We start from the raw sequence: 57,671 nt of genomic DNA, 5'->3' as shown, positions 1-57,671 counted from the left end.
GTTTACAATGAATAAGCTCACTTTCTAACGAAATAAAATTCATATCGGATACTAATTCTCTTACTTGCTTTAGTGCTGTTCGTGTTGTTGCTAAAATATCATTTAACTCATCTTTCACACGCATCGTATCTTTATCGATTAATTTTGTAGTTAATTCGGTTTTAATTTTAATCATTGTCAATGTATGACCGATCGTATCGTGAAGGTCCCTTGCAATACGTTGTCTTTCTTCTTGTTGAACGAGCTGCGTATTTACCTCTGTTAATTCTGATTGTAATTTTTTAGACTTTTCTACGTAGTAAATTAGCATTGGAAATAGAAGCTGAATAATCATGACGGATATTAATACTTGGAATTCTAATTTGAAAGACGCTCCTGACTCAAACCAAATAACGATCAAAAACATAAGGGCAATGGCAAACATTCCTACAGCGATATGCCATTTCTTTTTAGCTCGCCCAATTAAATCAGCAAAAATAAATCCAGAAAATAACATGGCGGATCCTTCATAAATACCTAGTATGATAATAAGAGTAAAGCCTACTAAGGAAGCAATAAGTAAACGCCAATCTTGATTCCATAAAGCAATATAGAAAGCTACTAAAAATAACATAAGGATTATTATTTTAGCCAATAATGGTAATGGAGAATTCGATCCTAATACTACGGTGAATAAAAAAATTAACGAAACTACGTCAATAATTAAATAATGTTTTGCCTGATCTCTTGGATAAATCTTTATATTTCACACCAGCCCTTGTCGATTATTTCTGCGTGACACTTTGAATGGCATGTTTTCTTATCCATTCCATAGGTCCAACATGAAAATGCTTGATACAAATATGTGCAATGAAAAGTTGGAGGAGGGAAAGGGTTAACCAAATACCAATAACTTCAATGCTATTCAATTTTCCACCTAAACCTAAGCCCCAGCCGTAGAAAATAATAGATGCCATAGTATTTTGAAGTACATAGCAACTTAAAGACATTTTCCCAATCTCACCAAATCTCTTCCATAACCAATCAAACTTCTTATATTCTACCATTTTACCTAATATTCCAATATAACCAATAGATAGAATTGGTGCGAATAAATAACGAGCGGGTAAATCAAATACTCCTCCAGGAATAAAGATTAGAAGATTTAAAGGTACTCCAATAAAAATACCGATTTTAAATAGCTTTTGACGTGCCTGACGTCCTTTGTCATTTTGCGAAAATACACCATTTCTCATCAGCTTAACACCAAGTAAAAATAAAAAGATATTCATCGGGATAATAAAAATAGCTTCCGTTCTATAATACAGAAAATTTGTTAAACGATATTGTATTTGTTCAAACCAAGTACCATTTTCATAAAGACTAACAGGATCGACGCCAGCAAGTGAAGTGTTGGCACCAAGCAATACACTGACTAAAATTAGCGAAATCATTACTGCGTGGAAACTACCAAAAACGTATAAAGCGCGTTTAATCGCTTTATCACCAAATTTAACAATAAAAGCAACAATGATGGCTGTCACAGCATAGCTCATTAAAATATCGTATTCCATGACAAAGGTGAAGTGGATAAGCCCCTCCATAAATAAAAAGACTATTGTCCAAATATACATTCCTGGCCAAGCATTTCCTTTTCGTAAAGCTTGCTGATATTTTAATTCCAGACCAACACCAAACATGATTGTTAATAAACCAAGAAGTTTACCGTTTACGAAAAATAGGACTACCATTCGTAAAAAATCGTTCAATGACCACCAACCTGAATAATTGCTCGTCGTGATATACGAAATATCACCAAGATAAGCAAATATCCAAATATTTGTGCCAAGTGTCCCTAATACAGCAAAGCCTCGTAACATATCGATTAAGGGTAATCTTTGTTGAACTTTCATTATGAAATCACTCTTTCTTTGTTTTCTTATAATGATAAAAAAACGACAGGAAAAAACATATTCACACCAGTCAAAGGTTCTTTATGACAGGTGTCATTTTTAGGAGTATCAAAAGTAAAGCAAGGCCATCTCGGAAGGGGGGACATTATTAAATCGTAGTCTATTGTTTTCGAAAAAAGAATGGGATTTATATGGCTATAGTTTTTACATCCGTAATTAGTGTGAAAGATAAGAATTTTATTTATAAAATAAATATTGAGAAAACTAATGCGGTTAGTTAAAATTGAAATACAATTAGTTTACAGAGGGGATATGATGTGAAATGAAAGTTGAAAATAGTGGCACAGTGTATCAATTGTCCTTTATGCCGAGGATTTTTCCTGTTAATTGTTATTTCGTAGAAGAAGAAAACGAGCTTACACTGATCGATGCAGCATTACCATATAGTGCAAAAAGTATAATAAAAGTTGCTGAAAATATCGGAAAACCGATTACGAGAATAATTCTTACCCACGCACATAATGATCATATTGGAGCGCTAGATACGTTAAAAGAATTATTACCACATAGTAAAGTGTACATTTCTTCTAGAGATGCGCTTCTATTGGGAGGAAATAGTACCTTGCTACCAAATGAAAAAAACACTCCTATTCGTGGAGGTCTTCCAAAAAATATTAAAACTAAACCGGATGTATTATTTGAAGAAGGTGATCGTGTTGGTTCATTAGAAGTGATTGCAACTCCAGGGCATACACCTGGTTCCATTTCTCTATTTGACCCACGTAATAAAAGTTTAATAGCGGGTGATGCCCTTGTAACTAGAGGAAAGCTAATAGTACCTGGAATGATGAATCCGTTGTTTCCATTTCCTGCTCTTGCAACATGGGATAAAGAGACTGCTCTAATAAGTGCAAAAAAATTAAGCAATCTGAATCCAAATTTACTTGCTGTAGGGCATGGGAAGATGTTAAAGCAACCGCAGGAGCGTTTGAACATAGCCATTGCTAAAGCAGAAAAAGCTTTTTTATCATCTAAATAGGAAGTGAAAAAAATGTCCCGTCGTATGAAGTTAGATTTATCTATTATTTTACAAAAGGCAACAGAGATAGCTGATGAGCAAGGATTGGACCAACTTTCAATTGGACTATTAGCTGAAAAATTGGAAGTACGGCCACCGTCCTTATATAACCATCTTGATGGGTTAAATGAATTGAAACAGAAATTAGCCATTCAAGGCGTAAAAAAACTACATGAATATATGCTACGAGCTGCAGTAGGACGTTCGGGTGATGAAGCCATACGTGCAATTAGTCAAGCATATCTTCAACTTGTTAGAGAACATCCGGGGTTGTATGATGCTAGTACTCGCTTTCCAGATGCGAATGATCAAGAATTACAGCAAGCCCAAGAGTCTGTTGTACAACTAGTACTTCAAGTGCTAGATGCCTATCATTTGCAAGAAGAAACTGCGATTCATATGGTCAGAGGATTACGAAGTTTTCTACATGGATTCTCTTCAATCGAACAAATGGGAGGGTTCGGGATGCCATTAGATATCAATAAAAGCTTTTCAATCCTAATCAATACCTTTATTGAGGGCATTCATGCAGCTACGATTCATAAAGATCAGAACATGGAAATGAATGACTAAGGGAAGGGAAGAAGAACGAAGGATTGATTTCAGTCGATAATACAAAGGAATTAATATTGGAGTAGGAGACTTGTCTTTGAATACGAGTTTCCTACTCTTTTCATATAGATAGCAGTTGCGATTAATGCTTTCTTTTTGAATAACGTGACATACTACTATTTAGTACATGAATAAATTCTATAATCTAATAGCCCTTCATACTTTAAGATCATTTCAAAATGTTTATCCATTACTTCATAAAGTTCAGGTTCAATATCCTCTGAGTGATTAAGCTCAGGTATTGAGAAAATAGATTTGTTTTTTTGGATACGAATATGTTTAAAACCAGCCTGGTTAAATAAATCTACCCAATCCTTTTTCATTGAACACGAATCAAATCCATAAAACTCTTTGATTTCTTTTTCAATTTTTTCTTCAAGCGGTTGATGAATAGTAAATTCAATAGCAATAAACCGACCGCCATTCTTTAATAAACGAAAGATTTCTTTAAGTGCATTCGGTTTATTGACAAAAGAAAGCACAGATTCAGAAATAATAAAATCAAATGTATGATCGGGTAAAGGTACTTGTTCAATTGAGCATTGCATTATTTTTACGGGTAAGCGATTTTTTTTCATTCTCTTTTTAGCTTTTGCGACCATGACAGAATTAATATCGATGCCTGTTACTTTTGCTTCATACGTCTCTGCCAAATAGGCAGCGGTTTGGCCTGTACCACAGCCTACATCTAAAATATAAGGATTTTCACCAATGTTCTCAGCTTTGAATAGTTCCTTTGTTAAATTAAGGCCACCAGGATGCGCACCGCCAACACCAAATTTGGACAGAAATTCTAGATATTTCGAATTTTGAATCGGAATCCCTTCTTTATTCGTATTTTTGTATAATATGAAATTTAAAAAAGTATGGTTCCGGCAAGAGCCAAAGTTGTAATAAAGAACCTTCACTAATTAATGGAATTCAATATGTATATTATTTTTGAGCAACTTCTCCGATAGTCTAAACAATAAAATAATACATACGTATACTAGTTAAAAGATATATGATAGGGGGTGTATTGATGTCATTTTATCCGCCTAATTCTAGAATGAGACCATTTCCACCAAGCTATAGACAAGGTTTTGGCCCTCCCATGCAAGGTAGACAAGGGCAACCCTTTTTTAACCCTTACCAGCAACCCCAAACTGCTAGATTTGGAAGATTACCACAGCATTTAAACACAATTATGGGCCATGCGGGAACAATAACATATGGAGTTAATATGTTAAGACAAATGGGGGCTTTTATTAATTTCTTAAGATAGAATGTAAAATGATTTTTTTAGTTGAACATATTAAAACCCCTCTTAAGAGAGTAAATTCTTAAGAGGGGTTATTGATTATTTCATTTAATGCTTATTTTGTTGAAAGTTGTTTTTCGATAATAGAGCGATTTTTCTCTTTAAATACTTCATTATGTGATGACACGACCCCTTGACGATAGGCAGTGGGCTCTAAATACGTTTTGATAGAGTTCACGGCATTGGCTGCATCCTGGAAAGTCCCTAGAAGGAGGTTGATTTTTCCTTCAAACGCTAATATATCACCTGCTGCAAAAATTCCAGGCTGTGCGGTTTCTCCCGTTGCTTTCCCTTCAAAATAGTAATCATCTTTTTTAGGAATGGTGATTGCTTGCTCCAATTCTAATGATGCTTCACGGTTATAGCCATGACTAACGATGACTTCATCGATTTGACGCGTATAGCTTTGTTTTGTTTTTGTATTTTCACATGTCACTAATTGGATGGCTGTTTTGTCGGCATCGGCAGTTAATTTTGTAATAGTCGTATTACATTCAATCTTTACGCCAGCATCTAAAGCCTCTTGAATTGTTGCCTCATGAGCGGATAACTTATCTTTACGATAAACAACAGTTACGTTTTTGGCGATAGGACTTAGTTCAACTGCCCAGTCGATCGCAGCATTTCCGCCTCCCGAAATAATGATGTCCTTGTCTACAAAACGTTGATATGACTGCACGGTATAGTGTAAATTAGTCATTTCATATTTTTCTGCACCTTCTAGTGAAAGCTTTTGAGGATTAATAATACCACCGCCAACGGCTAAAAGAACGGTTTTAGAATAATGTTTATCTCCTTGCGCAGTATGAAGAACAAAAATATCATCTTGGCGCTCGATAAAATCGATTTTTGTACCTGTTAAAATGGTAGGATGAAACGTTTTAGCCTGTGCAATTAACTGTTTCACAAATTGTTCTCCCAATATAGGGGGATGACCACCGATATCCCAAATTAGCTTTTCAGGATAAAGTAAAACTTTACCACCAAGCTGTTGTTGACTCTCAATTAATTTCGTTTTCAATCCTCGTAAACCACTATAAAAGGCACTGTATAGGCCTGCAGGACCACCACCAATAATTGTTACATCGTATAAATGTTGCATTTATATCACCACATCCTAAAAAAATAATAAAAAAGTATTTGACAAAACTACATAAGAAAACTAGACTAATTCTAGTGATAATGATTATCATTGTCGGCTAATCGCTATCATAGCATGGAAAGAACAAAAAGGAAAGAGAGGTTACGTCGTGCGTTTACAAGTTGAATCGATTCGTATCGGCTACGAGGACAAAACGATTGTGCATGATTTATCGTTACAAATTCCAGACGGTAAAATAACGACTATCATTGGTTCCAATGGGTGTGGTAAATCTACACTTTTAAAGGCTATTACAAGGATATTGAAGCATAAGAGTGGACAAGTCATACTAGATGGTCAAAATATTTCCGAGATGAATACAAAAGAATTAGCGAAAGAGCTGGCCATATTGCCACAAAGTCCGGAAAGTGCACATGGTTTAACAGTGGAAGAGCTTGTATCCTACGGTCGATTTCCATATCAAAAGGGCTTCGGTAATTTATCTCAAAAAGATAAAGAAATGATTGACTGGGCCTTAAAGGTAACTAAAACGGATGACTTTCGTCTGAACACAGTTGATGCTTTATCAGGTGGACAGCGTCAACGGGTGTGGATCGCGATGGCATTAGCTCAAGAGACCGATATTATTTTTTTAGATGAGCCAACAACTTATTTAGATATGGCCCATCAGTTAGAAGTTTTAGAATTACTTAACAAGCTTAACGAAGAAGAAGGACGCACAATTGTTATGGTGCTACATGATTTAAATCAGGCAGCACGCTTTTCAGATTATATTGTTGCGCTATCAAAAGGAGAGCTTGTGAAGTTTGGTACTGCAGAGGAAGTTATAGTACCTGAAGTATTAGAAAAAGTGTTTAATATTGATGCAGTTATTGGTAAGGATCCACGTACTGATAAGCCAATGTGCATTACATATAACTTATTACAAACAGTTTAAAAGGAGAAAGATTTATGAAAAAGTGGTTATTACCAATGTTTATGATGGTCGTACTAGTGCTTGCAGCGTGCGGCAATAAAGAAGAGAAGACGGATGAGGGCTCTAAAGATAAGGCATCTGCAGATACGATTACGTATCAATCAGAAGCTGGCCCTGTTGAAGTACCAGCAAACCCTAAACGTGTAGTTGTATTATCTTCATTTGTTGGGCATTTACTACAGCTTGACGTTAATGTTGTCGGTATTGATTCATGGGCTGCAGATAATCCAAACTTCAAAGATGATATTAAAGATGCAGTAGTTGTTGAAAATACGGATATCGAAAAAATTATTGAGCTTGAGCCAGATTTAATTATTGGTTTAAATGGTATTGAAAATGCAGATAAATTAGGAGAAATCGCACCAACTGTGTTGTTCACTTATGGTAAGGTGGATTATTTACAGCAATTCATCGAAATCGGTAAAGTTGTGAACAAAGAAAAAGAAGCAACTGATTGGGTAAAAGATTTTAAAGAACGTGCTGCAGAGACGGGTACAAAAATTAAAGAAAAAATCGGCGAAGATGCAACGGTTACTGTCGCAGAAATGTTTAATAAACAAATGTATGTGTATGGAGATAACTGGGGTCGAGGAACAGAAATTTTATATCAAGAAATGGGCTTGAAAATGCCTGAAAAAGTAAAACAAGATGCTTTAAAACCAGGTTATTTTGCAATTTCTACAGAAGTATTAAATGAATATGCAGGTGACTATGTGATCTTTAGTACGTTTAAAGGTGAGGATAGCGCCATTAAAAATGCTCCGTGGTTTAAAGATTTAGAAGCGGTGAAGAATGGTCATTTATTTGAAGTGAGCGGCAATGAATTTTACTTTAATGATCCAAAAACTTTAGAATATCAACTAGATTTCTTTGAAAAGAAATTTTTACAATAATTTCAGTAGAGAGTAGCGAAGGCAAATGATAAAGTTTCGAAATTTCCCGTTTTGGCTTCAAGTATTGCTTGCACTGATCTTATTAGCAGTTACAGTTACGATCTCGCTTTGTATAGGCGCAGCTAATACGAGTATTCAAGATGTTTATCAAGCGATTGTCGGACAAGACGGTGGCAAGCACTACTCTGTATTACGTGAAATTCGATTTCCTCGTATTATTGCTGCTATTTTTGTAGGTAGTGCACTTGCAGTTGCTGGGGCTATTATGCAAGGGGTTACTAGAAATCCATTAGCAGATCCAGGTCTCCTTGGTCTAACAGCAGGTGCAAATGCGGCACTGGCATTGACGATGGCGTTTATTCCAAATACCTCGTACTATATGTTTATTTTTGCATGTTTCATAGGTGCGGGTGTAGGGATGGTTGTTGTCTATGGTATTGGCGCTTCAACGAAGAATGGCTTTTCTCCATTAAAGTTGGTCTTAGCTGGGGCAGCCGTATCTGCTCTATTACAAGCAATAGCAGATGGAACGGGAATATTATTTAAAATTTCAAAAGATGTTTCGATGTGGACGAGTGGTGGTTTAATTGGCACTACATGGCAAGCTTTAATAATTGTTCCTGTTATTGTAATAGGATTAGCGGTAGCTTTTGGGTTTAGTCGTCAATTAACCATTTTAAGTTTAAATGAAGAAGTAGCTGTCGGATTAGGACAAAAAACAACAGCCATTAAAGGAATTATGATGTTTGTCGTTGTAATTCTTGCAGGCTCCGCAGTTGCGCTAGTAGGCAATTTAGCATTTGTTGGGTTAATGGTACCACATATTGTCCGAGCAATTGTTGGAACAGACTATCGATTTGTCTTACCAATGAGTGCTATTATCGGTGGATATTTAATGGTGACTGCAGATTTTGCAGGTAGAATGATTAATGCCCCATATGAAACACCGGTAATTGCAATTATTTCAATTATCGGCCTTCCGTTCTTCTTACTTCTTGTTCGGAAGGGAGGTCGTCAAATTGTTTAAAATTGGACGGAAAAAACAGCGTAGATGGCTCATGGTTTGGACGCTATTAACAATAGCTATTTTTGTAATGGGTATTTCAATGGGAGCAGCTTCAGTTTCGATTGATCGCATAATACCGATTTTACTTGGAGACGGCAGCTTCAAAGAATCATTCGTCCTGTTTTCTGTTCGCTTACCAAGATTATTTGTACTAGCAGCAGCAGGAATGGCATTAGCCTTAGCAGGTGCTGTTTTGCAAGGGGTAACACGTAATGATTTAGCGGACCCTGGTATTATTGGAATTAATGCTGGAGCAGGTGTAGGGATTACGCTGTTTTATATCCTTGTAGATGGTGATTTACCTCATTTCGCGTATGTGTTACCACTTGTCGGATTTGCCAGCGCTTTATTAACGGCACTCCTCATTTACTTTTTCTCATATAAGCGCAATGTGGGTGTGCAGCCGGTACAACTCATTTTAGTCGGGGTAGGTGTAGCATCTGCCTTAGCAGGTGTAATGATGATATTAGTTTCCTCTGCTGAGCGTAGTGATGTGCAATTTATCGCACAATGGCTTGCGGGTAATGTTTGGGGAACAGACTGGCCATTTTTCTGGGCTTTATTGCCTTGGCTAGTGCTAGGCATTCCATTTATTTTGTATAAAGCAAATGTGTTAAATGTGCTGGCAATGACCGAACCAACAGCAGTTGGCTTAGGCCTAAACATCGAACGAGAGCGTTTGCAATTATTAGTAGTCTCTGTCGCGTTAGCTGCGGCAGCTGTCTCGATCACAGGGGGCATTGCCTTTATCGGTCTGATGGCTCCCCATATTGCAAAGCAGCTCGTTGGACCGCGCTATCAATTCTTTTTACCACTCACATTATTAATCGGTGCCAGCTTACTTATGGTTGCAGATACAATTGGCCGCGTAGTTATTTCGAGTGCGACCGTGCCAGCAGGTATTGTTGTAGCCTGTATCGGCGCCCCATATTTTTTATATTTACTACGAAAAAACGACTGAATGGCTTTGGCTGTTCGGTTGTTTTTTTTGTTGAACGGACGTGGGTCTGCGAATTCAAAGATGTGGATAGGTAGAGAACGCTGGCTTAGGCGCTCAAAAACGTGGATAGAAAATAGAGAATGCTGGATAGAGAGTAGAAATTGATGGATAGTACCGTCGCCAAAGTGGAGATATGAGGCAAAAAAGTAGTAGTCGATGCAAGAACAAGGCGATTTTTCCATTCTTTTTATCTACAGAAATGGGCTATAAATTTAATTTTTACATTTTGTATTTCAAGTTTTTTGGAACCTCTTTTTATACAGGTAATTATTTATATAATAAATACAGGAGGGGAGAGACAATGATTTTATTAGCACGACAGCAATCACAAATGCAAAAAATGCTAGAAGCTCTGATAAGAAGGTTGCCTAGTACACATGTAGACTACATGAATTATTTTAATAGGTTAATGCGTATACAAGCTGGCTTTGCTGGAGAAAAGCGAGTAGATGCAGAATGGCTTGAAATTAATTTGCCCAACCCACATTATTTCCTTCACGATTTACAAATACTTAATAACTTCGGGACTACACATCAAATAGATACTATATTATTGTGTCCTCACTTTATATTAATCCTAGAAATAAAAAACATTACAGGCTTCCTTGAATTCGATGAGTCATTTACTCAATTTACAAGGACTACTGCAGAAGGTGATGTTGAGGGAATGATTGATCCTATTCATCAAGTTAGACGACACGCGGAGTGGATAAAGGAGATATTACAGCATAACAAAGTTGAGATTCCTGTTCATTATGCAGTCGTTTTGGCAACGAAAAATGCTATTTTATCAGAAAGTTTTAAAGGACAACCAATTTTTCATGTTTCAGGATTACGTTACTATGTAAGAAAATGTCTTAAACAGCATAAAGAGGTGATACTAGAAGCAGATGAACTTTCTCTTTTTGCTACTAAATTATTGACCAGGCATATGCCAATTAAAAGAGAAATTACCGTTCCTATGCAGGATCTTCTAAAAGGAGTGTTATGTGTACGTTGTTCAAATGGACAGAGAATGAGCTATTCCAAAAAAAAATGGACTTGTCAACGCTGCGGATCAGTTGAGCAGGATGCTATTTTCAGAACGCTTGAAGATTACAAGTTATTAGTGGGGGATTTGGTAACGAATAAAAGCTTTTGTGATTTTTTCGCAATAGATTCACCTGATCTAGCGTATAGATTATTGCAGAAATTACCTTTAAAGGCTGAGGGGATAAATAGACATAGGAAATATTGGATTAAAAATGGATCGCTTTAAGTGTGGATAGAGCGCACAAAAACGTGGATAGAAAGCGCAGAATGCTGGATAGAGCGCTCAAAAACGTGGATAGAAAGGAGAAAATGCTGGATAGAGCGCTCAAAACCCCGAATTTCCCCATTAATTCCTACTAGACAAATAAAAACTAAAAGCGTATAGTTAGTTAGGCTAACTAATTAAAAAGGAGTGGTAATGTTGACGATTGAACAAGAATTTTTTAATCAGTACCGCTTAATGTATAGACCGTTTATCAATCTAATAAATGTGCAGTTAGGGAAATATCAGTTGTATAGCTCTCAATGGGCTCTTCTTCGGTTATTGATGGATAAAGGGCCACATACATTTGTGGACATTGCGAATTTTATGTTTATTGAAAAGCCGAGTGTGACGAGGCTTGTGCAAAAGCTTGTGGAGCTTGGCTACGTGGAAACGGTAGCGGGTAGGGATAAGCGCGAAAAGCTTGTACAATTGACGGCTAATGGTGAAGAGATTGTGCAAGAAATTCAAGCTCATTTAAAACCAACTATGGAACAGGCACTCGCGGGGGTATCCGAGCGGGATATTGAAATTGCGACACAAGTGTTAGCGAACATTTGTGCAAACATTAATCGGTAGGAGAGAAAAAAGTGGAAGCAACTAGACATAAACTTTGGACGAAGGACTTTTTAATCGTCTCACTTATTAATTTTACCATTACATTAATATTTTTTTTATTGATGGTAACGATTGCAGGCTATGCGGTTGAGCATTTTGGAGCTTCGACTAGTACGGCAGGGCTTGTATCGAGTATTTTTATTATTGGTACTTTATTTGGTCGTCTTGGGACAGGGCGTATTATTGGGGATTGGGGTAGCAAAAAAACATTATTTTGTGGATTATTATTGTTTATGCTATCCACGATGTCTTATTTTATCGCGACGAATTTGCCGCTTCTAATGGTCAATCGTTTAGTACAGGGTATTGCACTTGGGATGGCTAGTACGGCGACAGGAACAATTATTGCACAAATTTTACCGTCTGATCGACGCGGAGAAGGTATTGGTTATTACAGTTTGAGTGCTATTTTAGCTACTGCTATCGGACCGTTTGTAGGTATCCTTCTAACGCAGCTGTTTGAAGATTATCGGATGATTTTTGCTGTCGATTCCGTATTAGCTATTGTATGCTTCTTGTTATATTTTATCGTAACTGTTCCAGATGCACCGAAGAATGCCAAAGAGATGGCGGAGAAAACAGGCTTTAAGCTCACTAATTTTATCGAAATGCGTGCTGTGCCAATTGCTTTTGTGGCGCTCGTTATTGGCTTTGCCTATTCAGGGGTTATGTCATTTATGACGTTTTACGCGAAAGAGCTTGATTTAGTAACAGCAGGAAGTTATTTCTTTATTATATATGCAATTGTTATTTTAGCGACACGTCCTTTTACAGGGAAATTACTAGACAATAGAGGTGCGAACATTGTTATCTACCCTTGTTTAGTTATTTTTGCACTCGGAATGTATGCCTTTAGTTCTGCGACAAGTAGTGTTGTATTTTTACTAGCCGCAGCTTGCATAGGGATCGGTTATGGCAATTTCAATTCAGTAGCGCAAGCAATAGCTATAAAAGTTACACCAAATGAGCGTTTAGGACTTGCGACCTCGACATATTTTATTTTATATGATTTAGGTTTAGGGGTTGGTCCTTATTTCTTAGGATTTTTCGTTCCGACTTCGGGGTACAGTGCCATTTTCTTTGCAATGGTATTTGTAATTTTAGTATCAATTTTCCTTTATTATTTCTTATATGGAAAATATGAAAATAGAAATCATGCGAAAATTTCGTAGTTTATAATAATTATATTGTGGAAAAAACGTCATTTTTCTAGTTATCTAATTAGATCAACTTTAAAATGTCGTTTTATTCTATAAATAAAAATACTTCTTGCAATTCTATTTGATAATCATTATCATTCTCAATATAAACTATTTCGGAAGTAGGTACTTAGCATGAAAAAAACATCATTATTGTCAGTATTAGTTGCAGGAGGCATTCTAATGACTGGCTGTGGAAATACAGACGAAGCTAAAAAAGACGATAAGCCAGCAACAGAACAAGCAGAAAAAGCTACAAAAGTTGATTTATCTGCAGAACTAGCAGCCTATCAAACATTTGCATTAGAGCAAATGGATCAATTTTTAGTAGAAACAGAAAAATTTGTCGAAGCATTTAAAGCTGGTAAAGTTGAAGAAGCAAAAGCAGCCTATGCACCGGCACGTATGTATTTCGAGCGTTCGGAGCCAATCGCAGAGAGCTTTGGTGACCTGGACCCACGTATTGACGGTCGTTTAGCTGATATTAAAGAAGAAGGCAAGGGCGAAGAGGAATGGTCAGGCTATCATAAGCTAGAACATGCGCTTTGGGTAGAAAACAAAACTGCAGGCTACGAGGCTGTTGCAGATCAATTACTAGCAGACGCAAAAGAATTACACGCATTAGTTCAAACTGTAGAAGTTACACCTGATTTAATGATTACAGGTGCGGTTGATTTATTAAATGAAGTATCAACATCAAAAATCACTGGTGAAGAAGAAATCTATTCTCACACAGATCTTTATGACTTTAAAGCAAACATTGAAGGTGCAGAAAAAATCTTTGAAATCTTACGATCTAAATTAGAAGCGAAAGATAAAGACTTAGTTGCTACATTAGATGAAAAATTTAAAGCAGTAGATGATTTATTAGCGAAGCATGCGACTGCTGATGGCGGATATGTTTCTTACGAAAAATTAACTGATGAAGACACAAAAGCACTTTCAGCAGCAGTTAATCAACTTGGTGAACCATTAAGTCAAATGGGTATTATATTAGAGTAATTTTTGGAGTGATAATAAATGACAGCGTCAAATGATGAAAAATGGATGAATAAAAAAATATCAAGACGTGACATGTTAAAGCTAACAGGTATCGGAGCAGCTGGTATAGCTATCGGTGCTTCTGGCTTAGGTGGTGTTATGAAAGTAATGGGCTACGATGTGTTCGAGCCTGTTGCGGATAGCACGACTGCACGTAATAAAGTTGATTTTTATGGAAAACATCAATCTGGCATTATTACACCAGTTCAGACAAATATTTATTTTGCTTCTTTAGATGTTTTATTTACATCAAAGAAAGACCTACAAGAGTTGTTCAAAAAATGGACACCTCTTGTTGTTCGTTTAATGAATGGTGAATTAATGGTGGATTTAACAACAAATACTAGAGTTCCTACAGGGGATACAGGTGAAGCAGAAGGTTTAGACGCTTCAAATTTATCGATCACAATTGGTGTTGGCCCATCTTTGTTTGATAAGCTTGGGATCCAACATTTGAAGCCTGCAGAATTAAATGATTTACCACATTTCCCAAAAGATCAGCTACAAAAAGAACTTACAGGTGGAGATCTTTGTATTCAGGCATGTGCGGATGACCCACAGGTGGCATTCCACGCAGTACGTAACTTAGTTCGTGCAGCATCTGGTAAGGTAGAAATTAAATGGTCTCAAGCAGGCTTTAACTCATTCCCTGCTGGTGGAGGAACACCGAGAAATTTATTTGCATTCAAGGATGGCACTGGAAATCCATCGACTGCCGATGACAAAGATTTAAATAAAGTTGTATGGGTCGATAAAGGATGGCTAAAAGGTGGCTCTTATTTAGTCGCACGTAAAGTTCAAATGCATCTTGAAACATGGGATCGCACATCTTTGAAAGATCAAGAGGCAACATTTGGTCGTTATCGCGATAGTGGTGCACCTTTTGGTAAAAAGAAAGAGTTCGATGATTTCGATGTAGAAGCGAAGGATAGCAAAGGTGAGTATATTATGCCAGATACGTCACACGTACATTTGGCACGTAAATCAGGTGCGCGTATGTTACGTCGTTCGTATTCTTATGCATCGGGTGTTATGACGAATACAGGTGCGCATGATGCGGGACTTATGTTTATTTCTTATCAAAAAGACCCAGCCCAATTTATAACAGTTCAAAATAGCTTAGGACGTTTAGATAAAATGAATGAGTATACTACACATCGAGGCAGCGCGGTGTTCGCTTGCTTCCCTGGTGTACAAAAGGGGAGTTATATAGGTGAAGCACTTTTTAACGCGCTGTAGCTTAGTACTTTGCTTGTTATTGACACTTGCTGTACCAGTGCAGGCAGCGCAATCTTATAGTCACTTATACATTTCTATTAGTGATGCACTAATGAATACGAAGCAGGATAAGGAATCCGAAGCTGACCAAGCCCTTGAACAGTTTGCAACAGACTGGGCATCGGTTACATCAGAGCAAAAGAAAGCAAAAGAAAAAGTTGATAATATTCTTGCACAAGCAGTTGAAGCTACAACTAAGGATGAACGTTTAAAGGCACTATCTGAATTGTCAAATGCCTTACGTGCATTAGAAAAGCTTGAGAATCCTGTAGATGAAGCGGCACAGCGTGCAGAATTTGGGCAAAAGTTTAAGCCAATCATGGGGGACTTTGAGAAAGCTTTAGTAGGTGGTGACATCACAGCAATTGATGAAGCCTATAAAGACTTTAATATTAAATGGAATAAAAACGAAAGACCTGTGCGTGAGCAAAGTATCGCGATGTATGGGCAAATTGAAACACAAATGGCGTTTTTACGCATTTCCATTTCCGCTGAGAAACCTGATGTAGAACTTATGAAATCCCAATTTGCTGACTTAAAGCTAACAATAGAGGATTTTGTGGCTGGTAAGGAAACAGCAGAAGTATTGGAAGGGGAATATTCATTAGCTACATTAATTGCTTATATTGATGAGGCAAACGATTTTATCGATGCAGGTGATTATAAAGCAGCTTCTGATAAAATTCGAGAATTTATTACTATCTGGCCAAGTGTGGAAATTGAAATCTCCACTCGTAATGGTAGTCTATATACTAAAATTGAAAGTGAAATGCCGATTATCGCGAGTGATTTATTAAAATCATCAGTTGATAAAGAAGGTATAAAAAGCAAGCTAGATACTATTCGTACCGAAATCGAGCTGATCCAAGGGAATACAGATTATTCTTTTTGGGATGCTGCTCTTATTTTACTGCGTGAAGGGTTAGAAGCTCTGCTCATTATTTTAGCTTTAGTATCGTTCTTAGACAAATCAGGTCAAAAATCAATGCGTAAATGGATTTATGTTGGCGCATTTGTAGGGATTCTTTTATCTGCAGTTGCTGCGGTTTTAATGTCTACGATTTTTAATTCTGCAACGATTGATTCTAATCGAGAGTTAATGGAAGGTTATGTTGGTTTACTTGCAGCAGCAATGATGATTGGAGTAGGTATTTGGCTCCATAGTAAATCGAGTGTGGTAAGCTGGAACCGTTATATTTCCAAACAAATGGGCAATGCCATCTCTACTGGCTCGGTGTTTGCGATGGCATCAATTAGCTTTTTATCTGTTTTCCGTGAAGGTGCAGAAACACTTGTCTTCTATGCAGGAATTGCACCTAAAATGGAGACATCTCAGTTTGTACTAGGGATCGTAGTAGCACTTTTAATATTAGCTATTTTTGCATTTGTATTATTTAAAGCAAGTGGGAAAATTCCCATTCATAAATTTTTCGCTGTAGCTACGGTGTTAATCTACGTATTGGCATTTAAAATTATTGGTGTCAGTCTGCATACATTGCAGTTAAGGGATTCAGTTTCAACAACTATTGTAGATGGATTGCCAGTTGTCAACATCATTGGTTTCTATCCAACAGTAGAAACAATGATTGGACAAGCGATTTTACTTTTACTTGTTGTAGGTACGATCATTTATAAAAAGAAACAAAAATAAATAGATGGGCAGATGAATAGACTTGCATCTGCCCTTTATTTTGTGGTGTCAATGAAATAAGGAGCCATCTGCAATAGTGTATGGCTTTTCGGCAAAGAGTGGGGTTGATTACCGTTCCGACTGGGCGCGTCCGATGAGCCGCTATACTTCCACATAATAATGTTGATACAAAAGTAGTAGTAAAAAAGAAAATAGTCTCTTGGCCAGTAACTGGTTAAGAGACTATTTTCTTTTTGCCTAAATCAATTAGCCCGTTTTAGTTTTTTATAATTAAGCATATTAGGTAAGTGTCTAATTTTATTTATATGTTAAAATTATGTTATAAATTGTTAAAATCCCTGTAGTAGATGTGTTTTCTATTATTACAAATCATTAACATAATATAAATACTATAAAAATAGTGAATTAATAATAATATGATTACATATATATGTAATGGGGAAATATGCTTTGAATAGTTCGACCATTTACGACATGGCGTACGCGATAATTGTCATCTGTACGGTATAGACCTAAAACGAAAGTATCTTTTGCAAAAAAACTGACATTCTTTAAATTGAAAGGAGAATTAACCTGATGTCAAAGAAGAATTGGAAGAAGCCGTTAAATACCTTTTTAGCAACAACTCTAGTCGCAAGTATTGCCGCACCTGTAGCACCCATTGCAGTAAATGCAGAAACACTTGCAAAGGATTTAATCATTTCAGAGTATATTGAAGGAACTTCCTTCAATAAAGCGATTGAAATTTATAATGGTACAGGTGCCGCGGTTGATTTAAGTAATTATACGCTAGAGCTTCATACGAACGGAGAAGCTACCGCAAAGAATAAAGTGAGTTTAACAGGTACTCTAGAAAACGGTGCTACGTATGTTTTACATCATAAAGATGCAGATCCAAACATTAAAGCAAAAGGAAATCTAGAAAACATAACGGTTATTAATTTCAATGGAAATGATCCAGTTGTATTAAGAAAATCTGGTGAAATAGTCGATTCCATTGGACAAGTTGGTTCTTCAGCAGATTTTGCTAAAGATGTAACTTTAGTAAGGAAGAGTTCAGTTTTGACGGGTGATACAACTATTAATGATTCTTTTAATGCAGCATCGGAATGGGATTCATTACCGGTAGATAATTTATCCAATTTAGGCCAACACGTAATGGATGGCAATTCAGGAGGGCCTGTTGACCCCGAAGTACCGGCAATTCTCTCAATTGGAGATGCTCGAAATAAAAGTGTAGGTGAAACGGTAACGGTCAAAGGTAGAGTTGCAGCGGGCTTAAAAAATACGTTTTCTGTTCAAGATGAGACAGGTGGTATTGCGGTACGACCTACTAGTCTAGCTATGTCTGTCGGGGATGAAGTTACGTTAAAAGGGAAGTTAGCAGACTATCGTGGTTTACTACAATTAGATGGTGCTACAATCGTTGAAAAAGTTGAAAATGCTGGGGTACCTGCTCCAAAGGTAGTAGAAGGGGCTCAAGTAAATGAAGAGAGTGAATCGCAGTTAGTAACAGTGAAAAATGTTACGCTTACAGATGTTCAACAAGGTGCAGGATGGGCAAACTTTACTGCAAATGACGGAACGAATTTTCTTGTGCGAGATGAGACAAATTCGCTTGGCTTAACTGTCGGTACAAACTATGAATCTATCACTGGTATTGTTCAACAGTTCGATAAAGACTATCAGGTGATCCCTCGATCAGAAGCAGATATCGTAGTGGATAGTACAGCACTAAAGCCTGCTAGCGCATCTCCTGGAAGTGGGACGTTTGTTGGGAAAACAACAGTGACTTTAACAACATCCACAGCAGATGCAGAAATTTATTACACATTAGATGGTACAGAGCCAACTGAGAAAAGTCTTAAATATGAAACACCAATTGAGATTAGCAAAAATACGACTTTAAAAACAATCGTTAAATCTATAGATGGCAAGTTTAGTGAAATAACTACATTTGAATATAGCATTGCAGATAAATTACAAATTCATGATATTCAAGGTGCGGGGCATGCTACAACATTTGATGGTAAAACAGTTGAAGGAATTGAAGGAATCGTAACCTATTCATTCACGTTAAATAATAATTGGTATTATACAATTCAAACGCCAGATGAATTAGCCGATCAGGATCCGAACACTTCTGAAGGTATTTTTCTGTACAGTGGAAAGAAGCCATGGCCAATAAAAGTAGGGGATTTAGTATCTGTTAAAGGTAAAGTAAGCGAATATGCATACGATGGCTATGATGACAGGCAGCAAACAGATTTAAAAACAACACAAATTAATGTGCGTGACGATCAAGACGGAAAAGTGGAAGTGATTAAAAGTAGTGTAGCCTTACCAAAAGCAATTGGAATCGATAAGTTAAAAATGTCCTTTAGTAAAATCGACAGTGATAATCTTGGGATTTTTAATCCAACAATCGACGCCATTGATTTTTGGGAAAGTATCGAAGGCATGAGAGTAGAAGTTGGAAACGTGAAAGCGGTAGCACCACAAGAGCATGGAGATTTAGTAACAGTACTTGAGGGTGAACCAACAAACACAATTCACGGTGGAGTATTGCATGAGAAAGAAAATGCAAATCCAAACAGAGTTCAATTCCGACTAGAACCGAATGGAGCTGCACGTGATTTTGAAGTGGCGACAGGTGATAAATTTAAAGGGCCAATTACGGGAATCGTAGGCTATTCGTATCAAAACTTTAAAATCTATGCTTCTCTAGATGAGATGAAGGCAGCTCATGAAAAAGGAAATACATCACCGACGACAAAAATAGTAAAGGCAGAAGATAAGTTAACAATTGCCTCTTATAATTTGGAGAACTTCTCTAATAACAAAACTTCTACTACTGATGATAAAGCGAAAAAATTAGCAAGAGCAATTGGTATTGATATGGGCAGTCCTGATATTGTTGGTGTAACAGAGGTACAAGATAATAACGGGCCATCTGCAGGAGATTCAAAAGCGGATCAAAGTTATCAAAGATTAATTGATGCCATTAAAGGTGTAGGCGGTGTCGAGTATCAGTATGTTAATATCGATCCAATTAACAATCAAGACGGTGGAGCACCAGATGCAAATATTCGAGTTGGCTTCCTTTATAATCCAGAGCGAGTGAAGTTAAAGGATGGTATTCCAGCAGGAGATGCTACAACAACTGTTGGTTATGAAGATGGGAAATTAACAGTGAACCCTGGGCGTATTGATCCTGCAAACGAAGCGTTTAAAAGTAGCCGTAAACCTTTAGCAGCGCAATTTGAATTCCAAGATGAAGATGTAATTGTGATCGCAAATCACTGGAATTCTAAAAGTGGGGATACCCCATTATTTGGTTCGATTCAGCCTCCACAGTATGGAAGTGAAGTACAACGTAAAAAAATCGCCAATATTGTTTCTAATTTTGTTGGAGACGTTAAATCAAAAAATCCAGATGCAAACATTGTTTCTTTAGGTGATTTTAATGATTATCAATTTGCGGATGCGCTTAAAATCCATGAAGGTCAATTTATGACGAATATGATTAATAAAGTAGAGGCTTCTGATCGATACACATATGTATATCAGGGGAATTCACAAGTATTAGACCATATTTTAGTGTCAAACAATTTGGCAGAGAAAACAGATGTTGATATTCTTCATATTAATGCTGATTTTACAGATATGGCCGGTCGTGCAAGTGACCATGATCCAGTAATGGTTCAAATTGATGTTAATAAAGATTCAACTGTTGAACCGATTAAACCTGAAATAGTATATGACTATAAGAACTTCAAAAAGAACAAATTAACAATCAATAAACCTAGTATAGCACTTCATTTAGATGCTCAATCTGTTATTCCAAAAGGTGTGTTCCTTAAAGGTGCCTATGCAGAACTCCATGGGGAGGGCTTTAAGACGACTGATGTTATCCTAAGTCCAGCGAAAGCAGGGATGATTCTTGACCTTAAAGGCACTATCGTGAAATCACTCACAATTGAAGGTGCAAAAGTCAGTGAAATAAGAGGCGCTGAAAATTTAGATTTACAATCGATCATCTATAAAAAGGGTGCAGCTCCTGAGCAAATTAAATTTACAAATTCAAAGGGGAAACCGATTGTGAATCCTTCTTTGCCTGCTGAAAACAATCAACCAATCGTTAAAGAACCTATTATTAACAAAACTGTAGCTATTGGAGAGGAAATTAAAATTGATTTAACCAATCATTTTTCCGATCCTGATGGTGATAAACTTTCATTTACTGCTACAAAAGGCACGATAAATGGAACGATATTAACAGTTAATTTAACAGAGGGTAGTCATATTGTTGGTGTTACAGCATCTGATGGAAAGAAAAGTGTCACAACAAGTTTCAGCGTGACAGTCATTGCTAATGATTATTATACAGGGGCTTATAACAAGGAAGGTCAAACATTAAAAAAGGCTCTTCATGATATCATTTCAGTACAAAAGGTACTTTCATATGATGATGTATGGAATGCATTGAAGTATACGGATGAAGATCCTGCTAATCCGAGTAATGTGATTTTATTTTACTCAGGGAAATCTAGTCCAAAAACAAACAGTGGTGGCAATGTAGGGAACTGGAACCGAGAGCATACGTGGGCAAAGTCACATGGTAACTTTGGGACAAGCAATGGGCCAGGAACAGATATCCATCACTTACGCCCAACCGATGTACAAGTTAATAGCTCAAGAGGAAATTTAGATTTTGACAATGGTGGCAGTCCAGTGGCAGGTTGTAATGGTTGCTTGAAAGATTCAGATTCATTTGAACCACCTAATCGCGTAAAAGGTGATGTAGCACGTATTCTATTATATATGGCCACTCGTTATGAAGCTGGCGATAAGGTGGATCTTGAATTAAATGACAAAGTTAATAATGGGACAGCTCCTTATCACGGTAAGCTTTCTGTTCTTTTACAATGGCATAAGCAAGATCCTGTAGATGGATATGAAAAACAAAGAAATGAAAAAATTTACGAAATCCAAGGCAATCGAAATCCATTTATAGATCATCCTGAATGGGTGGAGAAGATATGGTAAGTTAAAAAAGAGTACTCAAAACGCCACTTCAATGTTTAAGTTGAAGTGGCGTTTTGAGTTTTGTTAAACTCTTTTCAATTCTACTAAAATTCGTAGTGCTCTTTAGGGGTTTGAATACTTATTCTTTTCAAAAGCGCATTTTCAGTAGATCCATCGAATTCTGCATGGAATACTATATTATTTAGATTAAAAATATCAAGAAGAACAAATTAGCCAAGAGTATGGAAAACAGATACGGAACCTTGCTGAAATTAATGTAAATACGATTAGTTCAGCAATTGTCGATAAACTAGATAGATGCATTTTTATCAAAATACATCTGTCTATAACATGCGTATTTTAACCTAATATTGAACTAAACCCCAATTGATAGAGACACCTATTATGACACTCGTCTTTTTCGTTATATATATATGTATAATGATAATAATCTTGACATTTTGTATAAATAGAGAATGATATAGTAATTTAGCCCATCTCGGAGCCAGATTATTAAGTTATTGAATGCTATATTTGTTAATCAGCTCTTCCTTAAAGTTGTGAACTCCACCTTCACTGATAGTTGAGCCTCTAGACATAACATTATTCAAACTGTACTTGCCCTCTTGACCACCCACAATAACATTCATATCCGGATAAGTTTCATCCGGTTTTAACACCAAGATGTAGCGGTCGAATTGTTGCATGGGTTCGTAACCTTCAATAATAAATTGTGTTTGCCCAGGCTTCATTCCGTTGTCAACAATGTATACTGGTTCAGCAACCTTAATAATATCTCCCTCATTTAACTGTTTTACCGAGCTGTTAGAAAAAACTCCATCAATTTTGAAGTTTGTAATCGTAAAGCCTTCTTGCAAGATACCTTCTTCATCCATTAAAACATGGTTCTCGCTATCAAGCGGTTGACCCGTAACAATCAATTCCGAACGATTTTCCAATTCGCCTAAATCTTTGTGCGTCACACTCATTGCCGATAATTCTACGACTTCGGTTTTGCTATCAGCATACATATATCCTAAAGAAGATATTGCCACTATCAATAAAGCTGCAGTCAACGTTTTTTTGAATTTCATAAATATTTTCCTCCTTTAATTCTTATACTTCAATTTAATATTATTCTTATCAGCAGTTTGTGGTGTATTTCTTGTCGAAATAATCGTTTCACTCATTACCGACGCAACTCCGCTGTTATTATGTTTCAGCCCCACTGCATGGCCAAACTCATGTGTAAATGCGTATTGTTTTTCAGCATTGTTTTTCATGCTTTTGAGATTGGTATGGTCCATCCGAACTCTTGATCGATCCCTTTGATCATCGGGGTTAACTTGTTTAAAACCTGTTAGACCATATTTAAAATGATCAACAACACCATAAACATCAAATCCAGGAATAGAATTACCAACATATGTTACAATCCCAAAGTATGTAGGTGAGGATTTTACTTCAGTTATATTTAGGTTACCTGTGATGTTTTTCCAATTGTTTATTCCTGTATTTGAATAACTAGTATATCCAAATGAGGCCACGGAAGAATCCTTCCAATAGTTAATATATACCTTTCCTTTTGCAAAACCATAATCATGATAATATGTTGCTGCAAAAGTTGTAGTAACACCCACCATTGCTGTTAAAACTAGTGCAACTAAAGCTATTTTAATTGACTTAACTGATTTATTAAACTTCATCCTTCATCCTTCATCTCTCCTTATTTTAAAATATTTTCACGGTTCAGAAACAGTTTATAAATATTCAATAATTATTCTTCGTTTGTCAAACTTCATCCCGCATTTTTAGTAAAGCCCAATTAGTGAAGGCTAATAATTAGTGGGGATGAACAAAACCCTCGCTGGTTAAAGTTTCATTTTAATTGCATAGCGAATAGTGTAATGTGAAAGTAATTGTCATTAGTAAACTTTTTATTTTCCTTTTCCTTTACTATTTCCCCGGGTGTTAATAACTTATCATGAGATATAAAAATTTTAAAATCAACTTTTGTTGATAATTGAATAAAAGTTGATAAAAATCAGAAAATTAATTTCTGCTTGGAGTTTGGTATCATAGATAATACCAATAAGAAAGAAAATAAGCCTAGTAAAACTAGACCTCTGCATTTAATTAGAGGTATAAAGTCCTTTTGAGAATCCTATGCGACCGGTCTATTTAAGTTTCAAAATCAAGTTTTGTTACAAATAGAACAAAAATTGATAAAAGTCAGAAAACTGTTCTTAACATTATTTTAACTTTCGTAATCTAATAGAGAGCTGTTGCTAGACAACACCTTGAGTGTTTTCCATAAATAACACCGTAAGTATTGAGGTTTGTGACGATTGAGTTGTATATGTAGAACTTTTTATAAAAAAGATTGATCATTTAAAACAAAGTAGTTCGATTATTTATCTAATCGCGTAAAAGGTGATGTAGCACGTATTCTATTATATATGGCCACTCGTTATGAAGCTGGCGATAAGGTGGATCTTGAATTAAATGACAAAGTTAATAATGGGACAGCTCTTTATCACGGTAAGCTTTCTGTTCTTTTACAATGGCATAAGCAAGATCCTGTAGATGGATATGAAAAACAAAGAAATGAAAAAATTTACGAAATCCAAGGCAATCGAAATCCATTTATAGATCATCCTGAATGGGTGGAGAAGATATGGTAAGTTAAAAAAGAGTACTCAAAACGCCACTTCAATGTTTAAGTTGAAGTGGCGTTTTATTCTTTTCAAACGCACATTTTTAGTAGGTTCATTAAGTTCAGCATGACATATGTTGAAGAATCTATTTTACACGGCAATAGCGTGAAAATGATCATATTTTTTATGCTGTTGAAGTCAAAACCCTAAGCAATCTCTTTCTTTACCTTTTTCACAATAGAATGTGAAGATAGTCTCCCATGTAGTAAATAATAAACAGCAATTCCGATTATGATAAGGAATGAACAATAAAAATATATCGATCCATAATCAAATTTAGCTGCGGCAATACCAAAGATAAATGACCCAATGCCGAACCCAAAATCATAGATAGAAAGAAATGTAGCCGTAGCCAATGCACTCTTTTTAGGAGGTGCTACTTGAATAGCAATAGTTTGAAAGCTTGGAAATACAGTTCCCCATCCAACACCAATAAGGGCCGCAGATGTAAGAAATAACAAGGACGTATTCGATACACTCAGTAAAAACGTACCGACTGCAAAGCATAAAATAGCGGGATAAATGATCATATTTGCCCCAAATAAATCAAACCATTTTCCGGTAAAAGGTCGTGAAATTAAAAGGACCACTGCGTATACAACAAAGAAATAACTAGCAGCTTCCACTAAGCTTTGCTCTTTAGCATATAAGGATACGAAGGAAATAATTCCTGAATAAATCAGTCCAAAGAAAGCTGAAATCAATGATACAGGAATGGCGGAACGTTCCAAATAATCTCCAATTTTCATGCTTGTTTTTCGTTCAATTTCCTGTTCAGGCATAAAAGTTTTCTTAGGTAATTTAACAAATAATCCTGCAACGAGTGCAAAGAAAGCAAAACATGCATTTAAGATAAACATTAGACTTGTCGCTGTTTGATGCATAACAGTCAAACCTAAAAAGGGACCAATAGCCATAGCAAGATTTAGCGTTAGTCCATAGTACCCCATTCCTTCTCCTTTACGGGATTCAGGGATAAGATCAGCTACAATTGCTCCAGTGACCGTTGTGGCCATTCCAAAGCCAATTCCATGAAAAAAACGAAGAAATAGTAAGCCAATCAAAGATTGTGGAATAAAATACAAAGCTGAAGCTGTGAAAAGAACAAGGAGGGAACTTATAAAAACGACATATTTTCCTGCTTTTTCGATCCATTTACCTGCAAATGGGCGTGTTAGGATGGAGGCAATCAAAAAAACTGTAGTAATAAGTCCTGCTTCCGTTTTGGCACCATGCAATTCTTGTAAAGTATATATCGGTAATGTGACCAATAAATAAAAAAATGTTGTAAACACGAGAAAATTAGTAATGGCAATACTGATAAAATCCCTTGTCCATAATCGAGGTTTATCCAATATTTCCACCTCCTCTAAAATATTAAATTCCTTGTAGCGTCAAACCACCCGATGAAACAGAGGAACTTAGGCTAAGACCTCCCAGGATGACAGAAGTTCCTGAAATTTTTATTGCTATCAAGTTAATTCCCCATACAATCAAACAAAATATGTACATAAATATTGTCATCAGTGCCCTTTTTCTAAATTCATTATTCATTTATACTGTCATTTCTAAAAGGTACAGTTTACAATAAACACAAATGACAGATGAGGTATTTCAATGATGAATGAGCTAATTTTTAATATCAATCGAGAAAGTAATATTCCTATGTACCAACAAGTTTATCAATACATACGAACTCAGATTTTATCTGGTAAATTAGAGTGGAATACGAAGTTGCCATCAATTAGGCAACTTGCTCTCCAATTAGAGGTCAGCAGAAACACAACTCAGCTAGCTTATGAACAATTGCAATCGGAAGGGTATATTCGAAGTGAGAACAAAAAGGGGTTTTTTGTAGATGCAAATATATCGGATGAGACGCTTAATTATGAACCCATTAAAGAACAGCATCATGAAAAGAAACAAACTGACATAAAAACGATTGACTTTAAAATCGGGACAGTGGATCAAGAGAACTTCCCATTGAAAACATGGAGAATGCTTACTAACAAAGTAATTAAAGACTCTAGCATGTTTTCATACGGAGATAAACAAGGTGATATTCAACTAAGAAAGGCATTAGTAGATTACTTGTTCCAATCAAGAGGGGTAAATGCTTCTGCTGAACAGATTATTATTGGCAGTAGTACACAACACTTGTTATTACTTTTGACGCTGTTGCTTAAGCAAGACTATCAATATCTGGCAGTAGAAGACCCTGGATATAATGTGGCAAGGGACTTATTTGCGCTTCAGTCATTTATCATTGATCCAATCCCGGTAACAGAACAAGGCATTCAAGTCGATCGCCTTTTACAGTCATCTTCTAGACTTTTATATGTCACTCCTACTCACCACTTTCCATACGGAGTAACTATCCCCGTCAATGAAAGATTAAAGTTAATTCAATGGGCGAAAAGGGTGGAAGGATATATTATTGAGGATGATTACGATAGTGAATTTCGTTACATCCATCAACCTATACCGTCTCTTCAAAGCTTAGATTCTAATGATAGAGTGGTTTATTTAGGAACTTTTTCAAAAGCATTGTTACCTTCTATCCGGGTTAGTTATATGGTTTTGCCAAAGAGACTAGTAAGTGAATATAAAAAGATACTTCCTTTGCTAGAGCAAACATCCTCATCTATTCATCAGAGAACTTTGGCGATCTTTATGAATGAAGGCTATTGGTACTCACACTTAAGGAAGATGAAAGCTTTGTATAAACGTAAAATGAATCTATTGAATAGGGAATTACTAAAACACTTTAAAAATGATGTTGAAATAAAAGGTAGTAGCTCCGGAGTATACGTTATTATTGAAGTTAAAACAAAAATGACTGAAAAAATGCTAATTGAAAGTGCATATGAACACGGGATAGCAGTTCATCCTTGCTCACAAACTTTCTCGAAATATAAACCACAATATCCACATATTTTACTTGGATTGGGTAATTTAAGTGAGGAAGAGATCATAAAAGGCGTCTCACAATTGGCAAAAATATGGTTGTAATCATATGAGGGGTAGCACCACATCGATATCAAGTTAAGATTTTAAGGTGTCACTATCAAATATCGGAGGCTTCATTGTATTCCCTTACTATTAACTGAAAGAGGTAACCATCTCATTATTTTTGAGGTGGTTTCTTTTTTATAGGGTGGCATCACTTAAGAGTTACGGAACTGATATGAGCAGATATAGTAAAGTACAATTTTAAATTACATCCCTATATTGAGTGAATATGTGAAGGTAAAGAAAAAACATTTAGTTATCGATTCGTTCTATTTTTAAAAAAGTTTGAAGTTAACACAAAAGCAATTCCAATAAAAATATATAGTAGTGCTGCGGATTTATTCGGAATAAATGAATTGTAATGAAGAGGGCCGAGTGACGTTCCAAATCCACTTATACACATAAAGAAACCTATCCAATAAATGAATTTTCCGATTGTAGTATGTTTTCTCATATATAGATCCTTCTTGAAATGTGGATTTTTGTATATCAAAGCATAACATAATTAGGAAAATTTTTATAACGTTGGTTTTGAGGATATTAAAAATAAAGTAATTCACTACTTCGTCGAATATCAAGAATTTGTGAAGAAATATACTTTAACTATGCAGTTGAGCGGGGTATGGAAAAAATTACATATATAAATAAAAGCAATACATTGTTAAGATTTGATAGGTCAAGAATTCTTTGGTAAGAAATTAGAACAGGGGCATTTCTCCAATAAGTGAAGACGTTTTTTACTAACTAAGCAGGATAGTTCAAGGTAGATAATTAGTAAGAATTTTGTTGTGAAAGGAAAAGTAATGAGTAAGGTAAAACTATATTTAAAATATCGAAAAAAATCATATTTTTTATATACTGCACTTTATATTGCAGGTTTAATTGTTGCTATCTGTATATTTGGACCTCCGAAGTATTATGTTGTCCCTATTTTATCGTTGATAATAACGTATAGCTTTTTAGAGTTTCGAGAATATAAAAGTTGGAAAAAAGAAAATTATTGAATTTTTAGTATCCTCAAGCAAGGTTGCTTGAAGATCATTGGGAAGCTTAGACAGCTCCATTTCCTTATTGTGCTAACGGCGCGGTTTAGTTAAAGAAGGATAAAATTACATATATAAATAAAGTGAAAAGAAATAATTTGATAATAAAAAGAGGTGTTTGATTTGAACGCTAAAACCTTACTTGAATGGGAACAAAAACACGATGCAAAATCAAACAATTAATGGATCTAGAGAGAGTTTTAAGAAATGGCATGAGGAAGGTAGATGGGAGAAATTATATGAAATATACTTGTCCTTGTTGTGGATATAGAACATTAGACGAAGAGCCACCAGGAACTTACGATATATGTGGAATTTGCTTTTGGGAAGATGATGGAGTTCAATTTGATGACCCTGATTATGAAGGTGGAGCTAATATTGCATCCTTAAGGCAAGCACAAAAAAATTATATTGTATTTGGAGCTTGTGAAGAAAGGTGTATTGAGTTTGTAAGAAAACCAAATGAAAAAGACGAAAAAGATCCTAATTGGAAACGGTTATTATAGAGTAAGTAAGGAATTAGGATAACCGAGGGTGTTTTTTTATTGAAAAAGGAAATTTCAAAGGCTTTAAAACGAATAGAAGAGGATATTAAAAATGATGATCTGGGGAAGGCAAGGGATAGATTACACGGGTTAATATCCACCTTTCCAAATGAATTAAAACTTCGTAAAAAGTTGGGAGATATTTATTTCGAGTTAAAATATCCTGCAATGGCTGGTCGATATTGGTATTTAGAAAAGAATAAGACCCCAATAATGATACATGCGTGGATAGAATTTGAAAACTCTATAGGAAATAATATAGCAAGAGCTTTAAAGTATAAAGGCGATATTGAAATTTTAAAAGGACTGGAATTAGACCCAGCACTTTTATATAAAGTAAAAGAAAAATTAGTAGAAAAACCAGATGTTCCAACAGAACTTAAAGATAAATTAATTATTTTTGGTTGTCTTTCAATAACATTTTTAATAACTATTCTTGTATTTGTTGGAGCTGCTACAGTTCTTAGCTGGATTTTTTAAAATCAACATTAGAATTGCATTAGTGGATAATGGAAAGAAATTTTCTGCTAAAGGGGTGCAATAGTTATAAAGTAAGGCGGCTGTATTTGAGGCCATTTTAGTAAGGAACATGTAAAAGAATTTTCATCATAGCGTTAATTTAAGAAGTGGTAAATATTTATAATTGTATGGAGGAGTCACGTTGGTTAATGAAGTAATTACAAATGCTAAAGAAATGATTCAAAGGTCTGGAACATCCACTAGGATAGCGACAGTTGGTGAAATAAATGACCTAAATGAAAAACTAGATACTAAACTTCCAGAATGGTTGATCGATTTAATGACTACAGTAGAAGTGTGTGATAGTGAATTGGTGGTTCCTTTTGATGCAGAAGATGAAGATCCCCAATTACGAATCGAATTCTTGAATCCAAAGTGTATTATTGAAGAATGTTTAGACGCTGTTCCTGGATGTGCAGTATTTGAAAATGGTTATATTTGTATCGGAGTAGAAATAGCAATTGGTGATGCTTACGCAATAAATATACACGAAGGAAATAATCCTCCTGTCTATTTATTAGATCATGAATATGGTGAAGAGACTGAGCGGATCATTGAAAATAAACGAATGGTTGTAAAAAAAATATCCGACCTTTTCCTAGTTGCTAGAATAAATAAATGATTATCGGTTTACTGAAGTTAAACTTCTTATTGAACTAACGGAGCAGGCTACTTGAATATGCAAAACAACTAAACCGTTTAAAAGCTATTCTTAATTTTGTTCTAAAGGAGGACTATCAATGAGTTCAATTAATGAAAAACTGGTCCTGTTACATAATGAAATAAAAAGAATGGGTGGGATAATAGACTTAGACTGGTGTGGCAAATTGTTTTATCCCTATTATAAACATTTTAATGATGATAATTTCAGATTTAGAGCAGGTTCACATACTGCTTTTTCGGGACTTCTCTTAGAGTGGGAAGACGCAAGTGGATTTCCATTCTATACAGGTGTTGAAGAATACGACTGTCATCATTTTGATAAGTATCTTAAAGAGTTTTTAAAATACTCTTCCGAAATTAAGAAGCGATACCCGAACATTTATTTTGTTATCATTGTATCGCTAAACAATCTGGATAAAAGAGAGGATTGGGAAAACATATTTCCTAACATTACAAGTGACCTATTTAGTACCATTAGAAATGAATTACTGGAGACTGATGTTCCAAAATTGAATGATGAGGTTTATTATCTTGCAATAAAAGAAGCAGGAATGTCTTTTTAAACTAACGGGTAGCTTTACTTAAAGATGGGATTCCACTGAGATCTCATCTTTTTTTCTTCGACTAACGAAACAGTTTAGTTCAAAGAGGAAAAAATTACATTTATAAATTAGGCAATACATAGTTATGATTTGATAGGAAAAGTATTCTATGGAATGAAATTGGAACTGTGACGGTCGTGCTGTTAAATCAGTGTTTATGGCTTTTTTTGTATGTACATTATCTATGCAAATTTTATTCAAGGTATATGAGTATTGTTACAATAAGACTTTTCGATATTTTGCAGAAAACGCTACAAGTTAGTTTAAGAGTGCTGTATGACCTTTCTTCAACATTTAGTCATTTAATGGAATTAGATTTTTAGAGTGCTTAATCTATTTATGGTAAAATGTTACTAAAATAAAAGACGCATATGGAGGAATACTATGAATCAAGCGGCTCAGGAGTACTGGAATGAATATTGGAAGAATCAACCTCAACCTCAGTCAGTTAGTGCATGGCAATTTGGGGCCGATCCTGATTATCTCGCACAATTGGTGGTAGATGGAAGTAAAACTGCAACATGCTCAGGATATATTTTTTATGAACTGGAGAATGAACCACTGCCAACAACAGAGGATTACAGCATTATTTTAAACAATAATGATATACCTGTAGCAATTATTAAAACAGTAGAAGTTACGCTCACTCCTATGAATGAGGTCACTGAAGAGTTTGCTATTGCAGAAGGCGAAGGAGATAGAACCTATACATATTGGTGGGAAGCTCATGAAGAGTTCTTCAGAAACGAGTTAAACGCAATCGGACATGATTTTTCGGAAGATATGCTCCTTGTTTGTGAACGTTTTAAAGTGGTGGATGTGAAGAATGGGTAAAGATTTATTCTTAAACAATCGGGCCTGTTCTTTAATAAGAATCGCTTTTCTTAATGAACTAACGGGGCGCAGAGTTAAAGATCAAACAAGGAATCTGCTTCCGAAGTTTTTATTAGTTAGTATCATTTTCATTGTTACTTGTTGAGAGAAAGGGGAACTGACTTTGTTAATTGAAAGTGTAATAGACCACATATCGAGCCTTAAAGGGTATTCATCTATAAAAAAAATCGAAAAAGGATACTCACCAGATGAAAAATACATAGTTACTGTCGGCCAAAATCAATACTTTATACGATTATCAGACATACAATATCATGAAAAACGAACCGTCGAATTTTCATTGCTTCAAGCATTAGAAAAACAAGGTGTAAAAACGAATAAAGCCATAGAATGTACTTTATTGAATGAGGCTAATCTTTCTGTCATGGTATTAAGCTATATTGAAGGATACCCTGCAGATGAATTCATTTGGAATCTTTCTGATGTGGCGCAATTTAATATAGGTCTTGCTGCTGGGAAAGAATTAAGAAAAATTCATCAGCTACATGCCCATGCCCCACAAACGCTACACTGGGAAGAAGCTCAAAAAAAGAAATTCAGTTTTTATTTAAATGAATATAAAAAAGATAGCTATCAACTGCCAAAAGAGCATAAAATATTAAACTTTATTGAAAACAATTTCTACCTTCTTAAAGAGCGACCTATATCATTACTCCATGATGATTTTCATCTTGGTCATATCATTGTACAAAATAACACGTACAATGGCGTAATTGATTTTAATGGCTATGATTTTGGTGACCCATATCATGATTTTTATAATCTTTCTTTGTTTAGCAGAAGACATAGTATCCCATTTTGTATTGGACAAATAAATGGCTATATTACAGAATCTCCAGACGATACATTTTGGCGAATATATGCCCTCTATGCAGCGATGAATATCGTCTCTACGATTGTGTGGACGAAAAAATATGATGAACAATCTTTCGATGATGCATTGGAAAGAATCCATCTCATTCTAGAAGATCATGACTATTTTAATTTGGATCAACCATTATGGTATAAGTCCCTTACCTTTTGATAATGTTACAGGTTTATAAACGGCCATAGTATATTTTTAAATTGAACTATATTTATAAAATTTAGTTCAGTTTTTATTTATGAGCAAAATCTACTCACCTCTTCTTCAACTAACGGGACAGGTTAGTTGAAGAACAAATGCTATAATTTCGATATCACCGAAAAGAAAAAGTATGTCGATAGTCGATTAGTTAAACATAGGAGAGAGAGGTGTGTATTAAGTGGAGGAATTTATAGATTTTGTTTTAGCACTTTCATTTTTACTTAATCCTGTTTTTGCAATTGTATTCTGCTTGAACTTAACAGGTTTTATCAAAAAGACTGTTAATAATAGTGAGGCATCTACAAAAAGAAATATATTTTGGATGTGTATAGCTGCTACTTTTATTATTATGACAATAACTTGGATGTTTTTAACAATTTAACTTTTGGGTGAGATTATGAATTATTAACCTTTCGAAATTAAACGATTTTATTACTTCTACTCAGATTATGCAATTTTATATGTTAGATATGTGAAGGAATGTACTTAAACTAACGGGGAGCGATTGTTCAATTAGAACAGTCGCTTCTAGTGCTAACGGGGCAGCACTTAGTAAATTATTACATAAAATGAATGCATTGGCTTAACTTATTATACAATTACAATAGATAATGGTTATCGAATGGATTGACTCTCTGCCCATCAAATTGCAATTTATGGGGAGAAACCAGTAAAGACTGAAAAGGAAAATATAATAAATTACTTATATGTACCAGAAATGTGACTGATGTATGGTGGGATGATCAATATATTAATGCTAAACAATTGCATTTGGAGGCTATTGAGCGAGGTATTGAAGAGCCACCAAAAAATCCTATTAAAGATGACTATTCTTATTGGACAATTGAAATGCAGAAACAAGAAGTACATGGTCCTTGGTCACAAATAGAATGATTAGAGTGGGTTTCAATCTTAAAGGATAATCGAATTTTGTATTGTCTTATTCAACTACCGGAGGCTTTAAGTCAATAAGGAGTGGAGCCATTTTCACCTTAAACTAAACCAGCAGAATAGTTGGAAACGATAAAATATGGGGTGGCAAGAGATGAGAATAGCAGATTTTAAAAGTATTTCTGCCATAAATGAGTGAAGAAGATAGCTATTTTCTTTAAGGAATAGTAGGTAATTTGCATAGAATTTGCGGAGAGGCTCAGAAAACAATAATTTAAGCTATTGCCTAAATTACGCATAAGAAGATCGCGTATGATATTACAATCATTAATGGTCGCAACGACCACAGTGCTATAATGTATGACATGTGCGAGTGGAGAGATTATGCAGGTGGAGGAGTGACTTTTACGTAGATGGTGGACACTTTTTATTACAGCGAATTTTTGACTTGTTGTGGATATTATCAAGCAAACATTGACAATTTCGGATAAAATTATAGAAAGACAATGATAGATCGTTTTATTGCAAACTAATTTTCATTTATCTTAATTGGAAAAGAGGTTTTGAATAAATGAATAGCAATATTATTTGGGGGATAGTATTATTAGCGCTAAGTTTGTTTCTTAAGCCAATATTGGCGATTGTGGGGCTGAATGAAAGGTTATTCAGATTGCACTTGCAAGGTGAAACAGTGTTTTCATTGAGTCCATTCTTAGTTCAGATAATTCTGGCGGTAATTGGTATTATCATGCTTATCATCGGCAGTATGCAAGTTACAAAGCAGTAGAAAAAATAGTTGAAAGGATAGAGAGCACAACTATTGATCTTGCTACAATATTGAACATTTATAACCTAGGTATTGAAGACCGCGTTATCTAATTAGATGAAAATCATTAGGACCTTCTTCAACTAATGAGGTTTTTTTCTTGATGATCATTGAGTTGCATATGCAGCTCTTTTTTTATTGAACTTACGGAGACAGGTTAGTGGAAGAAGGAATATGTCTTCAAATAGGGAGAGCATCAGGATAATACTGATTTTCAACGGTATGAATATTTAATATAAAAAGCCGAATTCTATGTCTATGGAATTCGGCTGTTCACGTGGCTTTTAATAAAATTCGATGTTCAATTTAGATACTTCCACAATATGAGTAAACGAAACAAACGAGGTCATTATTTACTTTTATTTATAGGAACGACCAATTCCAATTCTTTTACCTCTTCACTAAAGCCCTCATTGTTTAAATGACTTGGCTTGAGTGTAAATGATTTTGGTATCGTATCCATTGGAGGCAAAGTCAGTACCATATGATGACCATAGTTCCCAACAGCCATGCCTGCTTGTAGTTTCAGTTTATCATATATATGTCCACTATCATCGACTACATAGAAATCAAACCATGGCCAACTATCGTTATCATCCATTTCAGCTGGGTAATCAATCGTTAGGTCTATTCTTGTTGATAGAGGTGAAAATATTACTTTGTCGGCTGTTAACGTGTAAACTTCGTCCACCGTTTTAGTTGTAACTTCTGGATAATATTTAATTACATCACCTTTTATTTTTTTTAGTGGGAAAGACACTTTCAACTTGCCCTCATAGCCAAATAAATCTTCTCCATGGACGGCAATCTCAATTTCATCGCCATATTCATTATAATTAGAAAAGGTAAATTGATGATGTTCAATTATTGTTTTTGAGTTTATGTCATCTTGCCCTGTTGAACCAATCGCTGGTTTAACTGGTTGTCCATTAATTGTTATATAATTAAAGCCGAAAATTTCTTCTTCCATCGAAAGTTCTTTTTCTCCTGTGTAAACGACTGTTACGATTAACCGGCTCCCATCATAAGCTGCTTCTTTTACAGTCATTGTTAAGCCATTTTTACTATCTTGTTTATCAATTACAGTCGTAAGTTGATCGTGTTCGATTTTATCTGAGGCAATGTCTCTAAAGTCCTTATAAATTGGACCAATCAGGGGGATATTTGATAATGCTTCTGCCATGCCTGTTGAAACAAATCCAGAACCAAGCAAAGATATACATAGCCCACATGCAACTAAGATTGACTGTTTAGTTGTTCTTCCTACTTTTCTTTTTTTCTTGGCTTGAAAGATAGCTGTTTTCTCCCTTGCCTTTAGCTTTTCAACAGGTACATTTATGTTGTCGATAGATCGATTGAAATTGTCTTTATTCATACAGATAACCCTCCTTTAAAATGGGTCTTAACTCTTTTTTCGCTCTATTTAAGTGTGATTTAACGGTTCCTTCCGGGTAATTCATGATCGCAGCAATTTCCTTAATGGACAGATCGTGGTAGTACCTCAACAAAATAATGGTTTTTACAGTAGGATTTAAGAATTTAAAGGCTTCTGACAAATCCATTGCATGCATGATAAAATCACTATTTTCAGAAGTGATTAATTCATTAAAGATTTCCTCATTATCTGCAGTAAAATGGCGGGACTCTTATCGAATAAAATCAATCGATTTAAAAACTAGAATTTTTGTAATCCAACTTGAAAAACTTTCAGGCTTCTTTAATGTTTTTATTGAAATATAGGCTGTATAAATTGTTTCTTGATAGACATCTAAAGCATCTTGTTCGTTTCTAACGTATGCATAGGCAGTTCGGTACAGCTTTTGTCGAACAGAATCAATCAGTTGTTCAAATGCTTCATCATCACCCTTTTTTGCTTTTTTCACTAATTTTGCTAAATCCATTTTGGTCCTCCTATCCGTTACACAATAAAGTCGAATGAACTAGTAAATCGGTTGCAAAATAATTAATTAAGCAACATTAACTTGGAAATTCGAAAGAAGATGTTGAGATTACATTTAATACTGGAATTTTTACTGATAAATTGTTTGGGCCATTTTATAAAGAGGATCCACCAAAATTTCCAACAGAAGTTAATTCCGTTCTTAGACTTCGCATTTTTGAGTTGAAAAATGAACCAGATACTTAGTATAAAATTGGTCTTTCAAGTAATTTAGATGCATTTAAAAGCGACTTGCAAAATGTGATTTTTCCATACTTTGAGAAATTCCAAACAATAGAAGATGTAATCCAAGAAATGAAAAGAAAAGAAGAACAGGGCTTGTACGAATGCCCTCACTTCCTAACAATACTATGTAATTCATATGGTTATAATAATGAAGCGCAAAATAGAATAAATAAAGTATATGCTGAATCCGAGCTGGATTCACAAAAAGAATTCATCAAAGAATTCGCTGAATATTTAGGGCTAATAATAAAATGATTTCACTACAAGTGGAGTTACCGATTAAATTACCATACAGCTTTACCCAAACAAAATATGTTTTTTTACATTCTAAAAGGCAGATGAATTACTCTCATCTGCCTTTTTTCAAGTTATACAACCCAATGAGACGGACGTTTCAGGTGGGAGGGTAATTTTGTTTGAAGATTGCCTTGTGCTGAATTAATTTGCATTTGGGTTAAAAACATACTTGTTGAAAGGTCTGCGCCGCGTAAATTAGTATCACGTAAATCTGCGCCAATAAAATCAACCCCTCTTAAATCTGCATTTTGTAGATTGGCAGCAATTAAATAAGATCCTCGAAGATCGGTAGCTCTTAAATCTTTGCCTTTTAAATTTTTCCCCATCCAATCAACCCCTCGATTGTCATACTTTCGAGCGTTTTTTCCAATCTTTACGATAAGACTTTGGCGAATTTGCTCACTTGTTTCTAACAGTAAAACATTCACTGGCAGTCGGAAAGTAGGGATATCTATTGCTAATAATGCACCAGCTTCCAGCTCTGTTGCACGCTGTAGCTGTTCTAATTGTAAATGTAGTTTGTTATATAGGGATGAATCTACCTTATACGATAAAGCCTCCGCTACGTAAGCAATCATTTCATAAAGTTGTTCCATAATCGGAAAGACACGAAACATTTTCCCGGAAACTTCAGGGAATTGTCGCCAGTTTTGTCCATGAAAAGTTGTTTGTGAAACCTTTTGTCCAGCTCCTAAACAATCAAAAACTGTACATCCTTTAAACCCTTGATCTCTAAGTTTATGATGAATTTGGCAGCTAAAATCTGATTGTAGATTAGGGCAAGGTGTTCCGGCTGCTTTATGAATGGCAAAGTCACTAGAAGCAGCAATATTTAAAGCCGTGCAGCATAGACCAAAACAGCTTTGGCAATCAGCCTGTAAGCTTTCACGAATCTTTTGTCCAATTGTAAAATCCATTTTTTTTACTTCAGACATTGTTGTTTTCCTCTCTTAACGCATAAACTTCTTACATTTAATTCTATCATTTATTATGATTAAAAGGATATTTTTGTGTGGAAGTTTTCTACATATAGAGAAGGCAATATTCATCGTTAAACTCTAGATGATCAGGAAAATGAATTGATAGTTTTTTACAAAATGGCAACAGCCTATTGACAATTTATAGAAAAAAGTTATAATTTTTTGTAGACAGACAGTCGGTCTATTGGGGAGGCGTAATAATGAGAAAAGAAGCAATGGAGCGTAGAAACGAAATACTTGATGTAGCTGATAAGCTTTTCGGTCAGAAGGGCTTTGATGGCACAAGTACTAACGATATTCTTGAAAAGGTTGGTATTGCACGGGGAACGCTGTATTATCACTTCAAGTCGAAGGAGGATATTATGGACGCGTTAATTGAGCGGTATCATGCTCAAATTCTAGGTGCAGCAAAAGGAATTGCTGCAAATAAGAGCATCCCCGTTCACGAGCGAATTGTCCGTGTTGTAATGGCATTAAACATAAGTAGCGGAAACGGTAAGGAAATTATTGACCATATACATAAGCCCCAGAACGCGCTTATGCATCAGAAAATACAAAAGGTCATCATGAACGGTCTGCCACCGATACTGACGGAAATAATCCATGAGGGTATTGAGCAAGGATTATTTAGTACACCGTATCCATATGAATGTATGGAAATGATTGTGGCTTATACGAATACTGTTTTTGATGATGATATGCTTGATATGACCGATGAAGAGCGTGCTTCACGTATACCAGCTTTTGTCTTCAACGTAGAAAGACTGCTCGGTGTCGAAAGTGGAAGCCTTATGTACATGATGAAGATGTTTGGCAATGGGGGTGAAGAAAATGGAAACAACGATGGTTGATTCCGAGCGTCTTTTCAAAAAATTTCTTCTGTTTTGGTCAGGGAAGCTAATTTCAGCAATAGGAAGCGGGCTTTGGATTTTGTGTTACTTCATTAATTTTCTTCAACTGAAAACAGAGGTGACTTATGTATTATAGATTAATCCGAAATGACTTTTTAAAAAGCAAACTGATAACGCTGACAACAACGTTATTTGTCGCTGTTGCGGCTATGCTCGTTTCCTTATCGGCGATACTTATGGTAAATCTTTCAGGTGCTATTGATTCACTTATGAATCAGGCGAAGACGCCGCATTTTATGCAAATGCACTCTGGGGATATCGATACTGTCCGACTTACAAACTTCGCGGAGCAAAACAGCAATGTCAATGAATTTCAAGTGCTTGAGTTTCTCAACTTGGATAACAGTCAAATTATTTTAGGTGCTCGTTCACTTGCGAATAATGTTCAAGACAATGGTTTTAGCATACAGAGTGAAAAGTTTGATTATCTTTTTGATATTGATGGAAACATAATTAACGTATCCGATGGAGAGCTGTATGTTCCAATAAACTATATGAAGGACGCCACTACGAGGGTTGGTGATAAAGCTATAATAGGCGAAAAGGAATTTACTGTAGCAGGATTCCTCCGGGATTCACAGATGAATTCTATGCTGTCCTCTTCAAAAAGATTTCTCGTAAGTGCAAATGATTACGCTGCAATTAAAAGCCATGGAAGTGTGGAGTATTTGATTGAGTTTAGATTAAAGGATTTATCGGCGCTCGGTGAATTTGAAACTGCTTATGCTTCCGCGGGACTTGAAGCGAACGGACCAACGATCACATATCCACTTTTCAAAACAATTAACGCATTTTCTGACGGGATTATGATAGCAGTTATTCTTCTTATAAGCGTTCTTGTCGTTGCTATCGCATTTATGTGCATACGCTTTACACTCCTTGCGAAAATCGAAGACGATTACCGTGAAATTGGTGTTATGAAGGCAATAGGGCTACGCATTTCGGACATTAAGAAAATTTATCTTGCGAAGTACGCAGCAATTGCGGCAGTGGGTAGTATTCTCGGTTATGCACTTTCATTGATGTTCAAAAACATGCTGCTAGAAAACATCCGGCTTTATATGGGGGAAAGTGAAAACTCTTCTTTTGCCACGTCTTTAGGGGTCATCGGCATTCTACTTGTATACTTTGCAATTTTAGCCTATGTAAGCGGTGTGCTTAGACGATTTCGGAAAATATCTGCGGCAGAAGCAATACGCTTTGGCATTTCGCAGGAAAAAAGCACAGGTGCACAACGTATTTGCCTGAACAAAAATAAGCTGTTAAATACGAATCTTTTCCTTGGGATCAAAGATGTTCTCGCAAGGAAAAGACTTTATGCCACAATGCTTGCAGTACTTGTCATTTCAGCATTTATCATTATTGTTCCACAAAACCTATACAACACGATTTCCTCAACAAGCTTCATTAAATATATGGGTATTGGAAACTACGATATTCGCCTTGATATTCAACAAACTGATCAAATCTCTAAAAAAACTGCAGAAGTTTTAGAATATATGAACAGCGACAGTTCCATTTCAAAGTACACCATCCTTACAACAAAGACATTCAAAACAAAAATGGAAGACGGTTCGGAAGAAAATATCAAAATCGAACTTGGCGACCATTCGATATTCCCTATCGAATATACCGAGGGCAGAGCACCCGCTGTAGAAAACGAAATTGCACTTTCGGCTATAAACGCTGATGAAATGAAGAAAAAAGTCGGCGATACAATTAGGGTCATCATGAAGGGGAAGGAGAGTAAGCTCAAGGTAAGTGGCATTTATTCTGACATTACGAACGGTGGTAAAACGGCAAAGGCTGTATTTACCGATCATTCGGAAAATATAATGTGGAGCGTTATTTGTGCGAAGCTTTCAGATAAAACCCTTGTCGATGAAAAAATCTCTAACTATACGGACCGATTTACTTTTGCTAAGATTTCCAATATTGATGAGTTTGTCAAACAAACTTTCGGTTCGACTATAAAATCAGTCGGAAAGGCCTCCATTGCCGCAATTGCCATAGCACTTGTAATAACGATTCTAGTTACATTGTTGTTTATGAAAATGCTTGTCGCAAAGGATCGATATTCGATTGCGATAATGAAAGCCCTAGGTTTTACAAAGTTGGATATTACGGTGCAGTTTGGTTCGCGAGCAGTATTTGTATCAATTATCGGAATAATTGTTGGCACCATTCTGGCAAACACTCTTGGAGAGATACTTGCAGGTGCAGTAATTGCCTCATTCGGGGCGTCATCGTTTAGTTTTTCAATCAATCCACTTTCGGCGTACGTGCTTTGTCCGTTATTGATGATTTGCTCGGTACTTATGACAACAATCATTGGCACATCGGGCGCTGGGAAAATAAAAATATCCGAAAATATAAAGGAGTAGCTTATGAAGAATCTTGTAATCGGTGAACATATTGTAAAATCTTTCGGTGAGGGCGACGAAAAACACAATGTTCTCGACGGTGTGTCCGTTGACATAAACGAAGGTGAGTTTGTTGCGATCATGGGACCCTCGGGCTCGGGAAAATCAACGCTCATGTTTGCATTGAGCGGCATGGACAGTGTTGATAGCGGAAGGATTACTTTTGATGGAAGTGATATATCGTCAGTCGGTGAGGCTGAACTTTCTGATTTACGTAGAACTAAAATGGGCTTTGTTTTTCAGCAGCCAACTATGCTTAAAAATCTGAATATTCTCGATAATATTATTCTTCCATCAATTCGCGATAATAGAAAAAACGGTGCAAAGATTTCAGAGAAAGCAAGAGTACTTATGAAGAGGGTAGGCATTGCAGAGCTTGAAATGCGCGACATTACACAAGTTTCGGGAGGGCAGCTTCAACGAGCGGGAATATGTCGAGCACTTTTGAACAGCCCGAAAATCATCTTCGGCGATGAACCTACAGGCGCACTAAATTCAAAATCAGCCCAGGAGATCATGGACATTTTTTCTGAAATTAACGCGGGCGGTACTGCGATTATGCTTGTCACTCACGACGCAAAGGTTGCGGCCCGTACGGAACGCATAATGTTTATGCTCGACGGAAAAATCGTCAGTGAACTAAAGCTTCCGAAGTTTGACGGTACAGATATTGATAGCAGAGTCGAGAAAGTAACAGAAAAAATGAGGGAAATTGGAATATAAATTACCGTATCAACTAACGCTGAATCTGACTATGAAAGATTTCTAGAGTAGTTGCGTACTGAGTTGGCAATAAATGATTGGTCATAGAGAAAAGCAGGGGAATTGGTTCATCACCAACCTCTGTTTTTATTTGTACGAACAAATTATAGTTGTCATTTTTTTTGAAAAAAATGAAACTTTCGGATGTTCTAGAGAGCCCGTGAGATTTCTCTGAATGATGCTCAAGAAAAAGCAGTGAAATAAGCTGTGTTAGTAGGAGCTCTTGCTGAGACGATTGAGTTAGTAGAAGTAGAAGTAGAAGTAGAAGAAGAAACACCCCTTGCCTACCACCCGGAAAATGCAACGAGATTAAAGGTTAAAGTAGTTAGGAAAATGGGTTAGGCCTTCAAAATTTTCTGCTAGATCCATGACAATAAATTAAAGATTACTATAGATTTTGGGCAAAGCGAGTGGTTGATCTCCGTTCCTACTGGGCGCTTTGTTGCTGCCGCTACGCTTTCGCACAGAGCAAAGCTTCCTGGGGGCGTCCGATGAGCCGCTTCGCTGCGCTGCAGGGTCTCATCTGTGACGCTGATCCCCGAGGAGTCGCCCAGTCTCCACTCCAATCAACTACTTTTCAAAGCATATATTTTCTGCATATAACTTCAAATGTAAGTGATGAAAATCAAGTAATAAGTGTTTTTGAGCGAAAGCTGTTCAGCATAGCGACAGTTACACCAACAGTAGATTCGAGTCACTGTTATAAGTTTCTTCTGTTCAATTATTGTGAGTAGCCATAGTGTTCACTTTCAAATACACTAAATTAATAAAAGTTCTACACCATTGTTGATTGGAGTGGAAGACTACTCGACTCCCGTGGGAAAGCAGACAGGCGAGACCCTGCACGGAGCGAAGCGGCTCGACGCTCGCCCATAGGAAAGCGAGTAGCCTGGACGGAAGTCACACCTCATTTTGCCAAGAAACTAATTATATTACAAGATGAAGGAAGAGCCCTTTGTATAAGGGTTCTTCCTTTTTTTTGAATTAATACTTGCAAACTTAAAAGTCATAGTGTAATATCTGACTAGTACACTATAACACGAGGTGTTTATGTTGAAAAAATTCGCAGGGCTTTTAAAAAAGGAATGGGTGCTTTATCGGACATGGCTATTTGTAGGGGTTTTTATAGGGATTATGCTGTCGATGGTAGTTCCATATTTAATAAGGCGGTTAAGTGATGGATTTACAATGGAAAATCAGCTGTCATTTGCTTTCTCAATACTAGTACTTATATTAGGTGGATTTTTTTCGATATTACAATTCCTAGCTAGTATGCGTCATGATTTAAAGAGCAAAGAGATATGGCTGCATTCAACTAGTTCTATCGCACAGCTTGTAGGTGTGAAAATCGTATTTTCTTTAATAGGATACGCTATCTTCAATTTTATCTTTGTGAGTTTAGCTATTTACAAAATCGGAGATGAAATTGTTGGTAACTTCGCCCAAGTACTTTTATTGCTGTTGTTTATTGTAGCAATTATTGTAATTCTTCAATTGATGATGTTTGTAATAATGGTATTATTTTTAGCATTTAATCTCCAAATGAAACATTTAGTTGGTAGATTTTCTATTGTTATTACTATGGTTACCTTCTTTTTCAGTATGGATTTATGGTTTAAATTTACAGAAAGTAAATTATATGATAATATTTTCCATCATGTAGAGATTCCGTTAACGTGGTTGGATCAATATTTCCCGAAAATACACACGACGGAGCTACTTTTAGGCTCATTTTATGTCGTAGAAGAAGTAGCATCGATCATTTGGCTAGCGATCTTATTTATCATAGCGACAAAGTGGCTTGAAAAGGTGGTTTTACGATGACAATCGACTTTTCACGTGATAAGCCTATATATAGCCAGCTTGTAGATCGGATATGTGGAGACATTTTGAAAGGGAAGCTAGTGCTTGGGGATCGACTTCCTTCGGTTCGAGAATATGCAGTGGAAACAGGTGTCAATGTAAATACTGTGCAACGGGTGTATAAGGAGTTAGAAGCGATGAATATAACGGAAACCAAACGAGGTCAAGGTACATTTATTACTACCGATGATGGGCGAATTGCTCTATTACGGGAAGATATGAAAAATCAACTGGCAGATCATTTTTTAACTTCCATTGAAGCACTTGGATTTTCAAAAGAAGAGATGCTCGTTGTTTTACAAAATAAATCGTGAGGTGAAATAAATGCTACAGCTATCAAATGTTTCTTTTCGTTATATGAAAAAGCCTATTTTACAAGATGTGTCTTTTTCCATTCCTGTTGGACAAATCATTGGGCTTGTTGGAGAAAATGGTAGTGGCAAGTCGACACTATTAAAAGTGCTGGCAGGCTTATTACGTCCATCAAGTGGTGAGGTATTGCTAAATAGAACGCTTATTACACGCAGAAGTGCTGATGAAATTGCCTATTTACCAGATATTGATTTGTTTTTTGATTTTTACACAGGTGAGCAGCTTTTTCAGCACTATGCCTCTCAATTCGAAGATTTTTCGTATGATAAAGCTTGTATCGTTGCAGAGTTTTTACAGGTTGATAAAAATGTGAAGCTACGGCAATTATCAAAGGGGAACCGTGGTCGAATGAAAATGGCCGCAACGCTTGGGCGAGAAGTACCTTTTTATTTAATGGATGAGCCTTTCTCTGGTCTGGATCCAATCGTTCGAGAACAATTAATTAAAGGGTTAATTCAATTTACTGACATTGAACATCAAACAATTTTATTATCAACGCATGAGTTATATGAGGTAGAGCCTATTCTAGATCAAATCATTTTATTGCAAAATGGTTCGATCATGGCACATGAGGAAGTAGAGACGATTCGAGATGTTTCGAATAAGGATGCTGTGCAATGGATGAAGGCGTTTTATAAGAAAGGGTGAAATTTATGACAACACAACCAATTGTTCAATTGCAAAATTTATCAAAAACTATTCGTGGTAAGCAATTAATTCAGCAATTGAATATCGATTTATATCCAGGGCAAATCACTGGTTTTTTAGGACCGAATGGTGCAGGGAAAACAACGACAATTCGTATGATGACAGGTCTTATGAATCCAACAGAAGGGAAAGTCATTATTGAAGGTCTTTCTTTACAGGACAATTATGAGGAAGCGATTAGTAAAGTCGGTGTAATTGTAGAAAATCCGGAAATGTATAAATTTATGTCGGGCTATAAAAACCTATTGCACTTTGCGCGTATGCATAAAAACGTAACAAAAGAGCGTATTCAAGAGGTAGTTAGACAGGTCGGTCTTGAAAATCGTATTCATGAAAAGGTTTCGACATATTCGCTAGGGATGCGTCAGCGTTTAGGACTTGCTCAGGCACTCCTTCATCGACCAAAATTTTTAATTTTAGATGAACCAACAAATGGTTTAGACCCAGCAGGTATCCGCGAGTTTCGTATGTACTTGCGTAAAATTGCGACGGAGGATGGCGTATCTGTATTTGTTTCCAGCCATTTATTATCTGAAATTGAATTAATGTGTGATCGAGTAGCTGTCATACAAAATGGCAAACTCATCGATATTCGTGATATTAACGTTGAAACATCTTCGTTTTATTATATTGAAGCTACACCAAATGATCAGGTTGCAGCTCTTCTACAAAAGCTCGATTACAACTTTGTGGCGGAAAATAACGGTTATGTAGTGGAAATAAAGAAAGAGGATATACCGAAACTCATTACCCAATTTGTTAACGAAGAAATTCAATTATTTGCCGTACAACCGCATCAAAAAACGTTAGAGGATCAATTCTTAGAAATGACAGGAGGTGGCCAAATTGTTGAAGCTAATGCAAAATGAATGGATGAAGTTATGGCATAAAAAGGGAACTTGGGCAATGGTCGCGCTAGTAATCCTCTTTATTATTGGTCCTGGTATTATGATGAAATACTATGAAACAAAAGAGGGTAGCACATGGCAGGAAAGTGAACAGCAGGCCATTGAGAATTATAAAGAAATACTGAATGATGACAATTTATCGGCAGAGGATAAAAATATCTATGAAGAGAAAATAGCTATTTCTGAGTATCGATTAGCAAACGATGTGCCGTCTCAAGACTTAGCAGGCTTTATGTCATTTACAGGTAGTATGCTGAATTTAGTCACATTATTTACAGTTATTGTTGCCGCAAGTATTGTATCTAGTGAATACTCTACTGGTACGATTAAAATGTTATTAACACGTCCTGTTTCACGGGCAAAAATATTAACTTCAAAATTACTAACGACTTTCATATTTGGACTCTTATTATATATTGTCAATGTCGGAGTTAGCGCTCTAGTTGGGCTTATATTATTTGGTGGTACAACTGGTGCTGAGTTAGAAATAGTCAACGGTCAGGTTGTTGAAAAAGCAGTATGGAATGATTTGGCATATCACTATTTACTTACTGGTGGAAACTTTGTTATGTCAATGTTGTTTGCTTTCTTAGTAGGCTCTGTTTTCCGCTCAAGCTCTTTGGCGATTGGCTTAACGATGTTCTTATCGTTTACTGGCGGTATGATTGTGATGTTCTTAAGCAAATATAAAATCGTTAAATATGTTTGGTTAACTCATTCAGATTTAACACAATATGAACATAGTAGTTCAATACTAGACGGCATTACAATGCCATTCTCACTCACGATTCTTGCGATTTATGCTGTACTTTTCCTTTTGATCAGCTATATCTCCTTTATGAAACGTGACGTCACAGCGTAAATAATAGAATGTATGAACTGTAGTCCAATTGGCTTGAAGAAAAGCTGCCAATTGGGCTATATTTTGTTCCTATAAAAAATCATACTAATGTGTAATAGGATTTAAAATTTTTGAAACCCTTTCTTCAGTTCAAAAATAATGTTTATTTTTTATACGAGTGGTAATATAATTGATAACAAACTTAATGAAAACGCTTTTTCTATTAAGTGGTCTAGACAACTATACCAAAGGGGGATATTTAATGTTAGCTTTCTTACAAAAAATCGGTAAGTCGTTAATGTTTCCAATCGCTACATTACCAGCAGCCGCAATACTGTTACGCTTAGGCTCTGATGATATGCTTGGTGCAGTACCAAATGACGCTATTAAGTATATTGCAAGTATTATGGCAGCATCTGGTGATGCAATTTTGAGTACGGGTAACTTATCCATTATATTTGCTATTGGTATCGCGATGGGCTTAGCACATGATAATAGTGGTGGAGCAGCGTTAGCGGGCGCCATTGCACATTTGGTGTTAGTCGCAGTATTAAAATCTGTAAATGCAGACCTGAATATGGGTGTATTCGGTGGAATTATTGCAGGTATTACTGCCGGCTTACTTTATAACAAATTCTATAATGTAAAATTCCCAGAATGGCTGTCATTCTTCGGAGGACGGCGCTTTGTGCCAATTATAACGTCCATCACCATGGCGATTTTAGGTGCTATTTTAGCTGTCGTATGGGGACCAATTCAAGGTGGTATTGATTCAGTAGGGAACTGGTTAATCGGTGCTGGATCACTTGGTGTTGGGATGTATGGTTTCTTAAATCGTTTATTAATCCCAGTAGGTCTACACCATGTAATTAATACAATAATCTGGTTTGATTTCGGTGAATTTACCAATGCTGCAGGAGATCTTGTTAAAGGTGATATTAATCGATTTTTAGCAGGAGACCCATCAGCAGGACATTTCCAAGCAGGTTTCTTCCCAATTATGATGTTTGGATTACCAGCAGCGTGTCTTGCGATGTACTCTGCAGCGAAAAAGAAAAATCGTGCAGTAGTCGGTGGTATGTTCGTATCCATCGCGTTAACAGCATTTTTAACAGGTGTAACTGAGCCTATTGAATTTACATTTATGTTTTTATCGCCAGTTCTTTATGGGATCCATGCAGTTTTAACAGGTATTTCGCTTGCCGTTGCCTATATTATTGGATTCCGTGATGGTTTCGGATTTTCCGCAGGTTTAATTGACTATCTTTTAAACTTTGGTTTAGCAGATAGTCCATGGCTATTACTTCCATTAGGATTAGGTTTCGGGGCAATTTATTTTGTCGTTTTCTATTTCTTAATCAAGAAGTTAGATTTAAAAACACCTGGTCGTGAAGACGAAGATGAAGAAAAGGCAGATGTTACTTCAGCTGTTTCTAATGATTTAGATGCACGTGCTTTCCATACAATTGAAGCATTAGGTGGACAAGAAAATATTAAGCAAGTCGATTACTGTACAACACGTCTTCGAATGACTGTTGGTGATGCGGATCAGGTGGATGAAAAAACATTAAAACAAACGGGCGCACGTGGTGTTATGCGTATAAGTAAGACAAATGTCCAAGTAATTATCGGTACATCTGTAGAGTTTTTGGCAGAAGCCATGAAAGATCGTCTGAAAAAAGGGAATCCAGCGCCTTCAAATGTAGATGTACAAAAAGAAGCGCCTGTTGAAGAGGCAACAGTAGCAGAAGGAACAAATCCTTCGAATGATTTTGAAATGCCGATTACAGGAGATTTAATACCGTTATCTGAAGTGCCAGATGAAGCATTCTCGTCAGGTATAATGGGGCCAGGCTTTGGTATTCATCCAAAGGATGGTACAGTTCATGCGCCATTTGATGGTCAAGTAGTAATGGTTTTCCCAACGAAGCATGCAATCGGCTTAAAATCTGATTCAGGTGTAGAACTATTAATTCATGTCGGTTTAGATACGGTCACTCTAAATGGTGAAGGTTTTGAAGCGATGGTTACAGAAGGTCAAGTAATTAAACGTGGCGATACATTATTAAAAGTTGATTTTGAGAGTATTAAAGACAAAGTACCGTCTATCGTTACACCAGTTGTTTTCACAAGTTTAATGGGACAGGAAATTGAACTTGAAAAAACTGGTTTCCAACGATCGGGTTCACGTAACATTATTTCGATGAAGAAGTAACAATAAAGGATGCTGTCTAAAAAGGTCCATCTAACAAAATGAACATGCACTAATCGTAAATCCGCTTAATTTTCTGTGGGAAAGTATAGTCCCACAGAAATCTATGCGGGTCGTAGCACTTTATCAAAATATGAGCAGGATCGCTTCAAACTTACTATTTTTAGGCCAGTATCTGCTATCAATCCTAGGAGATGTTTTTAATGAATTTATTAATCCGTAACATCACAGTCGTCAATGCAACAGGACGAAAGAAATGTGTCGACGTTTTCATAAAGGATGGGGAAATTGCACAAATTGCGCAGCAAATTGACGCAGATCACGTGCAAATTATAGATGGTACAGGGAAATATTTATTCCCTGGTTATATAGATATGCATATTCATGGCTCTGCTCAAATGGACACGATGGATGCATCGAATGAAGGTCTTCATACAATGGCGAAATCACTTGCAAAAGAAGGTACAATAGGCTTTTTAGCAACGACTATGACACAAAGCTATCAAAATATTGACCGTGCTCTTGAAAATATTGCGCAGTTTACTTCAAATCCAGATGAGGCAGAACTTCTAGGTATTCATGTAGAAGGCCCTTTTATATCAAAAAAGCGTGTAGGTGCACAGCCGCTTGAATATGTTGTACCACCTGATTTCGCTGTTTTTACAAAGTGGCAAAACATAAGTGCCCATAAAATTAAACAAATTACAATGGCGCCAGAAGAACCAAATGGATTTGAGGTCGTTCAAGCAATTGCAGATAGCGGAGTGGTCGTTTCAATTGGTCATTCTGATGCAACATTTGAACAAATGAAAGAAGCGGTTCGTCATGGTGCAACACAAGGCACACATTTATACAACCAAATGCGCCCTTTCCATCATCGAGATCCAGGTGTTGTCGGTGGTGTATTATTATTAGAGGAAATGAAGGCAGAAATCATTGTTGATTTTATCCATATGCACAAGGATGCCGTGAACATGGCATATCGTTTAAAAGGAGCAGATGGTATTATTTTAATAACCGATGCAATGCGAGCAAAAGGAATGCCCTATGGAGATTATGACTTAGGTGGTCAAATGGTTCATGTCTCCGAAAGTGGAGCGCATTTATCAAACGGAGCCCTTGCTGGTAGTGTATTAAAAATGGACCAAGCTGTTCGGAATATGCAACTCATCACGAACTGCACGTTAGAAGAACTAGTTAAAATGTCTAGCTACAATGCAGCAAAACAACTAAAACTGACGAACAAAGGACAAATCGAAGAAGGATTTGATGCAGATGTTGTTATTCTGGATGAACAGTTAATGTTGCAACAAACAATAAAGGCTGGAAAAGTAATCTACGAAGCATAAGAGATCGTATGCCTGTTTAATAAGTAAATAAGGGGGAATTGGAAATTGAGACTGGAACGCTTTGCTTCAAAAGAAGATTTATACGCTCGTGCAGTAGACATTATTGTGAGTACTAAAAATGAAGGTGCTACAACGTTCGGTCTAGCTACAGGTGGTACAATGGAGCCGTTGTATAGTAAAATTTGTGAAACTGATATCGATTTTACGAATTGTATTAGCTTCAACCTGGATGAATACGTTGGACTTAGTGCTAAACATGAACAAAGTTACGCATATTATATGTACAAACATTTATTTCACAACAAATCATTTAAAGAATCTTATTTACCGAATGGTTTAGCTCATAATCCTGCTGAGGAAATGGCAAGCTATGAATCATTATTACAGCAGCATCCATTAGATTTTCAATTGCTTGGGATCGGACAAAACGGTCATATCGGCTTTAATGAACCAGGCACATCATTTGATTCGTTGACACATCTTGTAACGCTTGAAGAATCAACACGTCAAGCGAATGCACGTTTCTTTGATTCAATTGATGACGTTCCAACCCAAGCATTTACGATGGGAATTCAATCAATCATGCGCGCTAAGTGCATTTTGTTAATAGCTGTAGGAGAAGCGAAACGTGATGTATTAGAACGCGTTCTTGCATCTGAATATACAGAAGATGTTCCAGCAAGTGTATTAACAAAACACCCTAATATCATTATATTAACAGATTTACAAAAAGAGGAGAATGAACAATGAAAACAAAACAATTTACAGTAATAGACCCACTAGGAATTCACGCACGTCCAGCTAGCCAATTAGTAGCAGCAGCAACACCATTTGCTTCTTCAATTGAGTTACAGACAGAACAAAGAACAGCCAATTTAAAATCTATTTTAGGCGTTATGGGATTAGCCCTAAAACAAGGTTCAATGTTTACATTACAAGTAGAGGGGGAGGATGAAGAACAAGCGTTTACTGCATTAACAAAATTAATTTCAGAAACGGGGCTAGCACAATGATCCAACTCAAAGGTATTGCCGCATCTGACGGCATTGCCATTGCAAAAGCATATTGTTTAGTACAACCGGATTTATCGTTTGCGAAAACAACTATTCAGGATATTGATGCAGAGCAGCAACGCTTAGTGGCCGCGCTTGATAAATCAGCAGAAGAGTTAGCCGCTATTCAACAGCTAACGCATGAAAAATTAGGGGCGGAAGAAGCTGCTATTTTCGGTGCACATCTACTTGTCGTAAAAGATCCAGAATTAATTGGACCGATCAAACAAAAAATTGCCGAAGAAGCTGTCAATGCTGAATATGCATTGAATGAAGTTTCGACGATGTTTGTATCATTATTTGAAGGTATGGATAATGAATATATGAGTGAGCGTGCTGCAGATATTAAAGACGTGTCAAACCGCGTTTTAGCGCATCTACTCGGTGTACATATTCCAAATCCAAGCAATATTAATGAACAGGTGATTGTTGTAGCAACTGATTTAACTCCTTCTGAGACAGCACAATTGGACCGTAATTTTGTACTTGGCTTTACAACGGATATTGGTGGTCGTACATCACACTCTGCCATTATGGCACGTTCACTAGAAATTCCAGCCGTTGTAGGGACAGGTACAGCAGTTGAGTCTATTCAAGATGGTGATTTATTAATCGTGGATGGTTTAACAGGTGATGTACTTGTGAATCCAACAGAAGAAGTGGTTGCAACCTATAGAAAAAAAGCGGAAGACTTTACTGCTCAACAAGCAGAGTGGGCAACATTACTAAACGAAAAAACGATTTCCAAAGACGGTGTTCAAGTTGAACTAGCTGCGAACATTGGGTCACCAAATGATTTAGAAGGTGTTCTACGTCACGGTGGTGAAGGAATCGGTTTATATCGTACAGAATTTTTATATATGGGACGAGACAACTTACCTTCTGAGGAAGAACAATTTACGGCCTATAAAACGGTATTAGAAGGAATGGAAGGTAAAGCGGTTGTCATCCGAACACTCGATATTGGTGGCGATAAAAACTTACCATATTTACCGCTCCAAGAAGAAATGAATCCGTTTCTCGGTCATCGCGCGATTCGTCTATGTTTAGAGTATCAAGACATTTTCCGTACACAATTGCGTGCATTACTACGTGCATCCAATTACGGTAACTTAAAAATTATGTTCCCTATGATTGCGACATTGCAAGAATTCCGTGACGCGAAAGCGATTCTTTCGGAAGAAAAGGAAAACCTACTTGCAAAAGGCGTCGAGGTAAGTGAGATTGAAATTGGCATTATGGTTGAAATTCCATCAACAGCAGTGATGGCAGATATTTTTGCGAAAGAAGTTGACTTCTTCTCGATTGGTACAAATGATTTAATTCAATATACGATGGCAGCGGATCGTATGAATGAAAAAGTATCTTATTTATATCAACCATATAACCCTGCCATTTTACGTTTGATTAAAATGGTCATTGATGCGGCTCACAAAGAAAAGAAATGGGCTGGTATGTGTGGTGAAATGGCAGGGGATGAATATGCTGTACCACTATTACTTGGTTTAGGTCTAGATGAATTTTCAATGAGTGCAACATCCATTTTAAAAACACGTTCCTTAATTAAACATTTATCCGTAGCGGATATGCGAACATTAGCAACAGAAGCATTACAATTAACAACATCTGATGAAATATTAGATAGAGTGAAGCAAGCTGTTCATTAATTGTTTGCAAACATAAGACAAGATAATAAGTAGTTGAAGATTAAGAAAATGGGTGATCTTCAACTGCTTTTTTATTTTGTACAATTATGAGAAATGGATTTAAGACAAAGATAGATTTCGATATAATGAATGAAAAACTGGTAAGCAAATTAGAATTAATTATATTGAACTTTTACGTTAATTTGCATCATTTATTCATATTTACCTTCTAAACTAGGGGAATATCAGAATTCATAACTAGTTTAAGAGGAGTGGGAAAAATGAAAGCACGGAAAAAAATTTTTGGTTTAATATTAACGAAAGATGAAGGGGTAAATTGGAATAAACTTGCTAATGCGGGTAAGTTATGAAATAGAAGGTGTATGTATGTACAGTTTAATATCGAAAATAAGTCAAACTATCAGTGAACCTATTACAGTATTTTTAAACGCATATGAATATTCCCCATTCATTATAGCAATTCTTCTTGGATTAGTAGGCGCTTTAGCACCTTGTCAATTAACGGGGAATATGAGTGCTATCACTTTTTATGGAAATCGATCTTTGCAAATGAAAAACAATTGGCAGGAAATTGTCTTCTTTATATTAGGGAAAGTCGTTGTATTTAGTTTAATAGGTTTATTCGCCTGGCTATTCGGTCAGTCCTTTGAAACGGAGATGACAAAGTATTTTCCTATTTTTCGTCAAGCGATTGGTCCAACCATGCTAATAACAGGACTCGTTCTAATTGGAGTTTTAAAATTAAAATTTTTAAATCGAATCCCTAATTATATTCCTGCTGTTTTAAAAGAGGGGAAATTGGGCTCATTTCTGATGGGGGCTAGTTTTTCCATTGCATTTTGCCCTACGATGTTTGTGCTATTTTTCGTATGGTTAATGCCTACTGTCATAACCTCTTCATATGGGGTAGTTTTACCGGCCATTTTTGGAATTGCAACCTCTGTGCCACTTCTAATGATGCTGGGGCTTTTCCATTTATTTGACGCAAAAAGGTTTATTATGCGTACAAGTATGAAAATGGGAAGAGTGATTCAAATCGTAGCGGGGGTTATTCTTATTCTAATCGGCGTAACGGATACAATTACTTACTGGGGATTGTATTAAAGTGGAAGAAAGTAAAAGGAGGAGAAGTATAGTAAAAATAAATAGCGATATATACTTACAATATTTCGCATTTCTCCAAACAACCTTTTGATTTTGGTCGCACAGGAGAAAAGCGAATTTTTTTGATTTCGTTAATGGGAACGAGCTTTTATGTATAATAGAGCAGATAATAGAAATTTTCTTTTAAATATGAATAGAAAGTGTGAAAAAAATGATAGGTGCAACATTATTATTTATCCTTGCAGGTATTGGGGAAATTGGAGGCGGCTATTTAATATGGCTTTGGTTAAGAGAAGGTAAACCATTTTACTGGGGCGTTTTAGGCGGAATTGCGTTGGCTTTATATGGGGTTGTCGCTACTTTTCAGACCTTCCCAACCTTTGGGAGGGTCTACGCAGCCTATGGAGGTGTCTTTATTGTCCTTTCCATTTTGTGGGGCTGGGGAATAGATGGAGAAAAACCAGACACATTAGATTGGGTTGGAGCTGGTATTTGTTTGATTGGTGTGATGGTGATTTTATTACCTCGTTCTTGATAGGTTGTTAAAGGGATCAAAATAGAACGTTAAAGCTGAAAAAGGCTAATATACCATTAATGTTTTTTTAAATAACATATTAGAGGATTTTTCAAGTTTGAATCGAATATTTGTAGTAATACCGAAAAAGTTTGGAGGTCGCAATTTTGCTACTTTATTTTTGATATCTATCATCTACCTAAAAATTTCAAAAAAATTTAGGAGCTGATATATGATGATATACAAAAAATTCTATTAATGGAATTTCGAATGGGATGTTGAACGGCTTTTTTGTGGATTGGCCGAATCCACCAAATCCTCAAACTCACCTAAAGCTGCTAAAAAACAGTAGTAAAGTTGTTATTGCTTTAGACGATCATACGAACCAAGTAATTGGATTTATTACAGCGAGTAGCGATGGGGTTCTATCTGCTTATATTCCGTTTCTTGAAGTTTTGCCGGATTATAAAGGAAAAGGTATTGGCAAGGAATTAGTCAATCAAATGTTAAAGGAACTTGATCATATTTATATGGTTGATTTGTGTTGTGACAATGACTTAGTTCCTTATTATGAAGAGTTTGGCATGATCAAATCAAACGGTATGCTCGTTAGGAATTACGAAATGCAATCGGGAATTTCAAACAAATAAATAGTTAGAAAAACGCTTGGATATATTTTAAATAGACTAAACTAATAAGAGGATATTATGTTCAATATATGAGCATATATCCTCTTTTCTTATGCATATCATAATTGTTATTTAGATGTTGAGAATATCGTATAATATGTTTATAATGTATAGGAACGTATGTTTGCTTTCGTAGAGGGCGTAGCCCATAGCGGGAGGCGTAGTGAGGTCTTTAGACCGAGCGTTAATATCTTTTAGGAGGAGTGTACTATGAGGGTGCAAGAAGTTCTTATTGAGGCTAACATTAAGAGATACATATTACTGAATCAAGAAGGGTTCCCTGTAATGCCAGTTATGAAATATATAAAGTATTTAGATAAGACAGGAAAAAGCCCTAATACTCAAAAAACATATTGCTATTCCTTAAAACATTTTTATACCTACTTAGAAGAAAAGGAGAAAGATTACAAGTTTATTAGATTAGAGGATTAGTTGATTTTGTGGGATGGTTAAGAAGCCCTTATCAGAGTTCAAACGTTACTCCCTTCCAACAAGAGAAAGCAAAGCGAACGGAAAAGACAATTAACCTTACAATTACAGTTATAGCAAACTTCTATGACTACCTTTATCGAAACGAAGAAGTGCAAAATGACATAATGGAAAAACTGATGAAGCAAGTGTTTACAGGAGGACACTCACGTTACAAAAGTTTCTTACATCATGTAAATAAAGACAAGCCCTCTATCAGTAACATACTAAAATTAAAAGAACCGCGTAAGAAGGTAAAAACATTAACGAAAGAACAAGTGCAACAAGTATTAGAAGCAACTACTAATATTCGAGATAGATTCTTAATTCAACTGTTATTTGAAACGGGACTGCGTATTGGAGAAGCTCTTGCTCTTTTCATGGAGGATTTTGTTTTTGACCATGGAAAGGGGCATCGGATTCGTTTAATAGAACGTGGGGAAATAGAAAACGGTGCGATGTTGAAATCTGGGGAAAGAGAAATTTATGTATCACAGTCCTTAATGGATTTATATGACGATTATTTGTATGAAGTTCTTGATGAATTAGAATTGGACACAAATTTTGTTTTTGTAAAACTACGAGGAAAAAATGTGGGGAAACCAATGGAATATTGGAACGTAGAATCTTTGTTTAAGCGTTTGAAAAAGAAAACAGGGATAAACCTACACCCTCACCTATTTCGCCACACACACGCTACAATCTACTATCAGAAAACAAAGGATATTAAACAAGTACAAGAACGATTAGGTCACTCTCAAATTCAAACAACAATGAACCTGTACCTACATCCTTCGAATGAAGATATTCGAGAAGATTGGAATAAAGCACAATCTGAATTTAACCTAAAGAGAAATGACTGAAAGGAGTAACAGATGAAACAAATCAAGAATGTTCAGGTAGAAGCAATAGGCTTCCACGAAGGATTACAAAGAGCACTATCAACTTATCCTGAAAAGACTGTTTAAAAAGATGGTTCTGTCTCTATTGAACAGGTAAAAAATTCATATTTCTTAATCAATGACAAATGGAATATTAACGTTATAAGTGAAATTAAGCAGTTCGAAGAACTGGTATCGAACTATAACTATTCAAATAAAAATATTCAATTTCAATTCGATAACCCTTCTATCAATTTAGAAGTGAAATATGTCTATTATCAACAATTGTTTAATGATTTATGGACAATCAAAAGTATATTTATGGGTCAAAGTCCATTAAAAAGAATGACGGAGTTCTTAAACGAAAAATATCCTAAACTATCATCTTTATTGGATTTAGACATTGATAAAGCAGAACGGGAATATTTGTTTTGGTTGAATGAAAAAGGATTGCCTACTCAAGCAACTGTAAACATTGTAATTCTACATAAATTTAAAAATGTATCCTATAATCTTGTAGGGTACTTTTGTGGGAGCCCTTTTACAAAAATAGAAGCAAAAATTAATACTAGTTTTTTCATTCAAATAGATGATCTTGTAAAATATGTAATTAAACTCATTAAATACAGAAAGAAATTTATATATATTAACAAAAATAAGTAATTATATTCCATTAATA

49 protein-coding genes and 6 pseudogenes (1 of these 55 running past the window's edge) are annotated in these 57,671 nt (G+C 36.0%); 43 read left to right on the top strand and 12 right to left on the bottom strand.

Annotated elements, in window-relative coordinates; all coding sequences use genetic code 11:
• Positions 1–613, bottom strand: partial view of a sensor histidine kinase gene (locus tag ACFTQ7_RS21525; protein WP_386830968.1) — the 5' portion only. 365 nt of this gene lie to the left of the window's left edge; 613 of the gene's 978 nt are visible here — the first part of the coding sequence; its start codon is at positions 611–613; the stop codon falls past the left edge of the window.
• Positions 614–764: 151 nt separating this feature from the next.
• The gene (locus tag ACFTQ7_RS21520) at positions 765–1,892 is read right to left on the bottom strand and encodes a DUF418 domain-containing protein (protein ID WP_386830966.1); all 1,128 of its coding nucleotides are present in this window, start codon (positions 1,890–1,892) and stop codon (positions 765–767) included.
• 322 nt (positions 1,893–2,214) lie between these two features.
• Here ACFTQ7_RS21520 and ACFTQ7_RS21515 point away from each other — a divergent pair, with 322 nt between their 5' ends.
• Both ACFTQ7_RS21515 and ACFTQ7_RS21510 read left to right on the top strand, forming a co-directional pair.
• On the top strand, positions 2,215–2,931 hold the full coding sequence (locus ACFTQ7_RS21515; RefSeq protein WP_386830964.1) for an MBL fold metallo-hydrolase: 717 nt from the start codon (positions 2,215–2,217) through the stop codon (positions 2,929–2,931).
• A 12-nt stretch (positions 2,932–2,943) separates the two neighbouring features.
• Complete coding sequence (locus ACFTQ7_RS21510; protein WP_386830962.1) at positions 2,944–3,543, top strand: TetR/AcrR family transcriptional regulator; 600 nt, start codon at positions 2,944–2,946, stop codon at positions 3,541–3,543.
• 155 nt (positions 3,544–3,698) lie between these two features.
• On the opposite strand, the gene ACFTQ7_RS21505 is transcribed toward ACFTQ7_RS21510, so the two are convergent.
• Both ACFTQ7_RS21505 and ACFTQ7_RS21500 read right to left on the bottom strand, forming a co-directional pair.
• On the bottom strand, positions 3,699–4,490 hold the full coding sequence (locus ACFTQ7_RS21505) for a class I SAM-dependent methyltransferase (protein ID WP_386830960.1): 792 nt from the start codon (positions 4,488–4,490) through the stop codon (positions 3,699–3,701).
• A gap of 447 nt (positions 4,491–4,937) precedes the next feature.
• A complete protein-coding gene (locus tag ACFTQ7_RS21500; protein ID WP_386830958.1) occupies positions 4,938–5,984 on the bottom strand; it encodes an NAD(P)/FAD-dependent oxidoreductase in 1,047 nt (348 codons plus the stop codon).
• Positions 5,985–6,132: 148 nt separating this feature from the next.
• On the opposite strand from ACFTQ7_RS21500, the gene ACFTQ7_RS21495 reads away from it, so the two are divergent.
• From ACFTQ7_RS21495 to ACFTQ7_RS21445, 11 genes are all read left to right on the top strand, one after another.
• Positions 6,133–6,921 carry an ABC transporter ATP-binding protein gene (locus ACFTQ7_RS21495; RefSeq protein ID WP_079560181.1) on the top strand — a complete coding sequence of 263 codons (789 nt, stop codon included), beginning with the start codon at positions 6,133–6,135 and terminating at the stop codon, positions 6,919–6,921.
• A gap of 14 nt (positions 6,922–6,935) precedes the next feature.
• The gene (locus ACFTQ7_RS21490; RefSeq protein ID WP_386830956.1) at positions 6,936–7,853 is read left to right on the top strand and encodes an iron-hydroxamate ABC transporter substrate-binding protein; all 918 of its coding nucleotides are present in this window, start codon (positions 6,936–6,938) and stop codon (positions 7,851–7,853) included.
• A gap of 25 nt (positions 7,854–7,878) precedes the next feature.
• Positions 7,879–8,880 carry a FecCD family ABC transporter permease gene (locus tag ACFTQ7_RS21485; RefSeq protein WP_386830954.1) on the top strand — a complete coding sequence of 334 codons (1,002 nt, stop codon included), beginning with the start codon at positions 7,879–7,881 and terminating at the stop codon, positions 8,878–8,880.
• On the top strand, positions 8,873–9,880 hold the full coding sequence (locus ACFTQ7_RS21480) for a FecCD family ABC transporter permease (RefSeq protein WP_386830952.1): 1,008 nt from the start codon (positions 8,873–8,875) through the stop codon (positions 9,878–9,880). Before ACFTQ7_RS21485 ends, ACFTQ7_RS21480 begins: the two co-directional genes overlap by 8 nt.
• Before the next feature lie 340 nt (positions 9,881–10,220).
• Positions 10,221–11,177, top strand: coding sequence for an NERD domain-containing protein (locus ACFTQ7_RS21475; protein ID WP_386830950.1), 957 nt, complete (start codon positions 10,221–10,223; stop codon positions 11,175–11,177).
• Positions 11,178–11,372: 195 nt separating this feature from the next.
• Complete coding sequence (locus tag ACFTQ7_RS21470) at positions 11,373–11,792, top strand: MarR family winged helix-turn-helix transcriptional regulator (RefSeq protein ID WP_386830948.1); 420 nt, start codon at positions 11,373–11,375, stop codon at positions 11,790–11,792.
• Positions 11,793–11,803: 11 nt separating this feature from the next.
• Positions 11,804–13,003, top strand: coding sequence for an MFS transporter (locus ACFTQ7_RS21465; RefSeq protein ID WP_386830946.1), 1,200 nt, complete (start codon positions 11,804–11,806; stop codon positions 13,001–13,003).
• Between the two features lie 162 nt (positions 13,004–13,165).
• Complete coding sequence (gene efeO / locus ACFTQ7_RS21460; protein WP_386830944.1) at positions 13,166–14,032, top strand: iron uptake system protein EfeO; 867 nt, start codon at positions 13,166–13,168, stop codon at positions 14,030–14,032.
• An 18-nt stretch (positions 14,033–14,050) separates the two neighbouring features.
• Positions 14,051–15,310 carry an iron uptake transporter deferrochelatase/peroxidase subunit gene (gene efeB / locus ACFTQ7_RS21455; RefSeq protein ID WP_386830942.1) on the top strand — a complete coding sequence of 420 codons (1,260 nt, stop codon included), beginning with the start codon at positions 14,051–14,053 and terminating at the stop codon, positions 15,308–15,310.
• The gene (locus tag ACFTQ7_RS21450) at positions 15,285–17,000 is read left to right on the top strand and encodes an FTR1 family iron permease (protein WP_386830940.1); all 1,716 of its coding nucleotides are present in this window, start codon (positions 15,285–15,287) and stop codon (positions 16,998–17,000) included. Before efeB ends, ACFTQ7_RS21450 begins: the two co-directional genes overlap by 26 nt.
• Positions 17,001–17,576: 576 nt before the next feature.
• Positions 17,577–22,049 carry an endonuclease gene (locus tag ACFTQ7_RS21445; RefSeq protein WP_386830938.1) on the top strand — a complete coding sequence of 1,491 codons (4,473 nt, stop codon included), beginning with the start codon at positions 17,577–17,579 and terminating at the stop codon, positions 22,047–22,049.
• A gap of 497 nt (positions 22,050–22,546) precedes the next feature.
• Here ACFTQ7_RS21445 and ACFTQ7_RS21440 read toward each other — a convergent pair whose 3' ends face one another.
• On the bottom strand, positions 22,547–23,122 hold the full coding sequence (locus ACFTQ7_RS21440; RefSeq protein ID WP_386830936.1) for a hypothetical protein: 576 nt from the start codon (positions 23,120–23,122) through the stop codon (positions 22,547–22,549).
• A gap of 15 nt (positions 23,123–23,137) precedes the next feature.
• The gene (locus ACFTQ7_RS21435) at positions 23,138–23,734 is read right to left on the bottom strand and encodes a zinc metalloprotease (RefSeq protein WP_386830934.1); all 597 of its coding nucleotides are present in this window, start codon (positions 23,732–23,734) and stop codon (positions 23,138–23,140) included.
• Between the two features lie 726 nt (positions 23,735–24,460).
• Here ACFTQ7_RS21435 and ACFTQ7_RS21430 point away from each other — a divergent pair.
• Positions 24,461–24,712, top strand: a pseudogene (locus ACFTQ7_RS21430) (endonuclease); the annotation flags it as partial.
• 179 nt (positions 24,713–24,891) lie between these two features.
• On the opposite strand, the gene ACFTQ7_RS21425 reads toward ACFTQ7_RS21430, so the two are convergent.
• Positions 24,892–26,100 (bottom strand): MFS transporter, encoded by a 1,209-nt coding sequence (locus ACFTQ7_RS21425; RefSeq protein WP_386830932.1) that lies wholly within the window; start codon positions 26,098–26,100, stop codon positions 24,892–24,894.
• A gap of 82 nt (positions 26,101–26,182) precedes the next feature.
• Positions 26,183–26,269, bottom strand: a pseudogene (locus ACFTQ7_RS21420) (DMT family transporter); the annotation flags it as partial.
• A 96-nt stretch (positions 26,270–26,365) separates the two neighbouring features.
• Here ACFTQ7_RS21420 and pdxR point away from each other — a divergent pair.
• The gene (gene pdxR / locus ACFTQ7_RS21415; RefSeq protein ID WP_386830976.1) at positions 26,366–27,757 is read left to right on the top strand and encodes a MocR-like pyridoxine biosynthesis transcription factor PdxR; all 1,392 of its coding nucleotides are present in this window, start codon (positions 26,366–26,368) and stop codon (positions 27,755–27,757) included.
• A gap of 256 nt (positions 27,758–28,013) precedes the next feature.
• Here the strand turns inward: pdxR and ACFTQ7_RS21410 are convergent, their stop codons facing one another.
• A complete protein-coding gene (locus ACFTQ7_RS21410; protein WP_386830930.1) occupies positions 28,014–28,211 on the bottom strand; it encodes a hypothetical protein in 198 nt (65 codons plus the stop codon).
• Between the two features lie 828 nt (positions 28,212–29,039).
• Between ACFTQ7_RS21410 and ACFTQ7_RS21405 the strand changes: the two genes are divergently transcribed.
• The 9 genes from ACFTQ7_RS21405 to ACFTQ7_RS21365 all read left to right on the top strand — a co-directional run bounded on the left by ACFTQ7_RS21405 (position 29,040) and on the right by ACFTQ7_RS21365 (position 34,767).
• A complete protein-coding gene (locus ACFTQ7_RS21405; protein WP_386830928.1) occupies positions 29,040–29,306 on the top strand; it encodes a CPCC family cysteine-rich protein in 267 nt (88 codons plus the stop codon).
• 39 nt (positions 29,307–29,345) lie between these two features.
• Positions 29,346–29,825, top strand: coding sequence for a DUF6584 family protein (locus tag ACFTQ7_RS21400; protein WP_386830926.1), 480 nt, complete (start codon positions 29,346–29,348; stop codon positions 29,823–29,825).
• Positions 29,826–30,006: 181 nt separating this feature from the next.
• Positions 30,007–30,486, top strand: a complete 480-nt coding sequence (locus ACFTQ7_RS21395; RefSeq protein ID WP_386830924.1) for an SMI1/KNR4 family protein — start codon at positions 30,007–30,009, stop codon at positions 30,484–30,486.
• Between the two features lie 118 nt (positions 30,487–30,604).
• Positions 30,605–31,090 carry a hypothetical protein gene (locus tag ACFTQ7_RS21390; protein WP_386830922.1) on the top strand — a complete coding sequence of 162 codons (486 nt, stop codon included), beginning with the start codon at positions 30,605–30,607 and terminating at the stop codon, positions 31,088–31,090.
• Positions 31,091–31,513: 423 nt separating this feature from the next.
• The gene (locus tag ACFTQ7_RS21385) at positions 31,514–31,963 is read left to right on the top strand and encodes an ASCH domain-containing protein (protein WP_386830920.1); all 450 of its coding nucleotides are present in this window, start codon (positions 31,514–31,516) and stop codon (positions 31,961–31,963) included.
• 163 nt (positions 31,964–32,126) lie between these two features.
• Positions 32,127–33,047 (top strand): aminoglycoside phosphotransferase family protein, encoded by a 921-nt coding sequence (locus ACFTQ7_RS21380; RefSeq protein ID WP_386830918.1) that lies wholly within the window; start codon positions 32,127–32,129, stop codon positions 33,045–33,047.
• A gap of 220 nt (positions 33,048–33,267) precedes the next feature.
• Positions 33,268–33,471, top strand: a complete 204-nt coding sequence (locus tag ACFTQ7_RS21375) for a hypothetical protein (RefSeq protein WP_386830916.1) — start codon at positions 33,268–33,270, stop codon at positions 33,469–33,471.
• 338 nt (positions 33,472–33,809) lie between these two features.
• Positions 33,810–33,983, top strand: coding sequence for a hypothetical protein (locus ACFTQ7_RS21370; RefSeq protein ID WP_386830914.1), 174 nt, complete (start codon positions 33,810–33,812; stop codon positions 33,981–33,983).
• 568 nt (positions 33,984–34,551) lie between these two features.
• Positions 34,552–34,767 carry a hypothetical protein gene (locus ACFTQ7_RS21365; protein WP_349658589.1) on the top strand — a complete coding sequence of 72 codons (216 nt, stop codon included), beginning with the start codon at positions 34,552–34,554 and terminating at the stop codon, positions 34,765–34,767.
• Positions 34,768–35,155: 388 nt separating this feature from the next.
• Here ACFTQ7_RS21365 and ACFTQ7_RS21360 read toward each other — a convergent pair whose 3' ends face one another.
• The 3 genes and pseudogenes from ACFTQ7_RS21360 to ACFTQ7_RS21350 all read right to left on the bottom strand — a co-directional run bounded on the left by ACFTQ7_RS21360 (position 35,156) and on the right by ACFTQ7_RS21350 (position 38,223).
• The gene (locus ACFTQ7_RS21360; protein ID WP_386830912.1) at positions 35,156–36,181 is read right to left on the bottom strand and encodes a DUF4179 domain-containing protein; all 1,026 of its coding nucleotides are present in this window, start codon (positions 36,179–36,181) and stop codon (positions 35,156–35,158) included.
• Positions 36,174–36,707, bottom strand: a pseudogene (locus tag ACFTQ7_RS21355) (sigma-70 family RNA polymerase sigma factor). Before ACFTQ7_RS21355 ends, ACFTQ7_RS21360 begins: the two are co-directional and overlap by 8 nt.
• Positions 36,708–37,359: 652 nt before the next feature.
• On the bottom strand, positions 37,360–38,223 hold the full coding sequence (locus ACFTQ7_RS21350; protein ID WP_386830910.1) for a pentapeptide repeat-containing protein: 864 nt from the start codon (positions 38,221–38,223) through the stop codon (positions 37,360–37,362).
• A gap of 245 nt (positions 38,224–38,468) precedes the next feature.
• Here ACFTQ7_RS21350 and ACFTQ7_RS21345 point away from each other — a divergent pair, with 245 nt between their 5' ends.
• From ACFTQ7_RS21345 to ACFTQ7_RS21255, 19 genes and pseudogenes are all read left to right on the top strand, one after another.
• Positions 38,469–39,119, top strand: a complete 651-nt coding sequence (locus tag ACFTQ7_RS21345) for a TetR/AcrR family transcriptional regulator (protein WP_386830908.1) — start codon at positions 38,469–38,471, stop codon at positions 39,117–39,119.
• A gap of 125 nt (positions 39,120–39,244) precedes the next feature.
• Positions 39,245–41,563, top strand: coding sequence for an ABC transporter permease (locus ACFTQ7_RS21340; protein ID WP_386830906.1), 2,319 nt, complete (start codon positions 39,245–39,247; stop codon positions 41,561–41,563).
• 3 nt (positions 41,564–41,566) lie between these two features.
• Positions 41,567–42,325, top strand: a complete 759-nt coding sequence (locus ACFTQ7_RS21335; protein ID WP_386830904.1) for an ABC transporter ATP-binding protein — start codon at positions 41,567–41,569, stop codon at positions 42,323–42,325.
• Positions 42,326–42,523: 198 nt separating this feature from the next.
• Positions 42,524–42,706 (top strand): annotated as a pseudogene (locus tag ACFTQ7_RS21330) (hydantoinase/oxoprolinase family protein); the annotation flags it as partial.
• 708 nt (positions 42,707–43,414) lie between these two features.
• Positions 43,415–44,188, top strand: coding sequence for a hypothetical protein (locus ACFTQ7_RS21325; protein ID WP_386830902.1), 774 nt, complete (start codon positions 43,415–43,417; stop codon positions 44,186–44,188).
• Positions 44,185–44,541, top strand: a complete 357-nt coding sequence (locus ACFTQ7_RS21320) for a GntR family transcriptional regulator (RefSeq protein WP_376076230.1) — start codon at positions 44,185–44,187, stop codon at positions 44,539–44,541. Before ACFTQ7_RS21325 ends, ACFTQ7_RS21320 begins: the two co-directional genes overlap by 4 nt.
• Before the next feature lie 10 nt (positions 44,542–44,551).
• A complete protein-coding gene (locus ACFTQ7_RS21315; RefSeq protein WP_386830899.1) occupies positions 44,552–45,247 on the top strand; it encodes an ATP-binding cassette domain-containing protein in 696 nt (231 codons plus the stop codon).
• 5 nt (positions 45,248–45,252) lie between these two features.
• Complete coding sequence (locus ACFTQ7_RS21310) at positions 45,253–46,176, top strand: ABC transporter ATP-binding protein (RefSeq protein ID WP_386830897.1); 924 nt, start codon at positions 45,253–45,255, stop codon at positions 46,174–46,176.
• Positions 46,154–47,077, top strand: coding sequence for an ABC transporter permease (locus ACFTQ7_RS21305; protein ID WP_386830895.1), 924 nt, complete (start codon positions 46,154–46,156; stop codon positions 47,075–47,077). The genes ACFTQ7_RS21310 and ACFTQ7_RS21305 overlap by 23 nt, the downstream gene beginning before the upstream one ends.
• Positions 47,078–47,318: 241 nt before the next feature.
• Complete coding sequence (gene nagE / locus ACFTQ7_RS21300) at positions 47,319–49,271, top strand: N-acetylglucosamine-specific PTS transporter subunit IIBC (protein ID WP_386830893.1); 1,953 nt, start codon at positions 47,319–47,321, stop codon at positions 49,269–49,271.
• Between the two features lie 200 nt (positions 49,272–49,471).
• Positions 49,472–50,617, top strand: coding sequence for an N-acetylglucosamine-6-phosphate deacetylase (nagA, locus tag ACFTQ7_RS21295; protein WP_386830891.1), 1,146 nt, complete (start codon positions 49,472–49,474; stop codon positions 50,615–50,617).
• 45 nt (positions 50,618–50,662) lie between these two features.
• Complete coding sequence (locus tag ACFTQ7_RS21290; protein WP_386830889.1) at positions 50,663–51,367, top strand: glucosamine-6-phosphate deaminase; 705 nt, start codon at positions 50,663–50,665, stop codon at positions 51,365–51,367.
• Complete coding sequence (locus ACFTQ7_RS21285) at positions 51,364–51,630, top strand: HPr family phosphocarrier protein (protein WP_349658566.1); 267 nt, start codon at positions 51,364–51,366, stop codon at positions 51,628–51,630. The genes ACFTQ7_RS21290 and ACFTQ7_RS21285 overlap by 4 nt, the downstream gene beginning before the upstream one ends.
• Entirely contained in the window at positions 51,627–53,336 is a 1,710-nt protein-coding gene (gene ptsP, locus ACFTQ7_RS21280) for a phosphoenolpyruvate--protein phosphotransferase (RefSeq protein ID WP_386830887.1), read from the top strand. Before ACFTQ7_RS21285 ends, ptsP begins: the two co-directional genes overlap by 4 nt.
• Positions 53,337–53,702: 366 nt before the next feature.
• A complete protein-coding gene (locus ACFTQ7_RS21275; protein ID WP_386830885.1) occupies positions 53,703–54,440 on the top strand; it encodes an urease accessory protein UreH domain-containing protein in 738 nt (245 codons plus the stop codon).
• A gap of 211 nt (positions 54,441–54,651) precedes the next feature.
• Positions 54,652–54,975, top strand: coding sequence for a YnfA family protein (locus ACFTQ7_RS21270; protein WP_386830974.1), 324 nt, complete (start codon positions 54,652–54,654; stop codon positions 54,973–54,975).
• A 254-nt stretch (positions 54,976–55,229) separates the two neighbouring features.
• Entirely contained in the window at positions 55,230–55,604 is a 375-nt protein-coding gene (locus ACFTQ7_RS21265) for a GNAT family N-acetyltransferase (RefSeq protein ID WP_386830883.1), read from the top strand.
• 249 nt (positions 55,605–55,853) lie between these two features.
• Positions 55,854–56,974 (top strand): annotated as a pseudogene (locus tag ACFTQ7_RS21260) (tyrosine-type recombinase/integrase).
• Between the two features lie 12 nt (positions 56,975–56,986).
• Positions 56,987–57,454, top strand: a pseudogene (locus tag ACFTQ7_RS21255) (tyrosine-type recombinase/integrase); the annotation flags it as partial.
• Positions 57,455–57,671: the final 217 nt, after the last annotated feature.

Source organism: Lysinibacillus sp. NPDC056959 (assembly GCF_042674095.1).
Lineage (GTDB): Bacteria > Bacillota > Bacilli > Bacillales_A > Planococcaceae > Lysinibacillus > Lysinibacillus zambalensis.
This window is presented reverse-complemented; position numbering and strand designations above follow the sequence as displayed.

Bases quoted from the DNA above. Each gene is read 5' to 3' on its own strand.
- ACFTQ7_RS21490 (WP_386830956.1), top strand. From the start codon at position 6,936: ATGAAAAAGTGGTTATTACCAATGTTTATGATGGTCGTACTAGTGCTT.
- ACFTQ7_RS21405 (WP_386830928.1), top strand. From the start codon at position 29,040: ATGAAATATACTTGTCCTTGTTGTGGATATAGAACATTAGACGAAGAG.
- pdxR (WP_386830976.1), top strand. From the start codon at position 26,366: ATGAATGAGCTAATTTTTAATATCAATCGAGAAAGTAATATTCCTATG.
- ACFTQ7_RS21520 (WP_386830966.1), bottom strand. From the start codon at position 1,892: ATGAAAGTTCAACAAAGATTACCCTTAATCGATATGTTACGAGGCTTT.
- ACFTQ7_RS21390 (WP_386830922.1), top strand. From the start codon at position 30,605: ATGAGTTCAATTAATGAAAAACTGGTCCTGTTACATAATGAAATAAAA.
- ACFTQ7_RS21340 (WP_386830906.1), top strand. From the start codon at position 39,245: ATGTATTATAGATTAATCCGAAATGACTTTTTAAAAAGCAAACTGATA.
- ACFTQ7_RS21285 (WP_349658566.1), top strand. From the start codon at position 51,364: ATGAAAACAAAACAATTTACAGTAATAGACCCACTAGGAATTCACGCA.
- nagA (WP_386830891.1), top strand. From the start codon at position 49,472: ATGAATTTATTAATCCGTAACATCACAGTCGTCAATGCAACAGGACGA.
- ptsP (WP_386830887.1), top strand. From the start codon at position 51,627: ATGATCCAACTCAAAGGTATTGCCGCATCTGACGGCATTGCCATTGCA.
- ACFTQ7_RS21315 (WP_386830899.1), top strand. From the start codon at position 44,552: ATGCTACAGCTATCAAATGTTTCTTTTCGTTATATGAAAAAGCCTATT.
- ACFTQ7_RS21510 (WP_386830962.1), top strand. From the start codon at position 2,944: ATGTCCCGTCGTATGAAGTTAGATTTATCTATTATTTTACAAAAGGCA.
- ACFTQ7_RS21265 (WP_386830883.1), top strand. From the start codon at position 55,230: ATGTTGAACGGCTTTTTTGTGGATTGGCCGAATCCACCAAATCCTCAA.
- ACFTQ7_RS21320 (WP_376076230.1), top strand. From the start codon at position 44,185: ATGACAATCGACTTTTCACGTGATAAGCCTATATATAGCCAGCTTGTA.
- ACFTQ7_RS21270 (WP_386830974.1), top strand. From the start codon at position 54,652: ATGATAGGTGCAACATTATTATTTATCCTTGCAGGTATTGGGGAAATT.
- ACFTQ7_RS21325 (WP_386830902.1), top strand. From the start codon at position 43,415: ATGTTGAAAAAATTCGCAGGGCTTTTAAAAAAGGAATGGGTGCTTTAT.
- ACFTQ7_RS21365 (WP_349658589.1), top strand. From the start codon at position 34,552: ATGAATAGCAATATTATTTGGGGGATAGTATTATTAGCGCTAAGTTTG.
- ACFTQ7_RS21485 (WP_386830954.1), top strand. From the start codon at position 7,879: ATGATAAAGTTTCGAAATTTCCCGTTTTGGCTTCAAGTATTGCTTGCA.
- ACFTQ7_RS21335 (WP_386830904.1), top strand. From the start codon at position 41,567: ATGAAGAATCTTGTAATCGGTGAACATATTGTAAAATCTTTCGGTGAG.
- efeB (WP_386830942.1), top strand. From the start codon at position 14,051: ATGACAGCGTCAAATGATGAAAAATGGATGAATAAAAAAATATCAAGA.
- ACFTQ7_RS21440 (WP_386830936.1), bottom strand. From the start codon at position 23,122: ATGAAATTCAAAAAAACGTTGACTGCAGCTTTATTGATAGTGGCAATA.
- ACFTQ7_RS21385 (WP_386830920.1), top strand. From the start codon at position 31,514: ATGAATCAAGCGGCTCAGGAGTACTGGAATGAATATTGGAAGAATCAA.
- ACFTQ7_RS21350 (WP_386830910.1), bottom strand. From the start codon at position 38,223: ATGTCTGAAGTAAAAAAAATGGATTTTACAATTGGACAAAAGATTCGT.
- ACFTQ7_RS21310 (WP_386830897.1), top strand. From the start codon at position 45,253: ATGACAACACAACCAATTGTTCAATTGCAAAATTTATCAAAAACTATT.
- ACFTQ7_RS21500 (WP_386830958.1), bottom strand. From the start codon at position 5,984: ATGCAACATTTATACGATGTAACAATTATTGGTGGTGGTCCTGCAGGC.
- ACFTQ7_RS21345 (WP_386830908.1), top strand. From the start codon at position 38,469: ATGAGAAAAGAAGCAATGGAGCGTAGAAACGAAATACTTGATGTAGCT.
- ACFTQ7_RS21275 (WP_386830885.1), top strand. From the start codon at position 53,703: ATGTACAGTTTAATATCGAAAATAAGTCAAACTATCAGTGAACCTATT.
- ACFTQ7_RS21360 (WP_386830912.1), bottom strand. From the start codon at position 36,181: ATGAATAAAGACAATTTCAATCGATCTATCGACAACATAAATGTACCT.
- nagE (WP_386830893.1), top strand. From the start codon at position 47,319: ATGTTAGCTTTCTTACAAAAAATCGGTAAGTCGTTAATGTTTCCAATC.
- ACFTQ7_RS21410 (WP_386830930.1), bottom strand. From the start codon at position 28,211: ATGAGAAAACATACTACAATCGGAAAATTCATTTATTGGATAGGTTTC.
- efeO (WP_386830944.1), top strand. From the start codon at position 13,166: ATGAAAAAAACATCATTATTGTCAGTATTAGTTGCAGGAGGCATTCTA.
- ACFTQ7_RS21515 (WP_386830964.1), top strand. From the start codon at position 2,215: ATGAAAGTTGAAAATAGTGGCACAGTGTATCAATTGTCCTTTATGCCG.
- ACFTQ7_RS21435 (WP_386830934.1), bottom strand. From the start codon at position 23,734: ATGAAGTTTAATAAATCAGTTAAGTCAATTAAAATAGCTTTAGTTGCA.
- ACFTQ7_RS21475 (WP_386830950.1), top strand. From the start codon at position 10,221: ATGATTTTATTAGCACGACAGCAATCACAAATGCAAAAAATGCTAGAA.
- ACFTQ7_RS21445 (WP_386830938.1), top strand. From the start codon at position 17,577: ATGTCAAAGAAGAATTGGAAGAAGCCGTTAAATACCTTTTTAGCAACA.